The organism is Pseudomonas simiae (assembly GCF_900111895.1).
Taxonomy (GTDB): domain Bacteria; phylum Pseudomonadota; class Gammaproteobacteria; order Pseudomonadales; family Pseudomonadaceae; genus Aquipseudomonas; species Aquipseudomonas simiae.
Genome location: NZ_FOKB01000003.1, coordinates 281,570 through 338,146, shown reverse-complemented (window position 1 = coordinate 338,146; position 56,577 = coordinate 281,570). Strand labels below are relative to the sequence as shown.

Here is a 56,577-nt window from a genome sequence, read left to right as displayed (position 1 = left end):
GCAGGTTCACTTCGAACTGCGCCGGGGCACTTTCCTTGACGATGGCGTCGGCCGGGATGCCTTGCTCTTTTGCACCTTCCAGAATGTCCTGGAGGCAGTCGACGTATTCGTCGAGGTCGTCGATCAGGTAGACCTGTGTCGAGTGCGGGCGTTTGCCGGAGATAGGCGAGCGGGGCGGTTGTGGGCGGCCGTTCACGTTCTCCTGGTCGATCAGGTAGAACTCAAGCTCGAAGGCGGCGCAGATGGTCAGACCGAGGTCGTCAAATTTGCTTACAACTTGGCGGAGCACTTCGCGCGGATCGGCGAAGAAAGGTTCACCTTCAAGTTCGTGCATGGTCATCAACAATTGCGCGGTAGGGCGCTTTTGCCAAGGTTCATTGCACAGGGTGTCGGGGATTGGATAACAGATTCGGTCAGCATCACCGATGTCCAGGCCCAGGCCGGTGCTTTCCACCGTAGAGCCGTTGATATCCAGGGCAAATAAAGAGGCAGGCAGGTTAATGCCCTTCTCGTAAACCTTGTGGAGGCTGGTGCGTTCGATGCGCTTGCCGCGCACCACACCATTCATATCCGCAATTAGAAGGTCTACGTACAGAACCTCAGGATGATCCTTAAGGAACGCGTTCGCTTCGTTAAGCTGAACGGCACGCGGGGGTACCGACATGATGCAACACCTTTGTTGTTAAAAATATCAATCATTGATCTTTTCTGGTTTCAGTCAACCCGAACGGCATGCCGAAGTCAAGCGAGGCCTTTTTTGCCCTAAAAAAGCGCCACGAAGGCTTTTTTGGGGCTTTTTGGGGCGGTTTTTTGGGTTTGAAGGGCTTGGGACTCGCAGGCTTGAGCGGGCCGTGTTGTATTTTTTACGGGGGTGTTGTGTAAAAAAATGAACAAGGCTAAGCTCGATTCAAACCCATAACAGCAATAATACCGGGGTGCTTCATGTGTCACCTGCCGCCCAACGGCGTCTTGGCCTGCTTCAGTCAGGCTGTGTCACCCGTCCAATCCTCCCGCGTGAATGCCCGCGCACCGGCCAATATTCTTGACGCCCGGCCCGACCTCTTTCTTGCCTCCTCATTTGCCACAGAACGGCATGCGCCTCGCCTGCTGCTCAAGATTGCGCACAACTTTGGCGTGAGGAATGCAACGCAGCAGCAAATGGCAGGTAAGCTCCTACCCTGAATGAAAAAACGACGCGGATGCTGCGTCAACCAACGCCTGGCCTTTAATGGATGCCAGGAAACCCAGCCCAGAGGCATTTATGAGTAACAACCTCGACCAGCTCACCGATTGGTTGAAAGACCACAAGATCACAGAAGTCGAATGCATGATTGGCGACCTCACCGGTATCACCCGGGGCAAGATCTCGCCGACCAACAAGTTCATCGCCGAAAAAGGCATGCGCCTGCCCGAGAGCGTGCTGTTGCAGACCGTGACCGGCGACTATGTCGAAGACGACATCTATTACGAATTGCTCGACCCGGCCGACATCGACATGATCTGCCGCCCCGACCAGAACGCGGTGTTCCTGGTGCCCTGGGCCATCGAGCCCACCGCCCAGGTGATCCACGACACCTACGACAAGCAAGGCAACCCGATCGAGCTGTCGCCGCGCAACGTGCTCAAGAAAGTCCTCAAGCTCTACGCCGACAAAGGCTGGCAGCCCATTGTGGCGCCGGAGATGGAGTTCTACCTGACCAAGCGCTGTGAAGACCCGGACTTCCCGTTGCAACCGCCGATTGGTCGGTCCGGCCGTCCGGAAACCGGCCGGCAGTCTTTCTCTATAGAAGCCGCCAACGAATTCGACCCATTGTTCGAAGACGTCTACGACTGGTGCGAGCTGCAGGAGCTGGACCTCGACACCCTGATCCACGAAGACGGCACCGCGCAGATGGAAATCAATTTCCGTCACGGCGATGCCCTGTCCCTGGCCGACCAGATCCTGGTGTTCAAGCGCACCATGCGAGAAGCCGCGCTCAAGCACGACGTGGCCGCCACTTTCATGGCCAAGCCGATGACTGGCGAGCCGGGCAGCGCGATGCACCTGCACCAGAGCATCATCGACATCGCTACTGGCAAGAACGTCTTCTCCAATGAAGACGGGACCATGAGCCAGCTGTTCCTCAACCACATTGGCGGCCTGCAGAAATTCATCCCTGAATTGCTGCCGCTGTTCGCCCCCAACGTGAACTCGTTCCGCCGCTTCCTGCCGGACACCTCGGCGCCGGTGAACGTGGAGTGGGGCGAAGAAAACCGCACCGTCGGCCTGCGTGTTCCGGATGCCGGCCCACAGAACCGTCGCGTGGAAAACCGCCTGCCGGGCGCTGACGCCAACCCGTACCTGGCGATCGCCGCCAGCCTGTTGTGCGGCTACATCGGCATGGTCGAAGGCCATAACCCGAGCGCGCCGGTGGTGGGTCGTGGTTACGAACGGCGCAACCTGCGCCTGCCGTTGACCATCGAAGACGCCTTGGAGCGCATGGAAAACAGCAAGACCATCGAAAAATACCTGGGTCAAAAATTCATCACGGGCTACGTCGCGGTCAAGCGGGCCGAGCATGAAAACTTCAAGCGCGTGATCAGTTCGTGGGAGCGGGAATTCCTGCTCTTCGCCGTCTGATGCGCCGGGCGCGTCCTTCACACGGCGCGCCCTCACCTGAAAAGTCTAGGAGATTGGTATGTCCAGCAACAACCCGCAAACCCGTGAATGGCAAGCCTTGAGCAGTGATCACCACCTGGCGCCGTTCAGCGACTTCAAGCAGTTGAAAGAGAAAGGCCCGCGCATCATCACCAAAGCCCACGGCGTCTACCTGTGGGACAGCGAAGGCAACAAGATCCTCGACGGCATGGCCGGCCTGTGGTGCGTGGCGATCGGTTACGGTCGCGATGAACTGGCAGACGCCGCCGCCAAGCAGATGAAAGAACTGCCATACTACAACCTGTTCTTCCAGACCGCTCACCCGCCGGTGCTGGAGCTGGCAAAAGCCATTTCCGACATCGCGCCGGCCGGCATGAACCACGTGTTTTTCACCGGTTCCGGCTCCGAAGGCAACGACACCATGTTGCGTATGGTCCGCCACTACTGGGCGATCAAGGGCCAGCCAAACAAGAAAACCATCATCAGCCGCAAGAATGGCTACCACGGCTCCACGGTGGCCGGCGCCAGCCTCGGCGGCATGACCTATATGCATGAGCAGGGCGACTTGCCGATCCCGGGCATCACCCACATCGCACAGCCGTACTGGTTTGGCGAAGGCGGCGACATGAGCCCCGAAGAGTTCGGTGTATGGGCCGCCAACCAGTTGGAAGAAAAGATTCTGGAATTGGGCGTGGACAACGTCGGTGCCTTTATTGCCGAGCCGATCCAGGGCGCCGGTGGCGTGATCGTGCCGCCTGCGACCTACTGGCCGCGCATCAAGGAAATCCTCGCCAAGTACGACATCCTGTTCATTGCCGACGAAGTGATCTGCGGTTTCGGCCGCACCGGTGAGTGGTTCGGTAGCGATTTCTACGACCTCAAGCCGCACATGATGACCATCGCCAAGGGCCTGACGTCGGGTTACATCCCGATGGGCGGCCTGATCGTTCGCGATGAAGTGGTGGAAGTCCTCAACGAGGGCGGTGATTTCAACCACGGCTTCACTTACTCCGGTCACCCGGTTGCGGCGGCAGTGGCGCTGGAAAACATCCGCATCATGCGTGATGAAAAAATCGTTGATCGTGTGCACGACGAAACGGCACCGTATTTGCAGAAACGTCTGAGGGAATTGGCGGATCATCCGCTGGTGGGCGAAGTGCGTGGTGTGGGTATGCTCGGTGCCATTGAACTGGTACAGGACAAAGCCACGCGCAAGCGTTACGAAGGCAAGGGCGTTGGCATGATTTGCCGTACGTTCTGCTTCGAAAATGGCCTGATCATGCGCGCCGTGGGCGACACCATGATCATTTCGCCACCGCTGGTGATCAGCAAGGCAGAAATCGACGAGTTGGTGACCAAGGCTCGTCAGTGCCTGGACCTGACTTTGGCGGCACTGCAGGGCTAAGTGCTAGGCTCAGGACGCAGCGGCTTTCGGGCGCTGCGTCTGAGCAGTCAGAAATATGAGGGCCTTGGTTGAAAGCCGGCCCTTGAACTTGCCAGACTGTCGCCCTGTTTTGTTGCCCTTTGGCTGGGCCTCGAAACATATGAAGCTTGTGGCCCAAAAAAGAAAAAATTGGAGCATCACCAAATGAAGGCATTAGGTTTGAAGAACGCTGGCAAGACCCTCCTCGCGTTGTCCCTGATGGGCGCAATGGCGGGCGCGGCCCAGGCAGACGACAAAGTGCTGCACGTCTACAACTGGTCCGACTACATTGCACCGGACACCATCGCCAACTTTGAAAAAGAGTCCGGCATCAAAGTGGTGTACGACGTGTTCGACAGCAACGAAACCCTGGAGGCCAAGTTGCTGGCAGGCAAGTCCGGTTACGACATCGTCGTACCGTCGAACAACTTCCTCGCCAAGCAGATCAAGGCCGGTGTCTACCAGGAGCTGGACAAGTCCAAGCTGTCCAACTACGACAACCTGAACAAATCCCTGCTTAAAGCCGTGTCGGTCAGCGACCCGGACAACAAGCACGCCTTCCCGTACATGTGGGGCTCGATCGGCATCGGCTACAACCCGGAGAAGGTCAAGGCCGCGCTGGGCGTGGACAAGATCGATTCGTGGGACGTGCTGCTCAAGCCAGAGAACATCGCCAAGCTGAAAAGCTGCGGCGTGAGCTTCCTCGATTCGCCGACCGAAATGCTGCCGGTGGCACTGCATTACCTGGGCCTGCCAACCGACACGCAGAAGAAAGCTGATCTGAAACAGGCCGAAGATCTGTTCCTGAAAATCCGTCCTTCGATCGGCTACTTCCACTCGTCCAAGTACATCTCCGACCTGGCCAACGGCAATATCTGCGTGGCCGTGGGTTACTCGGGTGACATCGAACAGGCCAAGTCCCGTGCGGCTGAAGCCGGTGGCAAGGTCAAAGTGGCCTACGACATTCCGAAAGAAGGTGCTGGCAGCTTCTTTGACATGGTCGCCATCCCCAAGGATGCCGAGAACGTCGACGCCGCCTACAAGTTCATGAACTACCTGCTCAAGCCGCAAGTCATGGCTGAAATCACCAACAGCGTGCATTTCCCGAACGGTAACGAGAAAGCCACCGCACTGGTCGACAAGGAAATCACCAGCGACCCGGGCATCTACCCGCCAGCGGACGTACAGGCCAAGCTCTACGCCATTGCTGACCTGCCGGCTGCGACCCAGCGTGAAATGACACGCAGCTGGACCAAGATCAAGTCCGGTAAATAACCGGTCTTTGCTAACCACCGCGCCTGGCGCGGTGGTTATCGAAACAATTAAATGACAGAAAGTTTTGCCGGATCGGTTTATCGAGGGTAAGTTGCGCGCCGGTTTTGTTGCCGGGCAACAACTTTGGGCCCAACTATTTAAGAGGACCTCCACTTGCCAATTTCTTTATTTCGCAAAGCCATGCTGGTGGGTGCAGGTATCACGCTGACGTTGAGCGTGCAGGCCGCACCGACTGTGCATATTTATAACTGGTCGGATTACATCGGCACCGACACCCTGGCCAACTTCGAAAAGGCCAGCGGCATCAAGCCCGTGTATGACGTGTTTGATTCCAACGAAACCCTGGAAGGCAAGCTGCTGGCCGGGCGTACCGGTTACGACGTGGTGGTGCCGTCCAACCACTTCCTGGGCAAGCAGATCAAGGCCGGGGCGTTCCAGAAACTCGACAAGTCATTGCTGACGAATTACGCCAACCTCGACCCGGCGCTGCTCAAACGCCTGGAAAAGAATGACCCCGGCAACCAGTACGCCGTGCCGTACCTGTGGGGCACCAATGGCATCGGCTACAACGTCGATAAAGTGAAGGAAGTGCTGGGCGTCGACCATATCGATTCCTGGGCCGTGCTGTTCGAGCCGGAGAACATGAAGAAGCTGGCGACCTGCGGTGTGTCGTTCATGGACTCGGCGGATGAAATGCTGCCGGCGATGCTCAATTACATGGGCCTGAACCCTAACAGTACGAACCCGGACGATTACAAGAAGGCCGAAGAGAAGCTGCTGAAAGTGCGGCCGTACGTGACCTACTTCCATTCTTCCAAATACATTTCGGACCTGGCCAACGGCAACATCTGCGTGGCGGCAGGTTTCTCCGGCGATGTGTTCCAGGCCAAGGCCCGCGCGGCGGAGGCCGGCAAGGGCGTGAACATCGCCTACACGATTCCGAAAGAAGGCGGCAACCTGTGGTTCGACGTGCTGGCCATCCCCAAGGATGCCACCAACGTCAAAGAGGCCCACGCCTTCATCAACTATTTGCTGCAACCTGAGGTGATCGCCCAGGTCAGTGATTACGTCGGTTACGCCAACCCTAACCCAGGGGCGGACAAGCTGATGGAGCAATCGATACGCACGGACGAGGCGGTTTACCCACCGCAGGCGGTACTCGACAGGACATTCGTCAACTTCGAGCTACCCCCGAAAGTGCAACGTTTGATGACCCGTAGCTGGACCAAGGTCAAGACGGGCAAGTAAGGCTCAACCTATCCAAGGTTCGTCCGTATTGGACGTTCTGCACTCTTTTTTTCTGGGAGTTTCGTAAATGGCAGTTGCCTCCGGCGCCTATAAGAAAGCCCTCGAAGGGGACCAGACACCGAAGAAGGTGCTGGTCAAAATCGACCGGGTCACGAAGAAGTTCGACGAGACGATTGCCGTGGACGATGTGTCCCTGGAAATCAAGAAAGGCGAGATCTTCGCCCTGCTCGGCGGTTCGGGTTCGGGCAAGTCCACCTTGCTGCGCATGCTCGCCGGTTTCGAGCGCCCGACTGAGGGCCGTATCTACCTCGACGGCGAAGACATCACAGACATGCCGCCCTACGAGCGGCCGATCAACATGATGTTCCAGTCCTACGCCTTGTTCCCACATATGACCGTGGCTCAGAACATCGCCTTCGGCCTGCAACAGGACAAGATCCCCAAGGCCGAGATCGACGCCCGCGTGGCCGAGATGCTCAAGCTGGTGCAGATGAGCCAGTACGCCAAGCGCAAGCCGCACCAGTTGTCCGGCGGTCAGCGTCAGCGTGTGGCCCTGGCCCGTTCCCTGGCCAAGCGCCCGAAACTGTTGCTGCTCGATGAGCCCATGGGCGCTCTCGACAAGAAGCTGCGTTCGCAGATGCAGCTGGAACTGGTGGAAATCATCGAGCGCGTCGGCGTGACCTGCGTGATGGTGACCCACGACCAGGAAGAGGCCATGACCATGGCCGAGCGCATTGCGATCATGCACCTGGGCTGGATCGCCCAGATCGGCAGCCCGATCGACATCTACGAAACGCCAACCAGCCGCCTGGTGTGCGAGTTCATCGGCAACGTCAACATCTTCGACACCCAAGTGGTCGATGACGCCGAAGGCCACGCGGTGCTCAAGTGCCCGGACCTGGACCGCGACATCTACGTGGGCTACGGCATCGCCACTTCGGTGGAAGACAAGTCGGTGACCTACGCGATTCGCCCGGAAAAACTGCTGGTCACCACCGAAATGCCGACCTGCGAGCACAACTGGTCCAGCGGCAAGGTGCACGACATCGCCTACCTGGGCGGCCACTCGGTGTTCTACGTGGAGCTGCCGAGCGGCAAACTGGTGCAGTCCTTCGTTGCCAACGCCGAGCGTCGTGGGCAGCGGCCGACCTGGGGTGACCAGGTCTACGTGTGGTGGGAAGACGACAGCGGCGTGGTACTTCGCTCATGAACATGAAGAAGCTCAAGCGCCGCCTGCAACGAATAACGCCCAGTGGCCGTCATGCGGTCATTGGCATTCCCTTCCTGTGGCTGTTCCTGTTCTTCATGCTGCCGTTCTTCATCGTCCTGAAGATCAGTTTTGCCGAAGCCGACGTCGCGATTCCGCCGTACACCGAGATCTACACGTTCGTTGAGCAGAAACTGCAGTTGGTGCTCAACCTGGGCAACTACGCGATGCTCGGCGACGACGAGTTGTACATCGCCGCGTACCTGGGCTCGCTGAAAATGGCGTTCTTCAGCACGCTGCTGTGCCTGCTGATCGGTTACCCGATGGCCTACGCCATTGCCAGTGCGCGCAAAGAGATGCAGACCGTGCTGGTGCTGCTGATCATGATGCCGACCTGGACCGCGATCCTGATCCGCGTGTATGCGTGGATGGGCATTCTCAGCAATAACGGCCTGCTCAATGGCTTCCTGATGTCCATGGGGTTGATCAACGAACCGCTGCAGATCCTCAACACCAACATCGCGGTGTACATCGGCGTGGTCTATTCGTACCTGCCGTTCATGATCCTGCCGCTGTACGCCAACCTGGTGAAGCACGATCAGAGCCTGTTGGAAGCCGCATCCGACCTGGGTTCGAGCACCTTCAACAGCTTCTGGAAGATCACCGTGCCGCTGTCCAAGAATGGCATCATCGCCGGCTGCATGCTGGTGTTCATCCCGGTGGTGGGCGAGTTCGTGATCCCGGAACTGCTGGGCGGCCCGGAAACCCTGATGATCGGTAAAGTGTTGTGGCAAGAATTCTTCAACAACCGTGACTGGCCGGTGGCCTCTGCCCTGGCGGTGGTGATGCTGGCGATCCTGATCGTGCCGATCATCCTGTTCAACCGCAGCCAAGCCAAAGAGATGGAGGGCAAGATATGAAGCGCTTCAGTTTCTCGAGTTTCATGCTGGTGGCGGGGTTGTTGTTTATCTACCTGCCGATGCTGATCCTGGTGATCTACTCGTTCAACGAATCCAAGCTGGTGACGGTGTGGGGCGGTTGGTCGATCAAGTGGTACGTAGGCCTGCTGGACAATACCCAGTTGATGGGCTCGGTGGCGCGCTCCCTGGAAATTGCCTGCTACACGGCGGTGGCCGCAGTGGCGTTGGGTACGTTGGCGGCCTTCGTGCTGACGCGCATCAGCCAGTTCAAGGGCCGCACGCTGTTCGGCGGCCTGGTGACCGCGCCGTTGGTAATGCCGGAAGTGATCACCGGTCTGTCGCTGTTGCTGCTGTTCGTGGCCATGGCACAGATGATCGGTTGGCCCCAGGAGCGTGGCATCGTCACCATCTGGATCGCCCACACCACGTTCTGTGCGGCGTATGTGGCGGTGGTGGTGTCGGCGCGCCTGCGTGAGCTGGACCTGTCGATCGAAGAGGCGGCGATGGACCTGGGGGCGCGGCCGTGGAAGGTGTTCTTCCTGATCACCATCCCGATGATCGCGCCATCGTTGGCGGCGGGCGGCATGATGTCGTTCGCACTGTCCCTGGATGACCTGGTGCTGGCGAGTTTCGTGTCGGGTCCGGGGTCGACCACCCTGCCGATGGAAGTGTTCTCGGCGGTGCGCCTTGGGGTTAAGCCTGAGATCAACGCCGTGGCCAGCCTGATTCTGTTGGCAGTGTCGCTGGTGACCTTCCTGGTGTGGTTCTTCAGCCGTCGTGCCGAAGAACACCGCAAGAAAGCCATCCAGCAAGCGATTGAAGAAGCGGCGGCAGATGGCTGGAAACAGCCGGACAAGCGCCGAGCGCCTGCACCGGTCTGATCCGGATCAAACTGTGGGAGCGGGCTTGCTCGCGAATACGGTGTATCAGTCACCAGATGTATCGACTGATCCAACGCATTCGCGAGCAAGCCCGCTCCCACATTTGATTGCGTTTCAGGCTGATTAAGCCGTCCAGGGGGATGTGCGGATGACCTCGACAAAATTCATCGGCTTGAACCCCGGCTCCTGATCCACCAAGACATCCGTCTTCACGTTGCCAAACGTGGTCTGCGGGCGATGGCGCAAGCCGTCGGCAAAGGCGCAGATAATGCACTCCTTGAACCCTTCACCGCGCGGGTGCGCATGCACCACGGCTTCGCGCTGCACGGTTGAAAACGCGGCGTAGTCCATGCCCAGCACGTCCATTTCCACACCGGCCGTCACCAGCGCCACGGTCGGGCGCAGATGCTGCGGCACGCCCGGCGTGGTGTGCAGGGCGATGGATAGCCACACCTGTTCGATATCGTCATCGCTCAGCCCGTAAGGCTTGAGGAAGGCAGCGGCGGCGTTGGCACCGTCGACTTCGAAGCGCTCGTTGTCACTGCGATGACCTTCGACCAGGCCCAGGTCGTGGAACATCGCGCCGACGTAGAGCAACTCCGGGTTGTAGGCGAGTTGCTTGCGTTCGCCGCTCAAGGCGCCGAACAGAAAGACCCGGCGGGAGTGGTGGTAGAGCAGGTCCGATTCGACGTCGCGGATGTATTCGGTGGTGGCTTTGGCCAGGGCGCTGTCCGGGATCTGGATGCCGGCGATGGTGGTGCTCATGGGTGTTCTCCTCTGTAAAGTCCCCAGTCTGGTCGCGCGCCAGTCAGGGGGCTATCGCGGCGAGGGAGCGATGTCGGCCAATGTGCCGTCACATCGTGCCAGCGCCAGGCACGCTCACATGTGGGAGCTGGCTTGTCGGATCGCCGCATTGCTGCGATAGCGTCACCTCGGTATACCTGATGGACCGAGTCGCCAGCATCGCGGGCAAGCCCGGCTCCCACAGGGTTTGCGTCCGCCCGGATATAAAGGTTTACCCATGCATAAAACCGTCGCCATTCTGATCTTTCCTGGCGTCCAGTCGCTGGACGTGACCGGCCCCCTGGATGTGTTCTGCGAGGCCAATCGTTTTCTGTCGCCGCAGGATCATTACCAACTGGACGTCATCGGTCTGGGCCACGGCAGCATGGCGGCCTCCAACGGCCTGTCATTGCAGGCCCATCGGCATTACAGCGAGGCCTTGCAAGCCTATGACCTATTGCTGGTCGCCGGCGGCCCGCAGTTGCCGTTCGAAGACTTCGGTGCCGAATTTGATGACTGGCTGCGCAGCGCCACTGCTCGCGCGCAACGCTTCGGCTCGATCTGCAACGGCGCCTTCATGCTGGCGCGCGCCGGGCTGTTGGATGGCAAAACCGTCACCACCCATTGGAATGACGCGGCCGATCTGGCGCGCCTGTGCCCCACGGCCCAGGTCGACGCCGACCGCCTCTACGTGCAGGACGGCAACCTCTACACATCGGCCGGGGTCACGGCGGGCATCGATCTGTCGCTGTATCTGCTGGCTCAGGACCACGGCCCGGAAGTCGCACTGAGCGTGGCCAAGCGCCTGGTGGTGTTTACCCAGCGGTCGGGCGGGCAGTCGCAGTTCAGCCCGTTTCTCACGCCCCACGCCGAAACCACCTCGGCAGTGGCGCTGGTGCAGCTGTACGTGTTGGCGAACCTCACCGGGGATTTGACCATTGCCGACCTGGCCAAGGCGGCCAATATGAGCGCGCGCAATTTCTCTCGGGTGTTTGCCCGTGAGGCGCGGATCACACCGGCGGAATTTGTCGAACGGGCGCGGGTTGACGCGGCGCGGGTCATGCTCGAAAGCAGCCGCGCGCCGCTCAAGACCGTCGCCTATCAATGCGGCTTTCGCGACGCCCAGCACATGCGCAGTGTGTTCAACCGCAGGCTGGGCGTCACGCCGCAACAGTTCCGGCTTAATTTTGCGGCGCCGGTTTGAGCGTGTCGTAGGCTTCCAGCGCGCGCAACGAGTAGATATATGCCGCACCCGCATTCAGCGAGATGGCGGTGGCCAGTGTTGCGGCGACTTCTTCACGGGTGGCACCGGCCTTGATCGCAGCATCCGCATGCACACCGATGCAGCCATCGCAGCGAGTGGTGATGGCCACGGCGATGGAAATCAGTTCACGGGTCTTGGCGTCGAGCACGTTGTTTTCCTCGGCAGCCTCGCCCAGCGCCATGTAGGCTTTGACCATCTTCGGGTTGCTCTTGCCCAGCGCGCCAAAGGCTTTCTTCACGGTAGGCAGCAAGTCGGACCAGTTATTGAACATTGCGGTAACTCCTGAACGAGGGTTGGTGTGGAACCAGTCTCTTCCGTTCGGGGGCGGCGTTATTGTTCAATCCGCTCATCTTTTTGACCGATGCTCGCAAATGAATTCGATCGACACGCTCATCGCGCTGGCCAACCTGCGCGGCAGTCTGGATTTACGGTGTCAGTTTCAAGGGGAATGGGCGCTGGACCACCCGCCGGAGAGCCTCGGCGTGGCGCCTTACCACATCGTGCTCAGCGGCACCTGTCGTGCCGAGTTGTCCGGCGGGCAGCACGTGACGCTGGAGGAGGGTGACATCCTGCTGATGCCGGGCGGTGCCACTCACTTGTTGCGCAGTCAGGGCGCGCGGATTCGGCCGGTACAACCCAAGGTGATTGAAGGCGGCGTACTCAAAGTGCACCGCCTGGGCGGTGACCGACCGGACTTGGACATGCTGTGTGGCAGCTTCCACTACAACCGCCAGTCACTGCTGCTCGGCGCGTTGCCGGAGTACCTGGTGGTGTCCAGCCGAGAGTGGCAGGGCGACGGCCAACTGGCGGCGTTGATCGCGTTATTGCGCAGCGAGGCGGACGGCCAGCAACTGGGCGCGCGCTCCTTTATCGATGCGTTGTCATCGGCGCTGTTCACCCTGATCCTGCGCACCTGGCTGGCCCGCCAGACACCTGTTGCCGGCACCTTCGCGTTGCTCGTCGACAAGCGCCTGAGCAAGGCCTGGCAAGCCATGCTGGCCGATCCGGGGCATGAGTGGACCATCGACAGCCTGGCGGCTGCCGCGACGATGTCACGCGCCACCTTCATGCGGGCGTTCGTGAAGGTGGCGGGCGTGTCGCCGTGGGGGCTGTTGACGCAGTTGCGCATGGAGCTGGCCTTCAACCTGTTGCGCCAGTCGCACCTGAGCCTGCTGGATATCGCCACCCAGGTGGGCTACCAGTCCCAGGCAGCGTTCAGCAAGAAATTCAAGGAGACCTATGGCGAGGCGCCGGGGCGCCTGCGTTCATCGGGCGGGTAGCAGCTTGAGGATGCCACGGGTGTTGGCGGTCACTTCCTCATCGGTGAAGTGCGCCTGTTCGTAGCCGCCCTCGATGTAGGTTTCCGCCTGGTCGCCATAGTGTCGGTCAAATGGCACGCCGCTTTGGCCGACCGGGTTGATGGTCAATGCGTGTGCTACATCGGCGAAATCGATCAGGCGGCGAGTCGAAGGCCCGTAGGTAACGGGCCACGGTGCCGGACCGATATTGGCCGATTGGTTGTTCGGCACTTCGTGGGTGCCTGGCGCCGGGAACGGGCCAACATTGACGATCAGGTCCAACGGTTTCTGCGAGCCCAGTGGGTGGCCGTGGGTCAGGGTATGGGCCTTGCCCCACTGCCATTGGCTCGGGTCATCGCCGAAGGTGGCCTTTAGGTGCGCGAGGCTGTTGTCCCAGGCAAGCTTGATGGTTTCGGCGCGCTTGCCGTCCCACCATGGTGAATCCGGCGCGGCGGCCAGGCGTGGGAGGGCGGCGTCGATCACGCGGGTGCCGAGCAGGGTCTTGAACAGATTGTCGCCGAGCTTCGGGTGGAAGGCAGCGTCGGCCAGGTTGAACAGGAACTGGTTGAACAGGGTGGCGCTGGTGGAGTCCAGCGGATAGTCACCCTTCCAGCTTGCAAGCTGCTCCACCAGTTTAAGTTGCGCCGGGTCCTTGACCGCCTCGCGCAGCACCGGCAACAGCGGCGCCAGCAGGCGCGGGCCGAAGGCGGTGGTGGTGCCGAGCTGCAAGGCCTGGCTGTTGTTTACATCCCACTTCACGCTCTTGTCGCTCAATTGCGCGTTCAACTGCTGACCACGGTCGGCGAGGTTGTAGTAACCGGGGATCTCCAGGCCAGTCGGCGAGACGGGCTGGGCGTTGGCCGACACCACGTAACCGCGTACCGGGTTTTCTTCCTGGGGGTTGGCGCTGAAGGGGTAGAAGCCCAGCTTGTCGGCCTGGGCGGTGCTGCCGTCGAGTATAAAACCGGCGTTGACCCCGGCTGGACGAATCGGCAACTGCCCCGCCGCCCACCAGCCGATATCGCCCTTGGTATTGGCCCACACGATGTTCAGCCCCGGCGCAGACACCTTGGCTGCCGCCGCACGGGCCTTCACCAGGGTGTCGGCGCGGTTGAGCTGGTAGAAACCTTCAAGGATCGGGTTCTGGGTATCGAGGAATGCCCACCACATGGCAATCGGTGTCTTGCCGGCGTTCTCGCCCAGCACGTCATTGATGATCGGGCCGTGGGGTGACTGGCGCAGGATCAGCGTCACCGGCGCCTGGCCCTTCACGGCGATCTGTTGTTCGGTGCGGGTCATGTCGACCCACTGGTCGTGGTACCAGACTTGGTTGGGGTCATCGGGGTTGACCTTCTCGGCGATCAGGTCGAGGTCATCGTTCTGGAACATGGTCAGGCTCCAGCCGAAATCCAGGTTGTGCCCCAGGAACGCCACCGGCACCAGTGCGTTGTGATAGCCATACAGCTCGAAACCCGGCGCCGACAGCTGCGCCTCGTACCACACCGACGGCACCGAGAAACGGATGTGCGGGTCACCCGCCAGCAACGGTTTGCCGCTTTTGGTGCGGTTGCCGCTGATGGCCCAGGCGTTGCTGCCTTCGAACTGCGGCAGGCCGTTGTCGGCCAGGGCCTGTTCGCTCAGGGAGGCAATGGCGCCGAGGGTCTGCCAATCGCTGGCGGCGAGGTTGAGGGCGCCCTTGGGCTGCCAGTCCAGGTCGAAGACTTTCAGGTAATCGCTGCCCAGTTGGTCGCGGATGTAAGTCAGCACCGGCTCGGTACGAAACGCTGCGGCAAAGCTGTAGGCCATATACCCGGCGACGCTGATGGTGTCCTCAGCGGCAAACGGCCGCTTGGGGATGCCTAGCACGTCGAACTCCATGGGGCGGGCGTGGCTGTCCTGATATTGGTTGATCCCGTCCAGATAGGCTTGCAGGGCCTTCCAGTGCGCCGACTCATGGTCAAGTTGCGCTACATAAGTGGCCGCGCGGTCGCGAATGCGCAGGCTGCGGAACAGCTTGTCGGTGTCCAGCACCTTGGGCCCCAGCACCTCGGCCAGCTCGCCACGGGCCAGGCGCCGCATGATCTCCATCTGGAACAGCCGGTCCTGGGCGTGCACATAGCCCAGGGCGCGGTACAGGTCGGTCTCGTTCTCGGCTTGAATGTGCGGCACGCCACGGTCGTCGTAACGCACCGTGACCGAGCCTTGCAGGTTGGCCAGTGTGACCGTGCCCTGGCGGGTGGGCTGCTTGCTGTACACGTACCAACCGGCACCGAGGGCGACCAGCACGACAAGAACCGCGAGAACCCGCAAGACGCGCTTCATGAACATTCCTTACCAAGAGTGGGGGGCGATTTAAGAGCCTTTTGGCCACGAACAATAGCAGCCCACCGCCAGGGTGTGCGTGGCATTTACCTCACGTCCTGTTTCAAGGGCCTTCAAGATCGGCTCAATAAAACTGTTGCTGGAATTACACGTGAGGCCTTCGCTGTAGGGCCCGAAATACGCGAGCTTGCCGCTGCGATCCCAGATGCCTACGGCCGGGCTGGCCGGCACCTGCTCGGCGCCGGGAAGGGCGGTGAGGGTTTTCATCGTGCGCAGGTTGTCGGGCAATTGGCCGTGGCTGCCGGGTTTTTGCAGGGCGTAGAACTCGACCCCCTGGGGCGCGTATTGCTCGATCAATTCGCCCAGGTGCTGCTGGTTGCCGACGTTGCACGGGCAGGTCGGGTCCCAGAAGTGCACCAGGCGGATCGGGCCGGGGCCGGCGAGGTTGGCAGGCAACTTCAATGGGTCGCCGGAAAACACCGCCGTGTGCTCGCTGAAGGCACGCAGGTAACGGCCCTGGAACCAGTCATACGCCGCCCACAGCATGCCGGCACAGATAATCAGGATCAGGCTGGCAAACAAGGCGGTGCGGTAGGGCTGTCGCATTCAGATGTATCCTCGAAGGTCGCGTAGCTTGCCATGCTTGTCCTGACAGATGAATATCGCAGCTCGATATTCATCTTTGCCGCAAGTCTGGAAGACTTTATGCCCGTTACCTTTGACCCTGATCATCTGCGCGAAAGCTTGCGACCCCTGGTGGATGCGCAACCGCTTTCAGCCGAGGCGCGGGTCTATCAGCGTTTCTACGGGCTGGACCAGGCCGTGAGCCGCCTGGGGCGCTTCGAGGTGGATGGATTTGAGGTGGTGGCGCAAGTGTGGTGGCCGCCCACGCCGGTGGCGACGATGTTCATGTTCCACGGTTTCTACGACCACATGGGGCTGTATCGCCATGTGCTGAAGTGGGCGCTTGACCAGGGCTTCGTGGTGATCGCCTGCGATTTGCCGGGGCACGGTCTGTCCAGTGGCGTGCGTGCCAGCATCGATGATTTTGCGGTGTATCAACAGGTGTTGCAGGCGCTGTTTGCCCAGGCGCAAGCCCTGCAACTGCCGCAACCCTGGCACCTGTTCGGGCAAAGTACCGGCGGTGCGGTGGTGGTGGATCATCTGCTCAACCATGGCGCCGACAGCCCTGCCCAGGGCAAGACCTTCCTGCTGTCACCCCTGGTGCGGCCACGTGCCTGGGGATGGTCGCAGGTCAGCTATTACCTGCTGCGCCCGTTCGTCAAAGGCATCGCACGGCGATTCAGCGAGAACACTAACGACCCGGCGTTCAAGCCGTTCCTGGAAGCCGACCCGCTGCAGCCGCGCCAATTGCCTACCGCCTGGGTGGGCGCCCTGGCGCGCTGGATCAAACGCATCGAAGCCGCACCGCGCAGTGCCCGGCGGCCGGTGATCGTTCAGGGTGAGGAAGACATGACGGTGGACTGGCAGCACAACCTGCAAGTGTTGCGCGGCAAGTTCGACCAGCCCGAGGTGTTGATGCTGCCGCGTGGCAGGCATCATTTGGCGAATGAGATTCCGCAGATTCGCGATGAGTACTTTAAGTACCTGACGGATCACCTGACGTCATAAGGTGTAAATGCGGGAACGGGCTACGGCGTCAGGCTTGAGGTGCTCTGGCCGACCGCCAAGCCGGCGCGAATGGCTGCAAGGGCGGCTTGGTAATACGCTTTGCCCTCCGGGGACTCGGCAAACGTCGCGAACTCTTCCAGCTCTGGGTCGGACAAATCCTGGTAGACATACAGCAGCGTGTTGTTCAGATCCTTGTCGATCTGCTGCATCAACCGCTCGCGCTGGCCGTTCAGCATGCCTTGGGCTTGTCCACCCCCCAACAGGCCGGGAATCATCTGGCTCAGGCTATCGGCCGCCACACCGGCAATCGCCAGGCTGACTTCCGCGCCTGCTTCACGGGCCGGCAGGGCCTGGGCCAGATGACCGATGATCAGGCTGCGAGTAGCGTCGGCTTCGATTTTCGGCAGGCCCTGGGCGTTCTTCGCCAGTTGGTCGCGACGGGTGGCGAGCAGCTCGGCGGCGACAATCTTGCGGCCCAGGGGCGATTGAAAAAACGCCAGGGCAGGCTTGGGGTCTGCGAGGTTCTTGCGCAATTGCGCTTCAGCGCGCTGGTCCACGGCCTGGGCGGCGAAGCGTTTATTGCTGTTGTCCACCAGCGCCTGGTACACCGCTGGCGGCAGGCTGTTGCGGTAGCGTTGCTGGGCAGCATTGAGAGCGTCATTAAAATGCGCACGTTGTTCGGCCCAGCCGGCGACCTTGTACAACTGGTCATGGCCGTCTGCCCAGGCGGGCAAAACGCAGAACATCAGCAAGGAAAAAAACAAACGACGCATATGGACTCCTGTCAGTCGGCCACTATTGTCCGTGTCGGGCGTAGGATTTGTCGAGAAGTCCTATCAGCCACCTGACTAAAGTGTATTCAGACGCCCGGCGGCTCTGTCGGATTCACAGGCGTATGGATACTATGCGCGCCATGCAAATACCCCTCGATCACCCCTTGCTGCAACGTATTGTCGACGACCTGGCCGAGAAGGGCTGGTCCCGGCAGAACGGCTTCCTGCCCCAGGCTCTGACACTGGAACTGGCGGCTGAGTGCCGTAAACGTGCGGCAGAGGGTGAGCTGGCCCCGGCGGCGGTGGGGCGTGGCCCGGCCCAGGAGATTCGCGAAGGTATTCGCGGTGATCATATCCAGTGGCTGGAGGACGGTGACGCGGCGGTCTGCGACACCTATATGGCGCTGATGGACAGCCTGCGCCTGGCGATGAACCGCAGCCTTTTCCTGGGCCTGGAAGATTTCGAAAGCCACTTCGCGATGTACCCGCCAGGGGCGTTTTACCTCAAGCACCTGGACCGCTTCCGCGACGATGACCGACGCATGGTCTCGGCGGTGATTTACTTGAACGACGCCTGGCTGCCCGAACATGGCGGCCAATTGCGCATGTACCTCAAGGACGGCGTCGAATACGATGTGGTGCCCACCGGCGGTTGTCTGGTGGTGTTCCTGTCGGGCGAGGTGCCCCATGAAGTCATGCCCGCCACGCGCGAACGCCTGTCCCTGACAGGGTGGTTTCGTCGGCGGGGCAACGAGCCGTTTTAAACATGGAAAAGATTCTGGTCAGCCGTTGCCTGCTGGGGCACAAGGTTCGCTACGACGGCGGGGCCAGCGGGCCTTTCGATCCGTTGGCCGCGTGGCAGGCCGAGGGGCGTGTGGTTGCGATCTGCCCGGAAGTATCAGGTGGTTTGCCGACGCCCCGACCCGCTGCCGAAATACCCGGCGGGCAAGGTGTGGATGTCTGGGAGGGCCGCGCCCAGGTGCTGACCGCCGAGGGCGAAGATTTCAGCGCCGCGTTCCTTGATGGTGCTCGCCAGGCCCTGGCGCTGGTGCAGTGCCACAACATCCGCATCGCCGTGCTCAAGGCCAATAGCCCGTCGTGCGGCAACCTGCACACTTACGACGGCACGTTCAGCGGCGTGAAGGTGACAGGCGAGGGCGTGACGGCGGCGTTGCTCAAGCAGCATGGTGTGCAGGTGTTCAGTGAGTTGGAGTTGCCCGAAGCGGCAGCGGCTCTGACGCAGCTATCGAAACCTGTATAGATCAAATGTGGGAGCTGACTTGCCTGCGATAGGTCAGCTAGCATCCCTGGTACTGATCCACCGCTATCGCGGGCAAGCCAGCTCCCGCACTGACCGAGTCAAATCCGAAAAATCACTGCGCCTTGGCGACGGGCTTCTCGTCTTCAAACCACTTCTGCGCCAACGCCTTCAATCGGCCATCGGCCTTCACACGCCCCAGCGCCTTATCCAAACTCGCCTTGAACGCCGGATTGCCCTTCTGGAACGGAATCGCCAGCTCAGGCTTCTCGCTGTAAGGCTCACTGAAATCGAACCGATCCTGCAACTCGGCAGTCATAGCGATATGGTTGATGGCCACGTCGTACTTGCCGGTTTCCACGCCCGGCAGCAGGTCAGCGTCATCGGTGGTAATAAATGACGGGCGCACGTCCATCTCTTTAGCCAGTTGTTCACCCAGGTCCACTTCGAAGCCGGTGAGTTTGTCGCCTTCCTTGAAGTTGAACGGCGGGGTGTTGGCTTCAAGGGCAATGCGCAGTTCGCCACGGTCGAATACATCATCGATCAGTTCGGCATGAGCCAAGGGGCTCAGAAGGGGCAGCAGCAGTAACAGGCCAGGCGAAAAGCGCATGGTCACTCCTAGAGATTTTTAATGTGCGAGGCGCCGTTCAGCATCGCTTTGCTATGGTGTTGAGTGCCTTGGACAGCAATTTGTCGCGAAGTTGTCATAACCCTACAGATTTCACAGAAAAACTGGAGAAGCGAATGAAAGCCCTTTTGTCCCGTGCAACCCTGACCTCCCTGCTGTTGGGTGCTTCCATGCTGGCCACAGCCGCCGACGGTATCCCGCGCAGCGCGCCACCTGAAGGCGCCAAAGTATTTATCGTGTCGCCAAAAGACGGCGCCACCGTCGACAAGACCTTCACTGTCAAATTCGGCATGGAAGGCCTGAAACTGGCCCCGGCCACTGACCAGGAACCCGGCACCGGTCATCACCACCTGCTGGTCGACCAGAAAGCCCTGCCTGACGCCAGCGTGCCGATCCCGGCCACCGACACCGTGATCCACTACGGCAAGGCCCAGACTGAAACCGAACTGACCCTCACCCCAGGCAAACACACCTTGCAGCTGGTCGCCGGCGACAAACTGCACATGCAGTTCAACCCGACTGTAGCCTCGAAAGTGATCACGGTTAACGTTAAGTAAGATTTGTTCAGATGCAAAAAAGGGAGCCCGAGGGGCTCCCTTTTTCGTGGTGCGGTTGAAGCGTTAGAACAACACGCGGCTACGGATGGTGCCGTTGATGTGCTGCAGTTTCTCTTGCGCCAAGTCCGAGTACTCGGCATCGACGTCGATCACCACGTAGCCGACCTTCTCGTTGGTCTGCAGGAACTGACCGGAGATGTTGATGCCGTTTTCCGCGAAGACCTTGTTGATCTCCATCATCACGCCAGGGATGTTCTGGTGGATGTGCAGCAGACGGTGCTTACCAGGGTGAGCCGGCAGGGCCACTTCCGGGAAGTTCACGGACGACACCGAGGTACCGTTGTCGCTGTACTTGACCAGCTTCTCCGACACTTCCAGGCCGATGTTGGCCTGGGCTTCAGCGGTGGAGCCGCCGATGTGCGGGGTCAGGATCACGTTGTCCAGGCCACGCAGCGGGCTTTCGAAGATGTCGTCGTTGGAGCGAGGCTCCACCGGGAACACGTCGATAGCGGCGCCGATCAGGTGCTTGTCCTTGATCGCGTCGGCCAGGGCGTCCAGCTCGACCACGGTGCCACGGGCAGCGTTGATCAGGATGCCGCCTTTCTTGATGGCGCGGATTTCCTTCTCGCCGATCATCCACTGGGTCTCAGCGGTTTCCGGAACGTGCAGGGTCACGATGTCGGACATGCCCAGCAGCTCGGTCAGGCTGGCCACTTGAGTGGCGTTGCCCAATGGCAGCTTGGTCAGGGTGTCGTAGAAGAACACCTGCATGCCGAGGCCTTCAGCCAGGACCGACAGCTGAGTACCGATCGAGCCGTAACCGACGATACCCAGCTTCTTGCCGCGGATTTCGAAGGAGTTGGCTGCGCTTTTGATCCAGCCGCCACGGTGGCAGGAAGCGTTCTTCTCAGGAATGCCGCGCAACAGCAGGATGGCCTCGGCCAATACCAGCTCCGCAACGGAACGGGTGTTGGAGTACGGTGCGTTGAACACCGCGATGCCGCGCTCGCGCGCTGCGTTGAGGTCGACCTGGTTGGTGCCGATGCAGAAACAGCCGACCGCCACGAGTTTCTTGGCGTGATCGAAGATCTCTTCGGTCAGCTGAGTGCGGGAGCGAATGCCGATAAAGTGCGCGTCGGCGATCTTTTCCTTGAGTTGGGCTTCCGGCAGAGAACTGGTGATGTACTCAATGCTGGTGTACCCGGCGGCTTTCAGAACGTCGACAGCCGATGGGTGGACGCCTTCCAGAAGAAGGAACTTGATCTTGCTCTTATCGAGAGAAGTCTTGCTCATCTGCGTAAACCTGTATCCCGGAGAAAAATGGCAGGGAATCGAGCAGCACAAGCTGACCCGGACGGCAGGAAAGCCGTCACCGCAGAAACGCCCTTGGGCTCTGTCCTGCGGGGGCGGTATGCTAGCATACGCGCCCCGCTAAACACCTATTCCTGCGACGTGAAGCGTTCTCAGGATGACCATGAATTGTTCGAGAGTTCTGTCGATGACCCATCCTGCCCTGATTGATGAGCTAAAGACCCTGGTTGAGCCCGGCAAAGTGCTGACCGATGCTGACTCCCTGGAGGCTTACGGCAAGGATTGGACCAAGCACTTCGCACCCGCGCCGACCGCCATCGTGTTTCCCAAGACCACTGAGCAGGTCCAGGCTATCGTGCGTTGGGCCAATGCCCACAAGGTGGCGCTGGTGCCATCGGGCGGGCGTACCGGCTTGTCGGCCGCTGCTGTGGCGGCCAATGGCGAGGTGGTCGTGTCGTTCGACTATATGAACCAGATCCTCGACGTGAACCTTACCGACCGCACCGCCGTGTGCCAGCCGGGGGTGGTTACCAAGCAATTGCAGAACGTCGCTGAAGAAAACGGCCTGTACTACCCGGTGGATTTCGCGTCGTCCGGTTCCAGCCAGATTGGCGGCAATATCGGCACCAATGCCGGCGGGATCAAGGTGATTCGCTACGGCATGACCCGCAACTGGGTAGCCGGCATGAAAGTCGTCACCGGCAAGGGCGACGTGCTGGAGTTGAACCGCGACCTGATCAAGAACGCCACCGGCTACGACATGCGCCAGCTGTTCATCGGCGCGGAGGGCACCCTGGGCTTTGTGGTCGAAGCCACTATGCGCCTGGACCGTGCGCCGAAAAACCTCACCGCGATGGTGCTGGGCACGACCGACTTCGACTCGATCATGCCGGTGTTGCACGCCTTTCAGAGCAAGCTGGACCTGACCGCCTTCGAATTCTTCTCCGACAAGGCCTTGGCCAAGGTCATGGGCCGTGGCGACGTGCCGGCGCCGTTCGAAACCGAGTGCCCGTTCTACGCGCTGCTGGAATTCGAAGCCACCACCGAAGAAGTCGCCAACCACGCGCTGGAAACCTTCGAACATTGCGTGGAGCAGGGCTGGGTGCTGGACGGCGTGATGAGCCAGAGCGAAACCCAACTGCACAACCTGTGGAAACTGCGCGAGTACATCTCCGAGACCATTTCCCACTGGACCCCGTACAAGAACGATATCTCGGTGACTGTCTCCAAAGTGCCGGCGTTTTTGAAGGAAATTGACGCGATCGTCGGTGAACACTACCCCGACTTCGAAATCGTCTGGTTTGGCCACATCGGCGACGGCAACCTGCACTTGAACATCCTCAAGCCGGAAAACCTGAGCAAGGATGAGTTCTTCGCCAAATGCGCCACCGTGAACAAGTGGGTTTTTGAAACCGTCGAGAAGTACAACGGTTCGATCTCCGCCGAACATGGTGTGGGCATGACCAAACGCGACTACCTGACTTACAGCCGCTCGCCGGTTGAAATCGAATACATGAAGGCAGTGAAAGCCGTGTTCGACCCGAACGGAATCATGAACCCTGGCAAGATCTTCGCTGTTTAATCGCCTTGAAGGAGTCGTTCCATGAACTACCAGCACAAGTATGTCGACGGCACCAACATCCACTTTCCAGTCGGCAAAGTGGTGTGTATCGGGCGTAACTACGCCGAACATGCCAAGGAACTGGACAACCCGGTCCCGACCGAGCCGCTGCTGTTCATCAAGCCAGGCAGCTGCGTGGTGCCGCTGGAAGGCGGTTTCAGCATCCCGACCGAACGCGGTTCGGTGCATTACGAAGCGGAAATCGCGGTATTGATCGGCAAGCCGCTGTCGACCAAGCCCAGCCGCGAGGAAGTGCTCGACGCCATCTCCGGCTTCGCTCCAGCCTTGGACCTGACCCTGCGCGACAAGCAGGCCGAGCTGAAAGCCAAGGGCCTGCCGTGGGAAATCGCCAAGTCCTTTGACGGTGCGGCCGTTATCGCACCGTTCGTGGTGGGCAGCACCTTCCCGGACGTGACCGACATCGGCATCCGCCTGAGCATCAATGGCGAAGTGCGCCAGGATGGCAACAGCGCGCAGATGCTCAACCCGATCGTCCCGATGATCCAGCACATGGCCGGCTGCTTCTCTCTGCAGGCAGGCGATGTGATCCTCACGGGCACCCCGGCCGGTGTGGGCCCGCTGAATGTGGGCGATGAGCTGGTGTTGGAGCTGTCAGGTGTGAACCGCTTCGAAAGCAGCGTGCGTTAAACGCAGCACACCGCTCAACTGTGGGAGCTGGCTTGCCTGCGATAGTATCGGCGGGGTGTCACTGACACGCCGCGTCGTCTGCATCGCGGGCAAGCTCGACGCCCACAGGGTTTATGTGCAGCCGCCCATTGCGTGCTTTTGCATTTTTTTCACACGCCATCCGGATAATCCTTCAGGCTCGAGCGCGCGGTTCCGCTGAACCTGTGCTATCACCTAACGCTGATTTCCCGGATAAAGTGCCCAATGGCCGTGCCCCTGCCTACCGTCACCCCCAAGTTGCGTTCCCGTTTTGCCCTGCGCTGGTATTCATGGCTGTTTCTCGCCGGGGCCATTGTGTATGGCATCGCCTGGGCCATGCACTGGGATGATCGCGGCGTGCTGTGGATGCTGGAGCGTTTTGAAACGCCGGCCGAACGCCAGGAAAGCGTATGGCTGCCGGACTATCACGCGGTCATCGACGCCAAGTTGCTGCCGGGCATGGAGAAGGACGAAGCCTCGGACCTGGCCTACAACCCCCAGACCAAGACCCTGTTCTCCGTCATGGGCAAAAATCCGTTCCTGGTCGAGCTGACCCTGCAAGGCGATGTGCTGCGCAAGATGCCGCTCAATGGCTGGAACAACCCCGAAGGGCTGACGGTGCTGGAAAACGGCCTGATGGCCGTGGTCGATGAGCGCCAGCACAGCCTGACCATCGTCAAGGTCGACGCCGCTACCACGGCACTGAACAAGGCCGACTTCCAGAGCTATGACCTGGGCCCGTCCAAGGACCAGAACAAAGCCTTTGAAGCCATCACTTGGGACAAGCGCAACCAGCAGTTGGTGCTGGGTGAAGAGCGTCCACCGGCATTGTTTACCTGGAAAAGCGACGGCAGCCAGACCCTGACGGGCAACAAGGTGAAACAGGTCACCAGCGAGCTGGACATGCGTAACCTCTCCGCACTCGCTGTCGACCCGCGCACCGGGCATCTGCTGGCGTTGTCGGCCGACTCCCATCTGTTGCTGGAGCTGGACGAGAAGGGCGAGCAAGTCAGTTTCATGACGTTGCTTGGTGGCTTCAATGGCCTGAAAGACACGATTCCCCGTGCCGAAGGGGTGACCATGGACGAGGACGGCACGCTGTACATGGTCAGTGAGCCCAATCTGTTCTATCGCTTCGAAAAGCAGAAATAGCGGATTAATTACGTCGGATGTTTCTCTGTGAACGGCATTCGCCAGACATCAGGGCGTGTTTAAGTTTAAATTCAGACGGGCGTGATATTCATTCGCCACTTTTGACTTTGAGCCCGCCCGATGCGACGACTAGCCCGCCCCAAACCCCTGTTCTTTACGCTTGCATTGATCGCCCTGGTCAGCGCCGGGGTCGTTGCACAGCATTTTCGCCTGTTCGAGCGCGCCTGGTTCAACTGGCAGGCGTGGCGCCAGCCGACCAATGAGCGTTCCATCGGCCTGGCGGATTACCGGGTGGCGCTGGAGGCTCAGGTAATCGAGGGCCTTGATGACGATGTGTCGGCCCTGACCTACGATCCGGTACGCAAAAGCCTGTTCACCGTCACTAACAAAAACGCCGAGCTGATCGAGCTGTCCTTGGAGGGCAAGATTCTGCGGCGTATTCCCTTGGTGGGGTTTGGCGATGCCGAAGCCGTGGAGTTCATCAGCGACAACATTTATGTCATCAGTGATGAACGCCAGCAGCGGCTGATCAAGGTGCATGTGAACGACGACACTCAGTTCCTCGACGCCGCCGATGCCGAGCAAATGACCCTGGGCGTGCACGTCGGTGGCAACAAGGGCTTTGAAGGCCTGGCCTACGATTCGGTGGGCAAGCGCCTGTTCGTGGCCAAGGAGCGCGACCCAATGTTGATCTACGAGGTTCACGGCTTTCCCCACTTCAAACCGGAAAAAACCTACTCGGTACACGTGATCAACAACCCCAAGCGTGACGCCGGACTGTTTGTGCGCGACCTGTCGAGCCTGCAATATGACGAGCGCAGCGGCCATTTACTGGCGCTGTCGGATGAGTCGTTTCTGGTGCTGGAACTGGATATCGACGGTCGCCCGTTGAGCAGTCTGTCACTGCTGAACGGGCGCCATGGCCTGAAGAAGCGGGTTCCGCAGGCCGAAGGGATCGCCATGGATGACGAGGGCGCGTTGTACCTCGTCAGCGAGCCGAACCTGTTCTATGTGTTCAAAAAACCGAGTTCCTGAACACACGGCTGAACCAATGTGGAGCCGGCTTGCTTAGGCCTTGAGGGTTTTCACGCCTTCGGGGGTGCCCAGCAGCAATACATCGGCCGGGCGCGCCGCGAACAAGCCGTTGGTGACCACGCCGACGATCGCGTTGATCTGAGTTTCCAGCTCGACCGGGTTGGTGATCTGCATGTTGAACACGTCGAGGATGATGTTGCCGTTGTCGGTCAAGACACCTTCGCGGTACACCGGGTCGCCGCCCAGTTTCACCAGCTCGCGGGCCACGTGGCTGCGGGCCATCGGAATCACTTCCACCGGCAGCGGGAACGCGCCGAGCACCGGCACCAGCTTGCTGGCATCGGCGATGCAGATAAAGGTCTTGGCCACGGCTGCGACGATCTTCTCGCGGGTCAGGGCCGCGCCGCCGCCCTTGATCAGGTTCAGGTGTTCGTCGCTTTCATCGGCGCCGTCGATGTAGAACTCCAGGTCGCTCACGGTGTTGAGCTCGTACACCGGAATGCCATGGCCCTTCAGGCGTGCGGCGGTGGCTTCGGAGCTGGCCACGGCGCCGTCGAATGCGCCCTTGTGCTGGGCCAGCGCATCGATAAAGCAGTTGGCGGTGGAGCCGGTGCCGACACCGACGATGCTCTTGTCGTCGAGTTTAGGAAGGATTAAATCGACAGCGGCCTGGGCCACTGCCTGTTTGAGTTGATCCTGGGTCATGCGGGCTCCGGAACGGGCGGGGAGTTATCGAGGGGCGCGAGTATAACCCAACAAAACCTCTGGATTCGTGTGGTCGCCCGCCCAAACGCTGGGTTAGACTCCTTGGCCCTGCCCAACCCGCCCAGTGATATCCGCCGATGCTTGAACAGTACGTCAAAAAGATCCTCACCTCGCGCGTTTACGACGTTGCCGTAGAAACCCCGTTGCAGACCGCCCGTCAGCTCTCCGAGCGGCTGGGCAACCAGGTCTGGCTCAAGCGTGAAGACTTGCAGCCGGTGTTCTCGTTCAAGATTCGCGGCGCCTATAACAAGCTGACCCAATTGACCGCTGAAGAGCGTGCGCGCGGCGTGGTCACGGCGTCGGCCGGCAACCATGCCCAGGGCCTGGCCCTGGCCGCCAAGGTGCTGGGGGTCAAGGCCACCATCGTGATGCCCAAGACCACGCCTGAGATCAAGGTCGAAGGCGTGCGTTCGCGTGGCGGCAAAGTGGTGCTGCATGGTGATTCCTTCCCGGAAGCCCTGGCCTACTCGCTGAAACTGGTCGACGAAAAAGGCTACGTCTACATCCACCCCTACGACGATCCACACACCATTGCCGGGCAGGGCACCGTGGCGATGGAAATCCTGCGCCAGCATCCAGGGCCTTTGGACGCGATTTTCGTCCCGGTGGGCGGTGGTGGGCTGATCGCCGGTATTGCGGCGTATGTGAAGTACCTGCGCCCGGATATCAAGATCATCGGCGTGGAGCCAGACGATTCCAATTGCCTGCAAGCCGCCCTGGCGGCGGGCGAGCGCGTGGTGTTGCCGACCGTCGGCATCTTTGCCGATGGCGTGGCGGTGGCGCAGATCGGCCAGCACACCTTCGACATCTGCAAGGACTATGTGGATGAAGTGATCACCGTGAGCACCGATGAAATCTGTGCGGCGATCAAGGACATCTACGATGACACCCGTTCGATCACCGAGCCGGCAGGGGCATTGGGCGTGGCCGGGATCAAGAAGTACGTCGAGACCCGTGGCGTCACCGGGCAGACCCTGGTGGCGATCGACTCCGGCGCCAACGTCAACTTCGACCGCTTGCGCCATGTGGCTGAGCGCGCGGAGCTGGGTGAGGGCCGCGAAGCCATCATCGCCGTGACCATTCCCGAGAGGCCCGGTAGCTTCAAGGCGTTCTGCGAGGCCGTGGGCAAGCGCCAGATCACCGAATTCAACTACCGCTTTCACTCCGGCAGCGAAGCACACATCTTTGTCGGCGTGCAGACCCACCCGGAAAACGACCCGCGCAGCGCGCTGATCGCCAGTCTCACCCGCCAGGGTTTCCCCGTGCTGGACCTGACCGAGAACGAGCTGGCCAAGTTGCACATCCGCCATATGGTCGGTGGCCATGCAGCCCACGTCAGTAATGAAGTGGTGTTTCGCTTCGAATTCCCGGAGCGTCCGGGGGCCTTGTTCAACTTTCTTAACAAATTGGGCGGGCGCTGGAACATATCGATGTTCCACTATCGCAACCACGGCGCGGCCGACGGTCGTGTGGTCGCTGGGCTGCAAGTGCCGGCGGACGAGCGTCACCTGGTGCCGGCGGCCCTGGAAGCCATCGGCTATCCGTACTGGGATGAGAGCGATAACCCGGCCTACACACTGTTCCTCGGTTGAGCGACTACGCTGATTGGGGCGGCCTTTAAGGAAGACGAGACATGGAAACGCTGACCACCCTGAAAGTTATCCACATCGCGGCCACGGTATTGCTGCTGCTCAGCGGCCTGGGCCTGGCATTGCTCGCCTGGCGCAAACGCAGCGCCGGCCCGGCGGTGACCGTGCCGCGCCCGTGGGCGTTCGTCTGGTTGTTGATGGGCGTGTGTGTGGTGAGCATGCCGTTTACCGGCTGGTGGCTGGTGCACCTGATCGGTTGGCCGCTGGGGCAGACCTGGATTCTGGGCTCCAGCATCCTCTACAGCGTGGCGGCGCTGGCCTGGTTCTGGCTGGTGGCGCGGCTCAATCGCCTGCGCAAAGGCGAGGGTGGTAGCTTGAACTTCACGCTGGTGCTGGCGGTGGTCAGCCTGGTGGGGTTCGTGGCGATTGCCGGGTTGATGGGCGCCAAACCCGTTTAGATGAGCGCTTACCTGCTGCTGAAAACCCTGCATATCCTATCGTCGACGATCCTGTTCGGGCTGGGCGCGGGCTCGGCTTACTACGCGTTGCGCGCTTGGCGCACTGGCAACGTGGAAGTGATCGCCGTGACCTTCAAGCACCTGGTATTCGCCGACTGGGCGTTTACCGCGACCACGGCGGTGTTCCAGCCGTTGAGTGGCATCGGCTTGATGTACCTGGCGGGCTGGTCGCTGCAGCAGAGCTGGCTGCAATGGACGTTCGGCTTGTATGGGTTGGCGGGGATCTGCTGGCTGCCGGTGGTGTGGTTGCAGATTCGCGTACACAAGATGGCGGAGCAGGCGTTGCGGGAGGGTACGGCAATGCCGATCAAGGCCGCGACGTACATGCGCTGGTGGTTTGGCCTGGGGTGGCCGGCGTTTCTCGCGTTTGTGGCGATTTTCTACTTGATGGTCGCCAAGCCTATGTAGGGCTTGGGACCGTGTCGACTTCATCGCAGGCAAGCCAGCTCCCACACTTGACCGAGTTCCAGCATGAGAATGCGGTCAAAATGTGGGCGCGGGCTTGCTCGCGAAGGCGTCATCAGCTGCGCAGGGTAATCACCGGCCAGCCACGCTTCTCGGCCTCAGCCCGCAAATTCGGATCCGGATCCACTGCCACTGGATGAGTCACTTGCTCCAGCAGCGGTAAATCATTCATCGAGTCACTGTAGAAGTAGCTGCCTTCCAGGCTGTACCCGGTTTCTTCCAGCCAACGATTCAAGCGCGTCACCTTGCCCTCGCGAAAGCACGGCACGTCAGTGCTGCGGCCAGTGTAGCGGCCGTTTTCCATCTCGCATTCGGTGGCGATCAGGGTTTCCACGCCCAAGCGTGCGGCAATCGGCGCGGTGACGAAACGGTTGGTGGCGGTGATGATCACCAGCTTGTCACCGGCGGCGCGGTGTTTGGCCAGCAGTTCAGTGGCCAGCGGCAGCAGGATCGGCTCGATGCAGTCACGCATATAGTCGTTGTGCCACTCTTCCAACTGGGCCATCTCGGTGCGGCCGAGGATTTCCAGGCAAAAGTTCAGGTAGGCAGCGTTGTCCAGCTTGCCGGCCAGGTAATCCTGGTAGAACTCGTCGTTGCGGGCCTTGTAGGCAACCGAGTCGAGAATCCCACGTTCACAGAGGTAATCGCCCCAGGCGTGGTCGCTGTCACCGCCGAGGAGGGTGTTGTCCAAGTCGAATAAAGCCAGGCGCATTGCAGTTACTCGCTGAAAAGTCTGTAAAAAGGCGTCCAGAATACGGTCTTTTCACAAGAGTGCACATAAGGTAAGAAGCCTCGTTGCCGCTTCATCAACCTTTGTGGAACAATGCGGCGACATGCGTTTGCGAGGTTGTTGCCGTGATCGACCCCGATGGTTTCCGTCCTAATGTCGGGATCATTCTTACGAATGATGCCGGACAGGTGCTATGGGCTCGCCGAATCAACCAAGATGCCTGGCAGTTTCCTCAAGGTGGAATCAACCCCGACGAAACACCTGAGGACGCCTTGTACCGTGAGTTGAACGAAGAAGTCGGCCTTGAGCGCGAAGATGTACAAATTCTGGCCTGTACCCGTGGCTGGTTGCGCTATCGTTTGCCGCAACGCCTGGTGCGTACCCACAGCCAACCGCTGTGCATCGGCCAGAAGCAGAAGTGGTTTCTCCTGCGCCTGATCTCCAATGAGCAGCGGGTGCGGATGGATTTGACCGGTAAACCGGAGTTCGATGGTTGGCGCTGGGTCAGCTATTGGTATCCGTTGGGCCAGGTGGTGACATTCAAGCGCGAAGTTTATCGTCGCGCTCTCAAAGAGCTTGCCCCGCGCCTTTTAGCGCGCGACTGACGACGGAGTTCGACCCCGAGCCATGCTCAATACGCTGCGCAAGATCGTCCAGGAAGTTAACTCCGCCAAGGATCTCAAGGCGGCGTTGGGGATTATTGTGTTGCGCGTCAAGGAAGCCATGGGCAGCCAGGTCTGCTCGGTTTACCTGCTGGACCCCGAGACCAACCGTTTTGTGCTGATGGCCACCGAGGGCTTGAACAAGCGCTCGATCGGCAAGGTCAGCATGGCGCCCAATGAAGGTCTGGTGGGCCTGGTGGGGACGCGTGAAGAACCCCTGAACCTTGAAAACGCGGCCGATCACCCGCGTTATCGCTACTTTGCCGAAACCGGCGAAGAGCGTTACGCCTCGTTCCTCGGCGCCCCGATTATTCACCACCGCCGCGTTGTCGGCGTGTTGGTCATCCAGCAAAAAGAACGCCGCCAGTTCGACGAAGGTGAAGAAGCCTTCCTCGTGACCATGAGCGCGCAGCTCGCCGGGGTTATCGCTCACGCCGAAGCCACCGGTTCGATTCGCGGCCTGGGCCGTGAGGGCAAGGGCATCCAGGAAGCCAAATTCGTGGGCGTGCCGGGTTCACCGGGCGCTGCGGTCGGTACGGCGGTGGTCATGTTGCCGCCGGCGGATCTGGATGTGGTGCCGGACAAGACCGTCAGCGACATCGACGCTGAAATCAAACTGTTCAAGACTGCCCTGGAAGGCGTGCGCGCCGACATGCGCAACCTGTCGAACAAGCTGGCCACCCAGTTGCGCCCCGAAGAGCGCGCATTGTTCGACGTTTACCAGATGATGCTCGATGACGCGTCCCTGGGTAACGAAGTCAAGACCGTGATCAAGACCGGCCAGTGGGCCCAGGGCGCACTGCGCCAGGTGGTCACCGATCACGTCAACCGTTTCGAAATGATGGATGACGACTACCTGCGTGAGCGGGCCTCGGATGTGCGCGACCTGGGTCGCCGTCTGCTGGCCAAGCTGCAGGAAGACCGCACCACCAACCTGGTTTACCCCGACAACACCATCCTGGTCAGTGAGGAACTGACCGCCACCATGCTCGGCGAAGTGCCTGAGGGCAAGTTGGTGGGGCTGGTTTCGGTACTCGGTTCGGGCAACTCCCACGTCGCGATCCTGGCGCGTGCCATGGGCATCCCGACGGTGATGGGCCTGGTAGACCTGCCGTATGCCAAGGTCGACGGCATTGGCATGATCGTCGATGGCCATCGCGGTGAAGTGTTCACCAACCCCAGCGAAGTACTGCGCAAGCAATACGCCGAAGTGGTTGAAGAAGAGAAACAACTGGCGCTGGGCCTCGATTCCTTGCGCGAACTGCCGTGCGTGACCACCGATGGTCACCGTGTGCCGTTGCTGGTTAACACCGGCCTGCTGGCCGACGTGGCCCGGGCGCAACAGCGCGGCGCTGAAGGCGTGGGGCTGTACCGCACTGAAGTGCCGTTCATGATCAACCAGCGTTTCCCGAGCGAGAAGGAGCAGCTGGCGATTTATCGCGAGCAACTGCAGGCCTTCCACCCGTTGCCGGTGACTATGCGCAGCCTGGATATCGGCGGCGACAAGTCACTGTCCTATTTCCCGATCAAGGAAGACAACCCCTTCCTTGGCTGGCGCGGCATTCGCGTGACCCTCGACCACCCTGAAATTTTCCTCGTACAGACCCGCGCCATGCTCAAGGCCAGCGAGGGCCTGAACAACCTGCGCATCCTGCTGCCGATGATCTCCGGCACCCACGAGCTGGAAGAGGCGCTGCACCTGATCCACCGTGCGTGGGGCGAAGTGCGCGACGAAGGCGCCGACGTACCGATGCCGCCGATTGGCGTGATGATTGAAATCCCGGCAGCGGTGTACCAGGCCAAGGAGCTGGCGCGGCAGGTGGACTTCCTGTCGGTGGGCTCCAACGACCTGACCCAATACCTGTTGGCCGTGGACCGTAACAACCCGCGGGTGGCCGACCTCTACGACTACCTGCACCCGGCGGTGCTGCAAGCCCTGCAACACGTGGTGCGCGACGCTCATGCCGAAGGCAAGCCGGTGAGCATCTGCGGTGAAATGGCCGGCGATCCGGCGGCGGCGGTGCTGTTGATGGCGATGGGCTTCGATAGCTTGTCGATGAACGCCACCAACTTGCCGAAGGTGAAGTGGATGCTGCGCCAGGTTGAGTTGAGCATGGCCAAGGACCTGCTGGCGGAGTTGATGACCATCGACAACCCGCAAGTTATCCACAGCTCGCTGCAGTTGGCGCTGAAGAACCTGGGGCTGACAAGGATGATCAATCCGGCTTCCGCCAAAACCTTGTAGGGGCGAGCTTGCTCGCGAAGAACGTCAACGATAACGCGGGGTGCCTGATTACCCGCGGCGTTCTCAGGTTTTTCGCGAGCAAGAACTAGGCGTCCCCCTCGCTCCTACAGGTTGATGTCTACCTCGCCCAACCGCCCACCATGGGGTCCAAAGCTTCGCTCCACCATCCGCCGGGTGCCATCGGCATTCACAATCAACGCCGTGCTCGCCCGTGTCCCATAACTCGGGCTGGCAATGAACACGCTCGACAGCAGGCTCTCGGTCGCCAGCCCCACGCCGGTATCCGGTAATTCGGCAAAGGGCGCGGTCTGCGGGTCGCTCAGGATGTCCAGCAAGGCTTGCGGCTGAGGATCTTCGAGCATTTCGCTCAACGCGGCCTTGGCCTTGAGCAACTTAGGCCACGGCGTATCCAGCCCGGCGTTGGACAACCCATACACCCCGGCCTCCAATCGCGTGGGCTCGGTGTGATTAGCGTTGTAATGCCACAGCTCACCCGGTGTGCCCACCAGCAGGTTGAACCCGGCGTATTCAATTGAACGGCCGTTAACGTCGGCCAAATACTGCTCAACCGGCAGTGAACCGTTGAGAAAGCGCGCGACCAGCTCGCCACGGGACTTGCGGGCCGGCGGTTGGTGCGGATCGCGGATATTGGTCAGCGCGGCAAAGCGCCCCTCGGCGTTCACCCCCAGCCAGGTGCCGCCTGCTTCCTGATCGCGGCCGGCATAGACAGTGGGTGCATCCTCCCACTGGGCCAACGGCAGGCTGGGGCGGGCGTAGAACTCATCGCGGTTGGCCGCGACGATCAGCGGCTGGGCGTGGCCCGGTCGCCAAGCGAAAACAATCAGGCACATCAGGCGATCCCTTTTGTGTTTTTTGCCACTCTACCCACTCAAGCACAGGCGTTCCATCGTATCCAGTTGGGTCGCATGCCTTCCATCCGTTAACATGCCGGACTTGGTTCGGGGGCTCCCATGGAATTTCTGCTGTATTTGCTGCTTGGCGCCTGTGCGGGTGTACTCGCCGGGCTGTTTGGCGTGGGCGGCGGGATCATCATCGTGCCGGTGCTGGTGTTCAGCTTCACCTTGCAGGGCTTCGACCCGCAGGTGCTGACCCACTTGGCTGTGGGCACGTCCCTTGCGACCATCATCTTTACCTCGGTGAATGCCGTACGCGAGCATCACCGGCGGGGTGCGGTGCGTTGGCCGATCTTTGTGTGGATGACCGTGGGTATCCTGATCGGCGCCGGTTTTGGCGCACTGACGGCCGAGGCGATTTCCGGCCCTCACCTGCAAAAGATCATCGGCGTGTTCGCCTTGCTGGTGGCCGTTCAACTTGCACTGGACGTTAAGCCCAAGGCCAGCCGCACGGTGCCGGGCAAACTCGGCCTGACCGTCGCCGGTACGTTTATCGGCTGGGCCTCGGCGATTTTCGGCATTGGCGGCGGCTCGCTGACCGTGCCGTTCCTGACCTGGCGCAGTGTGCCGATGCAGCAGGCAGTGGCCACTTCATCCGCCTGTGGCCTGCCGATTGCGCTGGCCAGTGCGTTAAGTTTCATGATTCTGGGCTGGCATGACCCGTTGTTGCCCGCGCATAGTCTAGGGTTCGTGTATTTGCCGGCACTGCTGGGCATTGCCCTGACCAGCATGGTGTTTGCCCGCTTCGGTGCACGCTTGGCACATCGATTGTCGCCGCGTCTGCTCAAGCGGTTGTTCGCCGGGCTGTTGTTCTGTGTCGGCATAAATTTTTTGTTTTGAAAAACTTGAGTAATGCAGTCTTAATCGCGCCCGGGCATGGTCCGGACGCCATAACGAATGATTTAACGAGGAGTCGCAATGCTGCCTTACCCGCAGATCGACCCGGTGGCCCTGGCCATTGGTCCGCTGAAAATCCACTGGTACGGGTTGATGTACCTGATCGGCATCGGCGGTGCCTGGTTTCTGGCCTCTCGACGCCTGAACCGTTTCGATCCGACCTGGACCAAGGAGAAGCTCTCCGACCTGATTTTCTGGCTGTCGATGGGGGTCATTGTCGGCGGGCGCCTGGGCTATGTGCTGTTCTACGATCTCTCGGCGTACATCGCCAATCCGACGCTGATCTTTGAAGTGTGGAAAGGCGGCATGGCATTCCACGGCGGTTTTATCGGCGTGATGATTGCCGCCTGGTGGTTCGGCCGTCGTAATGGCAAGTCGTTCTTCCAACTGATGGACTTCGTTGCGCCAATGGTGCCGATCGGCCTGGGCGCCGGGCGTATCGGTAACTTCATCAACGCCGAGCTGTGGGGTAAGCCGACCGACGTGCCGTGGGCCATGGTGTTCCCGCCGTTCAGCGACCCCGCGCAACTGCCACGCCACCCGTCGCAGCTGTATCAGTTCGCGTTGGAAGGCGTGGCGCTGTTCCTTATCCTGTACATCTTCTCGCGCAAACCGCGCCCCACCATGGCGGTGTCGGGCATGTTCGCGTTGTTCTACGGGATCTTCCGCTTTATCGTCGAGTTCGTGCGCGTGCCGGATGCGCAGCTGGGCTACCTGGCGTTCGGTTGGGTGACCATGGGCCAGATCCTCAGCCTGCCGATGATCCTTGGCGGCCTGGGCTTGCTGTGGTGGGCGTACAATCGCCCGCAACCTTTGAAGAACACCGCGCTTTAAATTCGAATGCCCGGGCCGTAGGGTCCGGGCTTCAACGATACGGGTACCCAAATGAAGCAATATCTCGAACTACTGAACGACGTCGTGACCAATGGATTGACCAAGGGCGATCGCACCGGCACCGGCACCAAGGCCGTGTTTGCCCGTCAGTATCGGCATAACTTGGCCGACGGCTTCCCGCTGCTGACCACCAAGAAGCTTCACTTCAAAAGTATCGCCAACGAGCTGATCTGGATGTTGAGTGGCAACACCAACATCAAGTGGCTGAATGAGAACGGCGTGCGCATCTGGGACGAATGGGCCACCGAAGACGGCGACCTGGGCCCGGTGTACGGCGAACAGTGGACCGCCTGGCCGACCAAGGACGGCGGCACGATCAACCAGATCGACTACATGGTCCACACGCTCAAGACCAACCCCAACAGCCGCCGTATCCTGTTCCACGGCTGGAACGTCGAGTACCTGCCCGACGAGACCAAGAGCCCCCAGGAAAACGCGCGCAACGGCAAGCAAGCGTTGCCGCCGTGCCACCTGCTGTACCAAGCGTTCGTGCACGACGGCCACCTGTCGATGCAGTTGTACATCCGCAGCTCCGATGTCTTCCTCGGCCTGCCGTACAACACCGCCGCGCTGGCATTGCTCACTCATATGCTGGCCCAGCAGTGCGACTTGATCCCCCACGAGATCATCGTCACCACCGGCGATACCCACGCCTACAGCAACCACATGGAACAGATCCGCACCCAGCTGGCGCGCACGCCGAAGAAGCTGCCGGAACTGGTGATCAAGCGCAAACCTGCTTCGATCTACGACTACAAGTTCGAAGACTTTGAGATCGTGGGCTACGACGCCGACCCAAGCATCAAGGCTGACGTCGCGATCTAAAAACTGCCTCGGTCTAAACTGTGGGAGCTGGCTTGCCTGCGATAGCGGTACATCAGTCACCTAATCAGGTGCTGACACTCCGCTATCGCAGCGATGCGGCGATCCGACAAGCCAGCTCCCACAGTTGGTCGGTGCTCACTTGAGTTAGTGGCCGTGGCTCCTGCCCACATGCGAAGGCTCCGCCTCGCTGGCCTGCACGCTCCCACTGACCTCCAGCCGCTGCAAAATCCCGCACTGATCCCCGCCGCCACAGCGTTGGCGCAGGTCCAGCAACTGTTCCTGCAATGCCAGCAGCCCATCGATGCGCGCTTTCACGTGGTGGATATGCTCGTCGATCAACGCATTCACGTTTTCGCACTGGTCCTGGGGGCTGTCGCGCAAGCCCAGCAGGCTGCGGATTTCTTCCAGGGTCATGTCGAGGCTGCGGCAGTTGCGGATAAAGATCAGCCGCTCGGTGTGTGCCTGGGTGTACACGCGGTAGTTGGCGTCAGTGCGCGCCGGTGGCGGCAGCAGGCCTTCCTTTTCGTAGTAACGGATGGTTTCCACCGGGCAGTCGGTCAGTTTGGCCAGTTCGCCGATCTTCATCGCAGCAATCTCCAAATGGGTGCTTGACCCTATAGTGGCTACAGGGTCTTTACTTGGCAACAGGCACCTTTACGGACGCGACAGAATGAGCGACTCCATCCACACCCCGCATAAACACGATCACGACCATGATCACGACCATGGTCCGAAAAAACTGACCCCCGTGCATGACCACGGCCACGGCGGCTCCTGCTGTTCCGGCACCCCAGCCCCTGCGTTGGTGCAACTGAGCGAAGCGCCCACCGCCGGTTCGCGGCTGAGCACCTTTCGCATTGAAGCCATGGACTGCCCCACCGAGCAGACGCTGATCCAGAACAAACTGGGCAAGCTGGCCGGCGTGCAGCAACTGGAATTCAACCTGATCAACCGTATCCTCGGCGTCACCCACGACTTGCCGAGCACCGCGCCGATCATCGACGCGATCAAATCCTTGGGGATGCAGGCTGATCCTATCGAGGAAGGCACTCCGGCTGCTGAACCGCCTGCCAAGAAACACTGGTGGCCGCTGGCATTGTCCGGCGTTGGCGCGTTGGGGGCCGAAGTGCTGCATTTCGCCAATGCTGCGCCGACGTGGGTGATCGCGTTGGTGGCCTTGGTGTCGATCCTCAGCGGCGGCCTCACGACTTACAAAAAGGGCTGGATTGCCCTGAAAAACCTCAACCTGAACATCAATGCCTTGATGAGCATCGCCGTCACCGGTGCGATCCTGATCGGGCAATGGCCGGAAGCGGCCATGGTGATGTTCCTGTTCACCGTGGCCGAGTTGATCGAAGCCAAGTCCCTGGACCGTGCGCGCAATGCCATCAGTGGCTTGATGCAGATGACGCCGGAGCAGGCCACCGTGCAGCAAAGCGACGGTTCGTGGGCTGAACAGGAAGTCAAAAGCATTGAGTTAGGGGCGATCGTGCGGGTAAAACCCGGCGAGCGCATCGGCTTGGACGGTGAGGTCACGGCTGGACAGTCCACCATCGACCAGGCGCCGATCACCGGTGAAAGCCTGCCGATCGAGAAGACCGTGGGCGACAAAGTCTTCGCCGGCACCATCAACCAGGCAGGTTCCCTGGAGTACACAGTCACCGCAGCGGCCAACAACTCCACCCTGGCGCGCATCATTCACGCGGTGGAACAGGCCCAAGGCGCGCGCGCGCCGACTCAGCGGTTTGTCGACAGCTTCTCGAAAATCTACACCCCAGCCGTGTTCCTGTTCGCCTTGGGCGTAGCGCTGATTCCGCCGCTGTTCATGGCCGGTGTCTGGTTCGACTGGGTGTACCGCGCCCTGGTCCTGCTGGTGGTGGCGTGCCCGTGTGCGCTGGTGATTTCCACTCCGGTGACCATCGTCAGCGGCCTCGCGGCGGCTGCGCGCAAAGGCATCCTGATCAAGGGCGGCGTGTACCTGGAAGGCGGATACAAGCTCGACTACCTGGCCCTCGACAAGACCGGCACCATCACCCATGGCAAGCCGGTGCAAACCGATTACCTGGCACTGTTCCCCAATGTCGCAGACAGCGCGCCGGCCTTGGCCGCCAGTTTGGCCGGGCGTTCCGATCACCCGGTGTCGCTGGCGATCGCCAACGCCGCGGTGGATAAAAACCTGCCGAGCCACGCTGTGGATAACTTCGAGGCCCTGGCCGGGCGTGGCGTGCGTGGCGACATCAACGGCGAAACCTATCACTTGGGCAACCACCGCCTGGTAGAAGACCTGGGCCTGTGCTCGCCTGAGCTGGAAGAAAAACTCTTCGCCCTGGAAAAACAGGGCAAGTCCGTGGTGCTGTTGCTCGACAAGTCCGGCCCGCTGGCACTGTTCGCCGTGGCCGACACGGTCAAGGACAGTAGCCGCGAAGCCATCCAGCAACTGCACGATCTGGGCATCAAGACCCTGATGCTCACCGGCGACAACACCCACACCGCCCAGGCGATTGCCGCCCAGGTCGGCATCGACCAAGCCCAGGGCGACCTGTTGCCGACCGACAAACTGCAAGCCATCGAAACCCTCTACGGCCAAGGCCACCGCGTGGGCATGGTGGGTGACGGCATCAACGACGCCCCGGCGTTGGCCCGTGCCGAGATCGGCTTTGCCATGGCCGCAGCAGGCACCGACACCGCCATCGAGACCGCGGACGTGGCGTTGATGGACGATGATTTGCGCAAGATTCCGGCATTCATTCGTCTGTCGCGGCAAACGTCGAGTATCCTCAAGCAGAACATCGCCCTGGCGTTGGTGATCAAGGCGATCTTCCTTGCGGTCACCTTCCTGGGCATGGCCACCATGTGGATGGCGGTCTTCGCCGACATGGGCGTCAGCCTGCTGGTGGTGTTCAATGGCTTGCGCCTGTTGCGCAAATAGACGATGAGAGGGTGGTGTGCTGAGTGCCGAGTTAAAGGCGTTTTTCATGGTCGCCCGCCTGGGCAGTATCACCCAGGCGGCAAAAAAACTCGGCCTGAGTCAACCCACGGTCACCACCCAGGTCCGTAACCTGGAAAGCCAATACGGCGTCGAGCTGTTCTACCGCGGCGGCCGCCGCCTCACCGTCAGCGACGAGGGCGCGCGCCTGCTGCCTATGGTCAAGGCGCTGTTGCAGCAGGAAGCGGACATCGAGTTTTTCCTGCGCAACAGTGGCCAGGTCCAGGGCGCATTGAGGATTGCCGCCACGGCGCCTTACTACATTCTCGACCTGGTCAAAGCCTTTCGCGAACGCTTGCCCCACGTGGAAGTGTCGGTAGAAATCGGCAACTCTCAACAGGTGCTCGAAGCGCTGGATGATTACCGCGTCGATCTCGCCGCCTCCTCTCAACTGCTGGAAGACCCGCGCCTGATTCGCCGTGTGCTGGGCACCGACCCTTTGGTGCTCGCGGTGCATCGTCACCATCCGTTGGCCAAGCTCGATCATGTACCGCTCACTGCATTGGTCGGGCATACCTTGTTGATGCGTGAAGCCGGTTCCACCACGCGGCGCCTGACCGAAAAAATGCTACAGGATGCAGGCGTGAGCTACGGCCCGCTGCTGGAAATCGGCAGCCGGGAATCGATTCGCGAGGCGGTGTTGCGCAATATCGGCATCAGCATCATCGCCCGCCAGGAAGTGCCGCATGATCCACAGTTGCGGGTGTTGACCATCGAGAATGCGCCGCAGATTCCCGAGTATTTGTACTGCCTCAAGGAGCGTAAAGGCGCGCGGTTACCGGCGGCGTTTCTGGGGTTGGCGCAGGAAATGTCACCTATTTAAGGTTGTGCGGTGGCCTTTGAATCGCCATCGCAGGCAAGCCAGCTCCCACCGTTGAATGTGTTCACAGATCAACACTGTGGGAGCCGGGCTTGCCCGCGATGGGGTCAGGCCAGGCAGCAAATCCCCACCCGTCCTACCCAAATCCACCAATACCACTATCACCGCGTTTTGCCTTTCTGCCACATGAGGGACGCATTGCCTGCCTAGCATGGGCTTCATCAGTTTGATGAGGTGCCTTGCATGAACACAGCCCTGACCCAACCCGGCGCGCCTATGAAGGTGCGCGGTATCCAGAAACGCTTCGGCGCCTTTACCGCGCTGGACAACGTCTCCCTGGACGTCGCCGCCGGCGAGCTGGTGTGCCTGCTGGGCCCGTCCGGTTGCGGCAAGACCACCTTGCTGCGCTGTATCGCCGGCCTTGAGCGCCAGGACAGCGGCGAACTGTACCTGGGCAGTCGTGATGTTTCTCTGCTGCCGCCCCAGGCGCGGGACTACGGCATTCTGTTCCAGTCCTACGCGTTGTTTCCCAATCTCACCGTCGAAGCGAACATCGGCTACGGTCTCACCGGCAGCGGCCGTGAGGAAGTACGCCTGCGCGTCGGGCAGATGCTTGAACTGGTCGGCCTGGTCGGCAATGAGAAGAAATACCCCGGTCAACTCTCCGGCGGCCAGCAACAGCGCGTCGCCTTGGCCCGCGCGTTGGCGCCTGCACCGTCGTTGTTGTTGCTGGACGAACCGATGTCTGCCCTCGACGCCCGCGTCCGTGAGCATCTGTGCACCGAGCTGCGCCAACTGCAACGCCGCCTGGGCATCACCACGTTGATGGTCACCCACAACCAGGACGAAGCCATGCTGATGGCCGACCGCATCGCCGTGATGAACAATGGCAAGGTCGAGCAATACGCCACGCCCCAGGCGATATACGACCGTCCGGCCACTCCGTTCGTGGCGGAGTTTGTCGGCCAGGGTAATTGGCTGCCGTTCAGTCGCAACAGTGCCAGCCATGCCCAGGTCGGCGGGATGAACATGCGCTTGGCCGACGATGCTGGCATCGCCAAGTCCGGCCGTCTGTTCTGCCGCCCGGAAGCGATCAGCGTCAACCCGGCGGTGCACGAAGAAAACCTTTTCCCGGCCAAGGTCCGCGAAATCACCTTTCTCGGCAACCGCTGCCGCATGAGCTTCGAGCTGGAGCAATTGCCCGGCCATCCGCTGCTGGCCGAAGTGGCTCCGGAAGCCATGCCACGTCTGGGTGCTCAGGATATTTGGGTCGCCTTACCGCCGCGCAGCCTGCAGGTGTTTGCCTGAGATGGCCAGCGAGATGACACTGCCCATGCCGCGTGAAGTTTCCCGCGCTGAAAGGGGCGACCGCATTTTCGTGGTCGGCGGCAAACTGGTGTGGCTGTTGCTGCTAGGGATTGCCGTACTGCTGCCATTGCTGGCGATCTTCTGGCGCGGCTTCAGCAGCGAAGCCGGGCAGGGCGGTGGTCTGGTGGCGGCGCGGGAACTGCTCACCAGTGACAACTTCCACTGGCTGCTGGGCAATAGCCTGAAAGTCTCCCTCAGCGTCGCGGCCATTGTCGTACCGCTGGCTTACCTGTTTGCCTACGCTCTGCAGCGCACGTTGATCCCCGGCAAGGCGATCTGGCGCGGCATGTCGCTGCTGCCGCTGATGGCGCCGTCGATGTTACCGGGCATTGCGCTGGTTTATCTGTTCGGCAACCAAGGCATGCTGCGCGGGTTGCTCTCGGACAATATCTACGGCTTCTGGGGCATTGTGCTGGGCGAAGTGATCTACACCTTCCCACACGCCTTGATGATTCTGCTGTCGGCGCTGTCCCTGGCGGATGCGCGCTTGTTTGATGCCGCATCCAGCATGGGCGCCAGTCCGGCGCGGGCGTTTCGCAGTATTACCTGGCCGGCCACGCGTCAGGCGGTGTTCGCTGCGTTCTGCCTGGTATTCACACTGACCATTACCGACTTCGGCGTGCCCGTGGTGGTGGGCGGGGACTATCAAGTGCTGGCGCTGGAAGCCTACAAGGCGGTGGTCGGCCAGCAACAGTTTGGTCGCGGCGCGTTGATCGGCATGGTGTTGCTGCTGCCGGCGCTGTTCAGCTTTGCTGTGGATGCCTGGCTGCGCCGCCGTCACGGCGACGCCATGAGCGGTCGTGCCCAAGTGTTCCAGCCGGCGCCGTCGCGCTTGAGGGATGCCTGCTACCTGGCCATCGTCCTGCTGGTCTGCGCGGTGTTGCTGCTGGTGTTCGGCATGGCGGTGTATTCGTCGCTGGTGAAGTTCTGGCCCTACAACCTGTCGTTGTCGCTCAACCATTACCAGTTCGAAGACACGGCCGGCGGCGGCTGGCTGGCCTATCGCAACAGCCTGACCATGGCGTTGTGCACGGCGTTGATCGGCAGCGTGTTGATCTTCACCGGCGCGTACCTGATGGAAAAGACCAAGGGCCAGAAGGGCCTCAACCTGGCCCTGCGCATGCTCAGTTTCGTGCCAATGGCTGTACCGGGCTTGGTGCTGGGCCTGGGCTACGTGTTCTTTTTCAACCTTAATGGCAACCCGCTGCATGTGTTCTACGGCACCATGACGTTGCTGGTGGTGTGCACCATTGCTCACTATTTGACCACCGCGCAGATGACCGCGACCACGGCGCTGCGTCAACTGGACGCCGAGTTCGAAGCCGCCGCGTTGTCGCTCAAGGCGCCGTTGTACCGCCATTACCTGAAAGTGACGGTGCCGATCTGCCTGCCGGCGCTGCTGGACATCGTGCGCTACCTGTTTGTGTCGGCGATGACCACCGTGTCCGCCGCAATCTTCCTTTACAGCCCCGACACCCTCCTCGCCGCCGTCGCCGTGTTGAACATGGACGATGCCGGCAACGTGGGCGGCGCGGCGGCCATGTCGACCCTGATCCTGTTCACCTCGGCCAGCGTCTCGCTGCTGCTGGCGTGGGCTTCACGTGGCGCGTTGCGTCGCTCCCAAGCCTGGCGCCAGAGCGCACCCGGCCAATAAACATCCCTGAAGGAGGTGCTCCATGTTCAAGCCCCTGGCGCTGGTCGCTGCCGTACTGACTGCATTCAGCCTGAATGCCTTCGCCAAGACCGAGTTGACCGTCTACACGGCCCTCGAAGCCGAGCAGTTGAAGACCTACAAAAAGGCTTTCGAACAGGCTAACCCCGACATTGAGATCAAGTGGGTGCGTGACTCTACCGGCATCATCACCGCCAAGCTGCTGGCCGAGAAAGATCGCCCGCAGGCCAACGCAGTCTGGGGCCTGGCAGCTTCCAGCCTGGCGATCCTCGACCAGCAGGGCATGCTGGACAGTTACGCGCCGAAGGACCTGGAGAAGATCGGCAAGAACTACCGCGACGCCGCCAACCCGCCGGCGTGGGTCGGCATGGACGTGTGGGCCGCGACCATCTGCTTCAACACCGTCGAAGCCGAAAAGCAGGGCCTGACCAAGCCGGTGAGCTGGCAGGACCTGACCAAGCCTGAGTACAAGGGCAAGATCGTCATGCCCAACCCGGCCTCGTCCGGCACCGGTTTCCTGGATGTCAGCGCCTGGTTGCAGACCTACGGGGAGAAGCAAGGCTGGCAGTACATGGACGACCTGCATCAGAACATCGGCCAGTACGTTCACTCCGGCTCCAAGCCCTGCAAGCTGGCGGCTTCGGGTGAATTCCCGATCGGCATTTCCTTCGAATACCCGGCTGTGCAGTTGAAGCGCCAGGGGGCGCCACTGGATATCATCCTGCCGAAAGAGGGCCTGGGTTGGGACATCGAAGCCACTGCCGTCATGAAAGGCACGCCTCACGCCGACGCCGCAAAAAAACTCGCTGATTTCTCCGCCAGTTCGGCCGCCATGGACCTGTACAAAGACAACTTCGCCGTCCTCGCCCAGCCGGGCATTGCCAAGCCGCAGACCGAATTACCGGCTGACTACGAGCAGCGCCTGATCAAAAATGACTTCGCCTGGGCTTCGAAAAACCGCGACAGTATCCTGACCGAGTGGCGCAAGCGCTATGACGGCAAGTCGGAAAAACAATAATGTTCACCTCTACCTGCAGGCGCGGGCTCGCTCCTGCAGAGGACTGCGAAATCCATGACGAAGCACAGTGATCTACTGATTATTGGCGCCGGTATCCTCGGCCTGTCCCACGCCTTCGCCGCCGCCAAGCGCGGCCTCAAGGTCAAGGTGTTCGAACGCAGCGCCACCCCCTTGGGCGCCTCGGTACGCAATTTCGGCCAGGCCCTGGTCACCGGCCAACCGCCGGGGTCGATGCTGGAGCTGGCACGGGAAAGCCGTGAAATCTGGGGCCATTGGGCGCAGGTCGCCGGGCTGCAACTCAAGCGCAACGGCTCGTACCTGTTCGCCCGTACCGAAGCGGAAGAACACTTGCTGGAAGCCTTCTGTGAAGGGCGTGCAAAAGAGCACGGCTACAATGTCGAGCTGCTGCAGGGCACGGCGATGAAGGCGCTGTACGGTGGCCAGTTCCGCCATCACCGCGCTGCGCTGCACGGCAAGGAAGATCAGCAACTGTATTCCCGTGAAGCGATCCCGGCGCTGATCAACTACCTGGCGCAAGAGCTGAACGTGGAGTTTTACTTCTCCACCTTGGTGCGCGACGTCGAGCCGGGGCAGTTGCACAGTACTGCGGGGACCTTTCGCGGCGAGCAGATCATCGTGTGCTCCGGCCATGACTACCAAACCCTGCTGGCCGACGCGATGGCCGCACTCAACCCGAGCATCTGCCGCCTGCAAATGTTGCGTGCCCGGCCCGCGGTCAATCTGAACCTGCAACACGCATTGCTCACCGGTTTGAGCTGCGTGCATTACGGTGCCTTCGCCGATCTGCCGGAAGCGGCGCCGGTGCAGGCGCACATCCTGCAGGAGGCGCCGCACCTGCACGAACACGGCATTCACCTGCTGATCAGCCCGACGCCCCATGGGGAGCTGATCATAGGCGACTCCCATGACTACGGCAGCGACGCGTCGCCCTTCAATGCCGAGCAGGTGGATGACTGGATGATCGAACTGGCTGAACAGACCTTGGGCTGCAAGATCCAGGTGGTAGAGCGTTGGCAGGGGGTGTACGGCTCGCGGGGGCCGGGGCCGTTTTCATTCCTGCGGGCTGCGCCGGGGCTGAGCGCGGCGTTGATGCACACCGGCGTGGGCATGAGCGTGGGGCCGGCGATGGCCGAGCGGAATATCACAACACTGTGGGGCGCTGCGTGATGAACCCGCAACAGACCCTCGCCGAAATCTTCGGCTTGTATGAGCAACACGGCACGGCGGATTACATCGGCGAGCCGGTGTCGCAGATCGAGCACATGTCCCAGGCTGCGCAGCTGGCCATGGCCGAAGGCTTTGACGACGAAGTGGTGCTGGCGGCGTTTTTCCACGACATCGGGCATATCTGTGGCCAGGGTGGGGAAAACATGGGCGGTTTTGGCGTGGTCAGCCACGAACGGCTGGGGGCGGATTATCTGCGTCGCGCAGGGTTCAGCGAGCGCATGGCCAAGTTGGTGGAGTATCACGTGCAGGCCAAGCGTTATCTGACCTTCAGTCAGCCGGACTACTACGCCTGCCTGAGCGAAGCCAGTCGCCGTACCCTGGCGTACCAGGGCGGGGCGATGAGCGCCGATGAGGCTCATGCCTTCGAGCAGGACCCGTTGTGTGCTGTCAGTTTGCGCATGCGTCATTGGGACGAACAGGCCAAGCAGATGCATGTGCCGGTGCTTGACCTGCAGGTGCTCAAGGCAATGGCTGCGCGGCTACTGGCTGCGTAGACAGGCCTTACACCTAACGCAGACTCGCCGTCTGGAGGCGGGTGCATCGCGTCATTAAGGTGTTTGTTTCTTATCTTAAGGAGCAACACTGATGCGTTACTTGAAAGCCAATGCTCAGGACATGAGTGGTAATGGCCGCGCCGATACGGTCATCCTGCATTTTTATGAGCATCAGGTGGGTTGCCCGGATGAACTGGTTCACGAGATCTTCGCGGTGGACATGAGTGCCGATGGCCGTGTCGATCTGCATTGGGCTGAGGATCTGAACCTCGCCAGCCGGCCGCGCATGCTGGATACCGAGCGGGTGGATAGCTTTGCCGACACTTTCTTGAAACTGGGCTGGTTCAATCAGCGCAGCCATTGGCAGCGTACGTTGACGATGTACGTCGATCACTTCGGTAAAACCGGGATGCCCAACGCGATCAAACTCGACTTCCATGAGCGCACGACGTCTGGGTGCACGTCGTCGCTGGTTTACCAAGCGGCTGCTTATGACGGCGACAGTGACGGGGTGTTGGAGTCTTTCACCAATAGCGACATCGACCGCAACGGAATAGCCAATACAGCCGATAAAGAGCTGATTCGCTCGCTCTGCACGGCCTTCCTGGCGTTTGGGTGGTTTAAGCAATAACCCGATCAGGTCTCATCAAGCCGAGCGGCCAGGGCTTCGACCTGATCCTGCCGTTCGGCCTGGCTCAACCTGGCGTGAGGGTTGAGGGACGACCATTGCGGGTGGGCGCGGGCTTTGTGCAGTGCGTCCGGCAACTTGCCTTCGCGCCACGTCTTGTCTTGGGGCGTGTCGACCTTGATGCTGTGCATCGCCGCATGGCCGCGCAGGTTAAGGGCCTTGAGCAGCTGTCGCTGACGCAGGGCGAGCAGGCGCAACACGCTGTCGTCGACGGTCAGTTCGCGCTGGCCTTTGATCTTGCCCAGCAACCGACTGCCATAGCTGCGGGCAGTTTGCAGCGCGCCACCGGCAATCGCGCCGGCCAGGGCGGCGGCGCCCAGGGTCAGGCCGCCGACCAGCAGATCCACCCCCGCACCGGCCGCCGCGCCTGCGGCGATTCCACCGCCGACGCGCACGCCGAGTTGCTTGAGGGTTTCCGGGTTGAACAGGTCATCGCCCCACCGCCCGTCCAGCAGCGGCAAGTCACTGGCAGCGGCATCTTGCGGGCGGAAGCCGAACAGTTTGAGCAGCGCCTCCACGCATTTTTGTTCGCGTTGCCGCACGGCTTTACGCAGGTCGCCGATGGCTTGTTGCTCATCTTCAGTGACCACACTGCGGCGACAGGCGGCGCAGTCGATCAGCAACTCCGCGATCAGTCGCGCAGCGCTTTGCTGGCGGGCCTTGCGTTGAGCTTCCTGATCAAGAATCAACCGCTCCAGCTGCGGCCGCGCGTTTTCCAGCAGCAGGGCGAGGCTTTCATACAGGCGCCGTTCGCCGTCTTCCGGCGGTGCCACGCTGTCGAATCGCACCAATGCGTGCAGGCCAAGACGGGCGAGGGCTTCGCGCCAGTCCGGCTCGCGGTGGTCGCTGCTGCTGACGAAATTGAGCACGGGCAGCAACGGCTTGCCGCAACTGGCCAGTACCTGCAGCTCGTCGCGATACTTGGCCAACACCGGCTCGCGGGCGTCGATCACATAGAGGCCGGCGTCGGAGGCCAGCAGTTGGCGCAGCACCTTGGCTTCCTGTTCGAAACGCTGGCGGGCTTCGCTGCCTTCCAGGAAGCGCGCCAGGCGGGCGGGGCCGTCGAGGCGTTCGCCGGGGCGGTCCAGGCGCTCCAGGTAATCGAGCAGGGCGATGGCGTCTTCCAGACCGGGCGTGTCGTACAGTTCCAGCAAGGCCTCGCCGTCCACCGACAACCGCGCACCTTCCACATGCCGCGTGGTGCTGGGGCGATGGGAGACTTCGCCGAAACCCACGTCGCGTGTGAGCGTGCGCAGCAGCGAGGTCTTGCCGACATTGGTGTGGCCGACCACGGCGAGTTTCAGGGGCTTAGTCATGGCCAGTCTCCAACCAGTTCAACGGCGCGCAGTCGGCGAAAGGCAACTCAAGTTGCTGCAACGCGGTGTGCCAGTCACCCAGGCGCTCGGCGTCCAGCGCCTGGCCGGGCGGCGCTTGCAGCAGCCAGACGCGGGTGGCGGTGGCGCTGCGGGCGAGTTCGGCGATCAGCGCCAGGCTGCCGCGATCCGGCGAACGCCGTGGGTCGCAGGCGATAGCCAGGCGCGCGGGTGGGAAGCGTGTGAGTTGTTCCAGCAGTTTGTTGCGCGACTCTCGGCTGTCGAGGATGCCGGCGTTCTTCACGCTGGCGGGCAGTTTGGGGGGCCAGGGATGTTGGTCGTCCAGTTCGATGGCGACGAGCAGGGCGCCATCGCTTTCCAGTTCATTGACGCCGCCGCTGACGTGGTGCAGCTGTTCGGGCGCGGCATCGTTGACGCCAAGACGTTCGCTGCTCGGCATCAGGCGTTCGCGCAATTGGCTGTAGCCGGGCAGGTTGAGGTCCAGGCGCAGGGCGGCGCGCCCACGTTTCCAGCGCCACAGGCACAGCAGGGCGAGGATCAGGCGGGGCAGCATGCCATAGACCAGCAACACACCCACCAGCCAGGCGGCCCAGGCTTGGCGGACGCTTTCGATATTCAGGGCGGAGTCGCCGCTGGCGCGGATCATCTCGACGGTCGGCACGTTGAAGCCCAGCAGAGCGGGCAGCGTGCCGAGGGCCTGGGTCACAGCGACGAAAGTATCAGCGCCGAGAATGGTGGTTTCCCACACGAAGCCGTAGCGACGGGTGGCGAGCAGCGTAAGAAGAATCACCATGGCGCTGAGCAACGCCAGCAACCACAGGCTGTTGACCAGCACGCCCACGGCCCAGCGATTGAGCTTCTGCCGTTGCAGTAGCAGTAACAATGCTGGGGCCAGTTGTGCGGCTTTGGCATCACGGGCGAGTTTCTCGCTGAGCCACAACCACAGTCGCCCAAGGCTGGCACTGTGTTCACCGGCAAACAGCAGGCCCAGGGCCCAACTGATCAACAGGATGAGATTCAACCCGAGCAGGCTGCCGAGAGCCCAGAACACGTTTACCGGGTTGATGCCGTTGCCCAATGCTGCAAACGCCAGCCCTGCGCCGCTGATCACGGCGACAATCGCCAGCAGCACCAGCGCCAGACGTGCGCCTTGCAACCAACGGGTGAGGGCAACCGTGAGCCCATCGCGCTCGGCCAGGTGCAGGGCACGCTGCTGAATGCGCGTCGGCAGGTCGCCACCGGCCGTGCGGGCCAGGCGGTTGGCTTCCAGGTCTTCCAGCGGGCCCGCGTGTTCTTCGCGCAGGCGCACGGTTTCTGTCAGCCAAAGTGTGTGCAGAGGAGTCACGCGTTGTCCTGTTGTGTTTGTGAGCCTGGAGCATAACCTCTGACTCGGGGCTCTGGTATTCTCGTCGCCATGAAAAAAACTCTCCCTTTAAGCCTGATCGCAGCCCTCGGTGAAAACCGTGTGATCGGCGTCGACAACAGCATGCCCTGGCACTTGCCGGGGGATTTCAAATATTTCAAGGCCACCACCTTGGGCAAGCCGATCATCATGGGGCGCAAGACCTGGGATTCCCTGGGCCGACCGCTGCCGGGACGCTTGAACCTTGTGGTTAGCCGTCAGACCGATCTGGTGCTGGAAGGTGCGGAAGTTTTTCCGTCACTGGACGCGGCAGTAGAGCGCGCTGAGGAATGGGCCAAGGCGCAAGGCGTTGACGAGCTGATGTTGATCGGCGGTGCGCAGTTGTATGCGCAGGGGCTGGAGCAGGCGGATCGCCTGTATTTGACGCGTGTGGCGTTGAGCCCGGAAGGGGATGCTTGGTTTCCGGAGTTTGATGTGGGCCAGTGGAAGCTGGTTTCCAATCTGGAGAATGCGGCGCAAGGGGATAAGCCGGCGTACAACTTCGAGGTCTGGGAGAAAGCCTAAGAGCTTCGCGAGCAAGCCCGCTCCCCCATTTGACCGAGTTCCAACATGAGAATGCGGTCAAAAGGGGGAGCGGGCTTGCTCGCGAATACGGCCTATCAGGCCTGCGCCAACTCGGCATGCTCATCCGCATCCAGCAACGCCTTATCCGTCTGGCCCATGACCTGGCTGGTGATCGCACCCGCCGTCATCGAACCATTCACGTTCAGCGCCGTACGGCCCATGTCGATCAGCGGCTCTACGGAAATTAGCAGCGCCACCAGTGACACCGGCAAGCCCATGGCCGGCAGCACGATCAACGCGGCGAAGGTCGCACCGCCGCCCACGCCGGCGACGCCTGCGGAACTCAAGGTCACAATCGCCACCAGGGTCGCGATCCACAACGGGTCCAGCGGGTTGATGCCTACGGTCGGCGCGACCATCACCGCCAACATCGCAGGGTAGAGGCCGGCGCAGCCGTTCTGGCCAATGGTCGCGCCAAACGACGCGGCGAAACCGGCGATGGATTGCGGGATACCCAGGCGACGGGTCTGCGCTTCGATGCTCAGCGGGATCGCCGCCGCGCTGGAGCGGCTGGTGAAGGCGAAGGTCAGCACCGGCCACACCTTGCGGAAGAAGCGCAGCGGGTTGATCCCGGCCAGGGACAGCAGCAGGCCGTGCACCACAAACATCAGGCCCAGGGCCAGGTACGACACCACCACAAAACTGCCGAGCTTGATGATGTCCTGCAAGTTGGAACCGGCCACCACTTTGGTCATCAGCGCCAATACGCCGTAAGGCGTGAGCTTCATCACCAAGCGCACCAGGCGCATCACCCAGGCTTGCAGGGTGTCGATGGCGTTGAGGACTTTCTGGCCTTTCTCCACGTCATCCTTGAGCAGTTGCAGTGCGGCAACCCCCAGGAAGGCGGCGAAGATCACCACGCTGATGATCGAGGTTGGCTTGGCCCGGGCCAGGTCGGCGAACGGGTTGGCCGGCACGAACGACAGCAGCAGTTGCGGGATATTCAGGTCGGCGACCTTGCCTGCGTAATCACTCTGGATCACTTGCAGGCGCGCCATTTCCTGGGTGCCGGCCACCAGGCCTTCCGCGGTGAGGCCGAACAGGTTGGTCAGACCGATACCGATCAGCGCCGCAATGGCCGTGGTGAACAGCAAGGTACCGATGGTCAGGAAGCTGATCTTGCCCAGGGACGATGCGTTGTGAAGACGCGCCACTGCACTCAGGATCGAGGCAAATACCAGCGGGATCACGATCATTTGCAGCAGTTGCACATAGCCGTTACCGACCAGGTCGAACCAGCCGATGGAGGCCCTGAGCACCGGGTTACCGTCGCCGTAGATCGTGTGCAAGACAGTGCCGAACACCACGCCAAGTACGAGGGCACATAACACCTTCTTGGCGAGGCTCCAGGTTGTGCGACGGGTTTGTGCCAGGCCCAGCAGCAGGGCTACGAACACCAATAAGTTGAGAATCAGGGGCAGATTCATTGAAGCTCCGTTCAGAAGGCAGCCAATCGCGTGAGCCTGCGATTGCGAACCGAAAATCCTAACAGCTTGAAATATAATGATTTAATACCGATATGGAATGGTGACCGTCGTTTTTGGAATAAGCATTTGACGCTCAGGCACATGCCGTTGGCGCTATCACGACGCAAGCGGTCGCGCTCGGGCGGTAACTGTCACAGGGATTTGTTAGCGTCGATGTTTTTAACTCAGGGAGAAAACGCATATGAAGCTTGCTTCGAGATTGTTTGCCGCAGCGCTGTGTCTGGGCCTTGCCGGACAAACCATGGCCGCCACCGAGTTGAAACACTGGCCGGCCCCGGCCGCCGAGCAACTGAGCAAAATGATCACCGCCAACGCCAACAAGGGTAATTACGCGGTGTTTGACATGGACAACACCAGCTACCGCTACGACCTTGAAGAATCCCTGCTGCCCTACATGGAAAACAAGGGCTTGATCACCCGTGACAGCCTTGATCCGTCGCTCAAGCTTATGCCGTTCAAAGACACCGCCGACCATAAGGAAAGTCTGTTCAGTTACTACTATCGCCTCTGCGAAGTGGACGACATGGTCTGCTACCCGTGGGTCGCTCAGGTGTTCTCGGGCTTCACCCTCAAGGAACTCAAGGTGCAGGTCGATGAGCTGATGGCCTCCGGCAAACCCGTGCCCGTCAGCTATTTCGAAGGCGACGTGGTGAAGAAGTCTGAGGTGCAACCGCCGAAAGTCTTCACCGGCCAGGCAGAGTTGTACAACAAGCTGATGGAAAACGGCATCGAGGTGTATGTAATGACCGCCGCTTCGGAAGAGCTGGTGCGCATGGTCGCTGCCGATCCGAAGTACGGCTACAACGTCAAACCCGAGAACGTCATCGGCGTGACCACCCTGCTCAAGGACCGCAAGACCGGCGAGCTGACCACCGCGCGCAAACAGATCACGGCCGGCAAGTATGACGAGAAGGCCAACCTCGGCCTGGAACTCACCCCTTACCTGTGGACCCCGGCGACCTGGATGGCCGGCAAGCACGCGGCAATCCTCACCTACATCGACGAGTGGAAAAAACCGGTATTGGTAGGTGGCGACACGCCGACCAGCGATGGCTACATGCTGTTCCACGATGTGGACGTGGCCAAGGGAGGCATCCACCTGTGGATCAACCGCAAGGACAAATACATGACCCAACTGAACGGCATGATCGCCAAGCATGCGGCGGCGCAGGCCAAGGAAGGGTTGCCGGTGACGGCGGACAAGAATTGGGTGATCGTCAAGCCGGAGGAGATTCAGTAACACAATCAGTGTGGGAGCTGGCTTGCCTGAGATTGCATCGACGCGGTGTATCAGGCATAGCGAGGTGTCAGCATCGCAGGCAAGCCAGCTCCCACTGTTGATCTCCTTTGTTTGGGAAGATTATCTCCAGGCAAAAAAATGCCCCGCACATGGCGGGGCATTTTTTTTGGGCGAAGCTTACAGACCGTCGAGCATCGCTTTGTTACGCACTGCGCCTTTGTCGGCACTGGTGGCCAGCAGGGCGTAAGCCTTCAACGCCGTGGTGACTTTGCGCGGACGCTTCTCCACCGGTTTCCAGCCTTTCTTGTCCTGCTCGACCCGGCGTGCGGCCAGTTCTTCATCGCTGATCAACAGGTTGATCGAACGGTTTTGAATGTCGATCAGTACCTTGTCGCCATCCTGCACCAGGCCAATGGCGCCACCCGCAGCGGCTTCCGGCGAAGCGTGGCCGATGGACAGGCCCGAGGTGCCGCCGGAGAAACGACCGTCGGTCAGCAAGGCGCAGGCTTTGCCCAGGCCCTTGGATTTCAGGTAGGAGGTCGGGTACAGCATCTCCTGCATACCCGGGCCGCCTTTCGGGCCTTCGTAGCGGATGATCACGATGTCGCCTGCCTTCACTTCGTCAGCGAGGATGCCGCGTACGGCGCTGTCCTGGCTTTCGAAGATCTTCGCGTTGCCTTCGAACACGTGGATGGATTCATCCACACCGGCGGTTTTCACCACGCAGCCGTCGAGGGCGATGTTGCCGTACAGCACGGCCAGGCCGCCTTCTTTCGAATAGGCGTGCTCGACACTGCGGATGCAGCCGTTTTCACGGTCGTCGTCCAGGGTGTCCCAGCGGGTGGACTGGCTGAACGCTGTTTGCGTCGGGATACCGGCTGGGCCAGCCTTGAAGAAGGTGTGCACGGCTTCGTCGTCGGTCTGGGTGATGTCCCACTTGGCGATGCCTTCGGCGATGGACTTGCTGTGCACGGTCGGCAGGTCGGTGTGCAGCAGGCCGCCGCGGGCCAGCGAGCCGAGGATCGAGAAGATCCCGCCGGCGCGATGCACGTCTTCCATGTGGTACTTCTGGATGTTCGGCGCGACTTTGCACAGTTGCGGCACGTGGCGGGACAGGCGGTCGATGTCGCGCAGGTCGAATTCGATCTCGGCTTCCTGGGCGGCGGCCAGCAAGTGCAGGATGGTGTTGGTGGAACCGCCCATGGCGATGTCCAGGGTCATGGCGTTTTCGAACGCCTTGAAGTTGGCGATGTTGCGCGGCAACACCGACTCGTCGTTCTCGCCGTAGTAACGCTTGCACAACTCGACGATGGTACGGCCGGCCTGCAGGAACAGCTGCTCGCGGTCGCTGTGGGTGGCAAGGGTCGAACCGTTGCCCGGCAAGGCCAGGCCCAGGGCTTCCACCAGACAGTTCATCGAGTTGGCGGTGAACATGCCGGAGCACGAACCACAGGTAGGGCAAGCGCTGCGCTCGTATTCCGCGACTTTCTCGTCAGAAGCGCTGGAATCGGCGGCGATGACCATGGCGTCGACCAGGTCGAGGCCGTGGGACGCGAGCTTGGTCTTGCCGGCTTCCATCGGACCGCCGGAGACGAAGATCACCGGGATGTTCAGGCGCAGGGCGGCCATCAGCATGCCAGGGGTGATCTTGTCGCAGTTGGAGATGCACACGATGGCGTCGGCGCAGTGGGCGTTGACCATGTATTCCACGGAGTCGGCGATGATCTCGCGGCTCGGCAGGGAATACAGCATGCCGTCATGGCCCATGGCGATGCCGTCGTCCACGGCGATGGTGTTGAATTCTTTTGCTACGCCGCCAGCGCGTTCGATCTCGCGGGCGACCAGTTGGCCCAGGTCCTTGAGGTGGACGTGGCCCGGTACGAACTGGGTGAACGAGTTGGCAATCGCGATGATCGGCTTCTTGAAGTCGTCATCTTTCATCCCCGTGGCACGCCACAGTGCGCGGGCGCCGGCCATGTTGCGGCCGTGGGTGGATGTTTTCGAGCGGTAATCTGGCATGGAGCACTCCGGGCGGCTAATCACTTATTAATCAGGTGCAAAGGGGAGTGAGCTTCTAATTGACGACTGGAACACTCGAAAAATGGCCGTGTGTCCGGAAGTTGCCACTCGCGTCGCGGGATCGCCGCGTGCTTGGGCCTCGAGCTCATAAACCCGCCGGGGGATGACTGGCGATGAATAAGGCCGATTCTACACCGCTGGCGGCTGGAGGGAATGGCCGGAACCGTGAAGATAGCGGCTACAGGACGTGTGGGAGATCCACAACCCACTGTAGGAGCCGGCTCGCCGGCGATAGCGGTGGGTCAGGCGCTGATGCAGCGCCAGGCATAATGCCATCGCCGGCAAGCCGGCTCCTACAGGGGGCGGTGTTAGTTAGCTATTTGGCAACAACCGGCAAGTAATGCTCTTGATGTAACGCGTCTCTGCAATCGCCGGGTGCACCGGGTGATCCGGGCCCTGACCGCCGCGTTCGAGCATCTGGATATTGCGGTCCAGGTGACGGGCGCTGGTCAGCAGGATGTTTTGCAGGTCGTCTTCCGGCAGGTGCATGGAGCACGACGCGCTGACCAGGATGCCGTCCTTGCTGAGCAGGCGCATGGCTTGCTCGTTCAGGCGGCGGTAGGCGCCTTCGCCATTTTTCATGTCTTTCTTGCGTTTGATGAAGGCCGGTGGGTCAGCGACGATCACGTCGAAGCGTTCTTCGCTGGCTTTCAGTTCTTTCAACGCTTCAAAGACGTCGCCTTCGATGCAGGTCATTTTCTCGGCAAAGCCGTTCAGTGCGGCATTGCGCTCCACGCCGTCGAGGGCGAAGGCGGAGGCGTCGACGCAGAACACTTCGCTGGCGCCGAAGGCCGCGGCTTGCACGCCCCAGCCGCCGATGTAGCTGTACAGGTCCAGCACGCGTTTACCTTTGGCATACGGGGCCAGGCGCGCGCGGTTCATGCGGTGGTCGTAGAACCAGCCGGTCTTCTGGCCCTGGATCACCGGGGCTTCGAATTTCACGCCGTTTTCTTCCAGCGCGACCCACTCCGGTACCAGGCCGAACACGGTTTCGACGTAGCGGTTGAGGCCTTCGGCGTCGCGCGCGGCGGAGTCGTTCTTGAACAGGATGCCGCTCGGCTTGAGCACTTGGGTCAGTGCAGCAATCACGTCTTCTTTATGGGCTTCCATGGTCGCCGAGGCGATCTGCACCACCAGGATGTCGCCGAAACGGTCGACCACCAGGCCCGGCAGCAGGTCGGAGTCGCCGTAGACCAGGCGGTAGAACGGCTTGTCGAACAGGCGGTCACGCAGGGACAGGGCGACGTTCAGGCGGTGCACCAGCAGCGACTTGTCCAGCGGCAACTTGATGTCGCGCGACAGCAGGCGGGCGCAGATCAGGTTGTTCGGGCTCATGGCCACGATGCCCAGGGTCTTGCCGCCGGCCGCTTCGAGGATGGCCTGGTCGCCCGCCTGGAAGCCGTGGAGTGGGGTGGCGGCCACGTCGATTTCGTTGCTGTAGACCCACAGGTGGCCGTTGCGCAAACGACGATCGGCGTTGGCTTTGAGACGCAGGCTTGGCAGGGACATGACGTCGCTCCGGAAAAAAGAGCGGGAGTATACCTTGTTGTATAGGACTCTGTGACGCCGCCGGACATGTGGGAGCTGGCTTGCCTGCGATGGCATCACCTCGGTATGACCGCTATATCGAGGCGCCTGCATCGCAGGCAAGCCAGCGCCCACATTTGGTCCGGTTCCCATCGGTTTTTGAGGTGTCAGTCAGGTTCCTATAGAGGTTAGAATCCCCGCCTAGCCCAGAGTGTGTACTTATGTCCCAAGAG

General features: G+C 61.0%; 52 protein-coding genes (1 of these 52 running past the window's edge). 35 read left to right on the top strand and 17 right to left on the bottom strand.

Annotation, left to right across the window (positions count from 1 at the left end; genetic code table 11):
• Positions 1-664 carry the 5' end (the start) of a glutamine synthetase family protein gene (locus tag BMZ57_RS11580; RefSeq protein ID WP_010207341.1) on the bottom strand. The gene continues 713 nt to the left of window position 1, outside the view, so the window shows 664 of its 1,377 coding nt (coding positions 1-664); its start codon is at positions 662-664; its stop codon lies off the left edge, out of view.
• A 597-nt stretch (positions 665-1,261) separates the two neighbouring features.
• Between BMZ57_RS11580 and BMZ57_RS11570 the strand changes: the two genes are divergently transcribed.
• The 7 genes from BMZ57_RS11570 (at position 1,262) to BMZ57_RS11540 (ending at position 9,592) form a co-directional block, all read left to right on the top strand.
• On the top strand, positions 1,262-2,620 hold the full coding sequence (locus BMZ57_RS11570; protein ID WP_003176780.1) for a glutamine synthetase family protein: 1,359 nt from the start codon (positions 1,262-1,264) through the stop codon (positions 2,618-2,620).
• A 58-nt stretch (positions 2,621-2,678) separates the two neighbouring features.
• Positions 2,679-4,043 carry an aspartate aminotransferase family protein gene (locus BMZ57_RS11565; protein ID WP_069672949.1) on the top strand — a complete coding sequence of 455 codons (1,365 nt, stop codon included), beginning with the start codon at positions 2,679-2,681 and terminating at the stop codon, positions 4,041-4,043.
• 198 nt (positions 4,044-4,241) lie between these two features.
• Complete coding sequence (locus tag BMZ57_RS11560) at positions 4,242-5,336, top strand: polyamine ABC transporter substrate-binding protein (RefSeq protein ID WP_010207339.1); 1,095 nt, start codon at positions 4,242-4,244, stop codon at positions 5,334-5,336.
• A gap of 153 nt (positions 5,337-5,489) precedes the next feature.
• Positions 5,490-6,584, top strand: coding sequence for a polyamine ABC transporter substrate-binding protein (locus BMZ57_RS11555; protein WP_069672948.1), 1,095 nt, complete (start codon positions 5,490-5,492; stop codon positions 6,582-6,584).
• Between the two features lie 67 nt (positions 6,585-6,651).
• Positions 6,652-7,794, top strand: coding sequence for an ABC transporter ATP-binding protein (locus BMZ57_RS11550; RefSeq protein ID WP_010207336.1), 1,143 nt, complete (start codon positions 6,652-6,654; stop codon positions 7,792-7,794).
• Complete coding sequence (locus BMZ57_RS11545) at positions 7,791-8,711, top strand: ABC transporter permease subunit (protein ID WP_010207335.1); 921 nt, start codon at positions 7,791-7,793, stop codon at positions 8,709-8,711. Before BMZ57_RS11550 ends, BMZ57_RS11545 begins: the two co-directional genes overlap by 4 nt.
• Positions 8,708-9,592: an ABC transporter permease subunit gene (locus BMZ57_RS11540; RefSeq protein ID WP_010207334.1), complete on the top strand. Its 885-nt coding sequence runs from the start codon at positions 8,708-8,710 to the stop codon at positions 9,590-9,592. Before BMZ57_RS11545 ends, BMZ57_RS11540 begins: the two co-directional genes overlap by 4 nt.
• Positions 9,593-9,715: 123 nt before the next feature.
• On the opposite strand, the gene BMZ57_RS11535 is transcribed toward BMZ57_RS11540, so the two are convergent.
• Positions 9,716-10,357 carry an HD domain-containing protein gene (locus tag BMZ57_RS11535; protein WP_010207332.1) on the bottom strand — a complete coding sequence of 214 codons (642 nt, stop codon included), beginning with the start codon at positions 10,355-10,357 and terminating at the stop codon, positions 9,716-9,718.
• A gap of 256 nt (positions 10,358-10,613) precedes the next feature.
• Between BMZ57_RS11535 and BMZ57_RS11530 the strand changes: the two genes are divergently transcribed.
• A complete protein-coding gene (locus BMZ57_RS11530; protein WP_010207330.1) occupies positions 10,614-11,579 on the top strand; it encodes a GlxA family transcriptional regulator in 966 nt (321 codons plus the stop codon).
• Here the strand turns inward: BMZ57_RS11530 and BMZ57_RS11525 are convergent.
• Entirely contained in the window at positions 11,557-11,910 is a 354-nt protein-coding gene (locus BMZ57_RS11525) for a carboxymuconolactone decarboxylase family protein (RefSeq protein ID WP_003176771.1), read from the bottom strand. The two genes, BMZ57_RS11530 and BMZ57_RS11525, sit on opposite strands and share 23 nt — an antisense overlap.
• Positions 11,911-12,010: 100 nt before the next feature.
• Here BMZ57_RS11525 and BMZ57_RS11520 point away from each other — a divergent pair, with 100 nt between their 5' ends.
• Positions 12,011-12,919 carry an AraC family transcriptional regulator gene (locus tag BMZ57_RS11520; protein ID WP_010207329.1) on the top strand — a complete coding sequence of 303 codons (909 nt, stop codon included), beginning with the start codon at positions 12,011-12,013 and terminating at the stop codon, positions 12,917-12,919.
• On the opposite strand, the gene BMZ57_RS11515 is transcribed toward BMZ57_RS11520, so the two are convergent.
• Positions 12,905-15,259: a penicillin acylase family protein gene (locus BMZ57_RS11515; protein ID WP_069672947.1), complete on the bottom strand. Its 2,355-nt coding sequence runs from the start codon at positions 15,257-15,259 to the stop codon at positions 12,905-12,907. The genes BMZ57_RS11520 and BMZ57_RS11515 overlap by 15 nt on opposite strands.
• 30 nt (positions 15,260-15,289) lie before the next feature.
• Positions 15,290-15,865 carry a DUF6436 domain-containing protein gene (locus BMZ57_RS11510; RefSeq protein ID WP_010207327.1) on the bottom strand — a complete coding sequence of 192 codons (576 nt, stop codon included), beginning with the start codon at positions 15,863-15,865 and terminating at the stop codon, positions 15,290-15,292.
• A gap of 99 nt (positions 15,866-15,964) precedes the next feature.
• Between BMZ57_RS11510 and bipL the strand changes: the two genes are divergently transcribed.
• Positions 15,965-16,891 (top strand): phospholipase BipL, encoded by a 927-nt coding sequence (bipL, locus tag BMZ57_RS11505; protein ID WP_010207326.1) that lies wholly within the window; start codon positions 15,965-15,967, stop codon positions 16,889-16,891.
• 20 nt (positions 16,892-16,911) lie between these two features.
• Here bipL and BMZ57_RS11500 read toward each other — a convergent pair whose 3' ends face one another.
• Entirely contained in the window at positions 16,912-17,664 is a 753-nt protein-coding gene (locus BMZ57_RS11500; protein WP_010207325.1) for a DUF2059 domain-containing protein, read from the bottom strand.
• A gap of 131 nt (positions 17,665-17,795) precedes the next feature.
• Between BMZ57_RS11500 and BMZ57_RS11495 the strand changes: the two genes are divergently transcribed.
• Positions 17,796-18,428: a 2OG-Fe(II) oxygenase gene (locus BMZ57_RS11495; RefSeq protein WP_044288034.1), complete on the top strand. Its 633-nt coding sequence runs from the start codon at positions 17,796-17,798 to the stop codon at positions 18,426-18,428.
• A gap of 2 nt (positions 18,429-18,430) precedes the next feature.
• A complete protein-coding gene (locus BMZ57_RS11490) occupies positions 18,431-18,925 on the top strand; it encodes a 2-thiouracil desulfurase family protein (RefSeq protein WP_069672945.1) in 495 nt (164 codons plus the stop codon).
• Between the two features lie 112 nt (positions 18,926-19,037).
• Here the strand turns inward: BMZ57_RS11490 and BMZ57_RS11485 are convergent, their stop codons facing one another.
• Complete coding sequence (locus BMZ57_RS11485) at positions 19,038-19,532, bottom strand: transporter substrate-binding domain-containing protein (protein ID WP_069672944.1); 495 nt, start codon at positions 19,530-19,532, stop codon at positions 19,038-19,040.
• A gap of 134 nt (positions 19,533-19,666) precedes the next feature.
• Between BMZ57_RS11485 and BMZ57_RS11480 the strand changes: the two genes are divergently transcribed.
• The gene (locus BMZ57_RS11480) at positions 19,667-20,107 is read left to right on the top strand and encodes a DUF4399 domain-containing protein (RefSeq protein WP_010207318.1); all 441 of its coding nucleotides are present in this window, start codon (positions 19,667-19,669) and stop codon (positions 20,105-20,107) included.
• 63 nt (positions 20,108-20,170) lie between these two features.
• Here the strand turns inward: BMZ57_RS11480 and serA are convergent, their stop codons facing one another.
• On the bottom strand, positions 20,171-21,400 hold the full coding sequence (gene serA, locus BMZ57_RS11475; protein ID WP_003195214.1) for a phosphoglycerate dehydrogenase: 1,230 nt from the start codon (positions 21,398-21,400) through the stop codon (positions 20,171-20,173).
• A 205-nt stretch (positions 21,401-21,605) separates the two neighbouring features.
• Between serA and BMZ57_RS11465 the strand changes: the two genes are divergently transcribed.
• From BMZ57_RS11465 to BMZ57_RS11450, 4 genes are all read left to right on the top strand, one after another.
• Complete coding sequence (locus tag BMZ57_RS11465) at positions 21,606-23,000, top strand: D-2-hydroxyglutarate dehydrogenase (RefSeq protein WP_042571405.1); 1,395 nt, start codon at positions 21,606-21,608, stop codon at positions 22,998-23,000.
• A 21-nt stretch (positions 23,001-23,021) separates the two neighbouring features.
• Complete coding sequence (locus tag BMZ57_RS11460; protein ID WP_010207311.1) at positions 23,022-23,687, top strand: fumarylacetoacetate hydrolase family protein; 666 nt, start codon at positions 23,022-23,024, stop codon at positions 23,685-23,687.
• Between the two features lie 243 nt (positions 23,688-23,930).
• Positions 23,931-24,857, top strand: a complete 927-nt coding sequence (locus tag BMZ57_RS11455; RefSeq protein WP_010207310.1) for an SdiA-regulated domain-containing protein — start codon at positions 23,931-23,933, stop codon at positions 24,855-24,857.
• Between the two features lie 120 nt (positions 24,858-24,977).
• Positions 24,978-25,892: an SdiA-regulated domain-containing protein gene (locus tag BMZ57_RS11450; protein ID WP_010207309.1), complete on the top strand. Its 915-nt coding sequence runs from the start codon at positions 24,978-24,980 to the stop codon at positions 25,890-25,892.
• Between the two features lie 33 nt (positions 25,893-25,925).
• Here the strand turns inward: BMZ57_RS11450 and rpiA are convergent, their stop codons facing one another.
• Positions 25,926-26,597, bottom strand: coding sequence for a ribose-5-phosphate isomerase RpiA (gene rpiA, locus BMZ57_RS11445; protein ID WP_010207308.1), 672 nt, complete (start codon positions 26,595-26,597; stop codon positions 25,926-25,928).
• A 137-nt stretch (positions 26,598-26,734) separates the two neighbouring features.
• Here rpiA and ilvA point away from each other — a divergent pair, with 137 nt between their 5' ends.
• From ilvA to BMZ57_RS11430, 3 genes are read left to right on the top strand one after another with little or no spacing between them, the layout of a single operon-like run.
• The gene (ilvA, locus tag BMZ57_RS11440) at positions 26,735-28,249 is read left to right on the top strand and encodes a threonine ammonia-lyase, biosynthetic (protein ID WP_010207306.1); all 1,515 of its coding nucleotides are present in this window, start codon (positions 26,735-26,737) and stop codon (positions 28,247-28,249) included.
• A 41-nt stretch (positions 28,250-28,290) separates the two neighbouring features.
• On the top strand, positions 28,291-28,704 hold the full coding sequence (locus BMZ57_RS11435; protein WP_069672943.1) for a DUF2269 family protein: 414 nt from the start codon (positions 28,291-28,293) through the stop codon (positions 28,702-28,704).
• Complete coding sequence (locus BMZ57_RS11430) at positions 28,705-29,172, top strand: DUF2269 family protein (RefSeq protein WP_010207302.1); 468 nt, start codon at positions 28,705-28,707, stop codon at positions 29,170-29,172.
• 112 nt (positions 29,173-29,284) lie between these two features.
• Here the strand turns inward: BMZ57_RS11430 and BMZ57_RS11425 are convergent, their stop codons facing one another.
• Complete coding sequence (locus BMZ57_RS11425) at positions 29,285-29,941, bottom strand: histidinol-phosphatase (RefSeq protein WP_044288033.1); 657 nt, start codon at positions 29,939-29,941, stop codon at positions 29,285-29,287.
• Between the two features lie 143 nt (positions 29,942-30,084).
• Here BMZ57_RS11425 and BMZ57_RS11420 point away from each other — a divergent pair, with 143 nt between their 5' ends.
• Together BMZ57_RS11420 and ptsP are read left to right on the top strand one after the other, a co-directional pair.
• Positions 30,085-30,564, top strand: coding sequence for an RNA pyrophosphohydrolase (locus BMZ57_RS11420; RefSeq protein WP_003176750.1), 480 nt, complete (start codon positions 30,085-30,087; stop codon positions 30,562-30,564).
• Between the two features lie 22 nt (positions 30,565-30,586).
• On the top strand, positions 30,587-32,866 hold the full coding sequence (ptsP, locus tag BMZ57_RS11415) for a phosphoenolpyruvate--protein phosphotransferase (RefSeq protein ID WP_010207299.1): 2,280 nt from the start codon (positions 30,587-30,589) through the stop codon (positions 32,864-32,866).
• A gap of 104 nt (positions 32,867-32,970) precedes the next feature.
• On the opposite strand, the gene BMZ57_RS11410 is transcribed toward ptsP, so the two are convergent.
• Entirely contained in the window at positions 32,971-33,717 is a 747-nt protein-coding gene (locus tag BMZ57_RS11410; RefSeq protein WP_069672942.1) for an NRDE family protein, read from the bottom strand.
• 120 nt (positions 33,718-33,837) lie between these two features.
• Here BMZ57_RS11410 and BMZ57_RS11405 point away from each other — a divergent pair, with 120 nt between their 5' ends.
• From BMZ57_RS11405 to BMZ57_RS11395, 3 genes are all read left to right on the top strand, one after another.
• Complete coding sequence (locus BMZ57_RS11405) at positions 33,838-34,620, top strand: sulfite exporter TauE/SafE family protein (protein ID WP_010207297.1); 783 nt, start codon at positions 33,838-33,840, stop codon at positions 34,618-34,620.
• 78 nt (positions 34,621-34,698) lie between these two features.
• A complete protein-coding gene (lgt, locus tag BMZ57_RS11400) occupies positions 34,699-35,511 on the top strand; it encodes a prolipoprotein diacylglyceryl transferase (RefSeq protein ID WP_010207296.1) in 813 nt (270 codons plus the stop codon).
• Positions 35,512-35,562: 51 nt separating this feature from the next.
• On the top strand, positions 35,563-36,396 hold the full coding sequence (locus BMZ57_RS11395) for a thymidylate synthase (RefSeq protein ID WP_010207295.1): 834 nt from the start codon (positions 35,563-35,565) through the stop codon (positions 36,394-36,396).
• A 144-nt stretch (positions 36,397-36,540) separates the two neighbouring features.
• On the opposite strand, the gene cadR is transcribed toward BMZ57_RS11395, so the two are convergent.
• Positions 36,541-36,981 (bottom strand): Cd(II)/Pb(II)-responsive transcriptional regulator, encoded by a 441-nt coding sequence (gene cadR, locus BMZ57_RS11390; RefSeq protein WP_010207294.1) that lies wholly within the window; start codon positions 36,979-36,981, stop codon positions 36,541-36,543.
• Between the two features lie 85 nt (positions 36,982-37,066).
• Between cadR and BMZ57_RS11385 the strand changes: the two genes are divergently transcribed.
• The 8 genes from BMZ57_RS11385 (at position 37,067) to BMZ57_RS11350 (ending at position 46,633) form a co-directional block, all read left to right on the top strand.
• Complete coding sequence (locus tag BMZ57_RS11385; RefSeq protein WP_021492653.1) at positions 37,067-39,325, top strand: heavy metal translocating P-type ATPase; 2,259 nt, start codon at positions 37,067-37,069, stop codon at positions 39,323-39,325.
• A gap of 16 nt (positions 39,326-39,341) precedes the next feature.
• Positions 39,342-40,205, top strand: a complete 864-nt coding sequence (locus BMZ57_RS11380; protein WP_010207291.1) for a LysR family transcriptional regulator — start codon at positions 39,342-39,344, stop codon at positions 40,203-40,205.
• 240 nt (positions 40,206-40,445) lie between these two features.
• Positions 40,446-41,510 (top strand): putative 2-aminoethylphosphonate ABC transporter ATP-binding protein, encoded by a 1,065-nt coding sequence (locus BMZ57_RS11375; RefSeq protein WP_069672941.1) that lies wholly within the window; start codon positions 40,446-40,448, stop codon positions 41,508-41,510.
• A 1-nt stretch (position 41,511) separates the two neighbouring features.
• Positions 41,512-43,224: a putative 2-aminoethylphosphonate ABC transporter permease subunit gene (locus tag BMZ57_RS11370; RefSeq protein WP_069672940.1), complete on the top strand. Its 1,713-nt coding sequence runs from the start codon at positions 41,512-41,514 to the stop codon at positions 43,222-43,224.
• 22 nt (positions 43,225-43,246) lie between these two features.
• Positions 43,247-44,260, top strand: coding sequence for a putative 2-aminoethylphosphonate ABC transporter substrate-binding protein (locus BMZ57_RS11365; protein WP_069672939.1), 1,014 nt, complete (start codon positions 43,247-43,249; stop codon positions 44,258-44,260).
• 54 nt (positions 44,261-44,314) lie between these two features.
• On the top strand, positions 44,315-45,448 hold the full coding sequence (locus BMZ57_RS11360) for a TIGR03364 family FAD-dependent oxidoreductase (protein ID WP_042571408.1): 1,134 nt from the start codon (positions 44,315-44,317) through the stop codon (positions 45,446-45,448).
• Complete coding sequence (locus BMZ57_RS11355) at positions 45,448-46,002, top strand: phosphonate degradation HD-domain oxygenase (protein ID WP_010207283.1); 555 nt, start codon at positions 45,448-45,450, stop codon at positions 46,000-46,002. The genes BMZ57_RS11360 and BMZ57_RS11355 overlap by 1 nt, the downstream gene beginning before the upstream one ends.
• Positions 46,003-46,093: 91 nt before the next feature.
• Complete coding sequence (locus tag BMZ57_RS11350; protein ID WP_042571409.1) at positions 46,094-46,633, top strand: hypothetical protein; 540 nt, start codon at positions 46,094-46,096, stop codon at positions 46,631-46,633.
• A 5-nt stretch (positions 46,634-46,638) separates the two neighbouring features.
• Here BMZ57_RS11350 and BMZ57_RS11345 read toward each other — a convergent pair whose 3' ends face one another.
• Positions 46,639-48,006 carry a DUF3482 domain-containing protein gene (locus BMZ57_RS11345; protein ID WP_044288027.1) on the bottom strand — a complete coding sequence of 456 codons (1,368 nt, stop codon included), beginning with the start codon at positions 48,004-48,006 and terminating at the stop codon, positions 46,639-46,641.
• Positions 47,999-49,369, bottom strand: a complete 1,371-nt coding sequence (locus BMZ57_RS11340) for a DUF2868 domain-containing protein (RefSeq protein ID WP_069672938.1) — start codon at positions 49,367-49,369, stop codon at positions 47,999-48,001. Before BMZ57_RS11340 ends, BMZ57_RS11345 begins: the two co-directional genes overlap by 8 nt.
• Before the next feature lie 69 nt (positions 49,370-49,438).
• On the opposite strand from BMZ57_RS11340, the gene BMZ57_RS11335 reads away from it, so the two are divergent.
• On the top strand, positions 49,439-49,951 hold the full coding sequence (locus BMZ57_RS11335; RefSeq protein ID WP_010207277.1) for a dihydrofolate reductase: 513 nt from the start codon (positions 49,439-49,441) through the stop codon (positions 49,949-49,951).
• A 95-nt stretch (positions 49,952-50,046) separates the two neighbouring features.
• Here BMZ57_RS11335 and BMZ57_RS11330 read toward each other — a convergent pair whose 3' ends face one another.
• Complete coding sequence (locus BMZ57_RS11330) at positions 50,047-51,438, bottom strand: L-cystine transporter (protein WP_069672937.1); 1,392 nt, start codon at positions 51,436-51,438, stop codon at positions 50,047-50,049.
• A gap of 241 nt (positions 51,439-51,679) precedes the next feature.
• On the opposite strand from BMZ57_RS11330, the gene BMZ57_RS11325 reads away from it, so the two are divergent.
• On the top strand, positions 51,680-52,738 hold the full coding sequence (locus BMZ57_RS11325) for an HAD family hydrolase (protein ID WP_021492660.1): 1,059 nt from the start codon (positions 51,680-51,682) through the stop codon (positions 52,736-52,738).
• A 177-nt stretch (positions 52,739-52,915) separates the two neighbouring features.
• Here the strand turns inward: BMZ57_RS11325 and ilvD are convergent, their stop codons facing one another.
• Both ilvD and BMZ57_RS11315 read right to left on the bottom strand, forming a co-directional pair.
• A complete protein-coding gene (gene ilvD, locus BMZ57_RS11320) occupies positions 52,916-54,757 on the bottom strand; it encodes a dihydroxy-acid dehydratase (protein WP_069672936.1) in 1,842 nt (613 codons plus the stop codon).
• Between the two features lie 372 nt (positions 54,758-55,129).
• On the bottom strand, positions 55,130-56,326 hold the full coding sequence (locus BMZ57_RS11315) for a class I SAM-dependent rRNA methyltransferase (RefSeq protein WP_003195152.1): 1,197 nt from the start codon (positions 56,324-56,326) through the stop codon (positions 55,130-55,132).
• Positions 56,327-56,577 lie beyond the last annotated feature (251 nt).

Excerpts from the sequence above, each read along its gene's own strand:
- BMZ57_RS11570 (WP_003176780.1), top strand. The coding sequence starts at position 1,262 with ATGAGTAACAACCTCGACCAGCTCACCGATTGGTTGAAAGACCACAAG.
- BMZ57_RS11565 (WP_069672949.1), top strand. The coding sequence starts at position 2,679 with ATGTCCAGCAACAACCCGCAAACCCGTGAATGGCAAGCCTTGAGCAGT.
- BMZ57_RS11550 (WP_010207336.1), top strand. The coding sequence starts at position 6,652 with ATGGCAGTTGCCTCCGGCGCCTATAAGAAAGCCCTCGAAGGGGACCAG.
- BMZ57_RS11545 (WP_010207335.1), top strand. The coding sequence starts at position 7,791 with ATGAACATGAAGAAGCTCAAGCGCCGCCTGCAACGAATAACGCCCAGT.
- BMZ57_RS11540 (WP_010207334.1), top strand. The coding sequence starts at position 8,708 with ATGAAGCGCTTCAGTTTCTCGAGTTTCATGCTGGTGGCGGGGTTGTTG.
- BMZ57_RS11535 (WP_010207332.1), bottom strand. The coding sequence starts at position 10,357 with ATGAGCACCACCATCGCCGGCATCCAGATCCCGGACAGCGCCCTGGCC.
- BMZ57_RS11530 (WP_010207330.1), top strand. The coding sequence starts at position 10,614 with ATGCATAAAACCGTCGCCATTCTGATCTTTCCTGGCGTCCAGTCGCTG.
- BMZ57_RS11525 (WP_003176771.1), bottom strand. The coding sequence starts at position 11,910 with ATGTTCAATAACTGGTCCGACTTGCTGCCTACCGTGAAGAAAGCCTTT.
- BMZ57_RS11520 (WP_010207329.1), top strand. The coding sequence starts at position 12,011 with ATGAATTCGATCGACACGCTCATCGCGCTGGCCAACCTGCGCGGCAGT.
- BMZ57_RS11515 (WP_069672947.1), bottom strand. The coding sequence starts at position 15,259 with ATGAAGCGCGTCTTGCGGGTTCTCGCGGTTCTTGTCGTGCTGGTCGCC.
- BMZ57_RS11510 (WP_010207327.1), bottom strand. The coding sequence starts at position 15,865 with ATGCGACAGCCCTACCGCACCGCCTTGTTTGCCAGCCTGATCCTGATT.
- bipL (WP_010207326.1), top strand. The coding sequence starts at position 15,965 with ATGCCCGTTACCTTTGACCCTGATCATCTGCGCGAAAGCTTGCGACCC.
- BMZ57_RS11500 (WP_010207325.1), bottom strand. The coding sequence starts at position 17,664 with ATGCGTCGTTTGTTTTTTTCCTTGCTGATGTTCTGCGTTTTGCCCGCC.
- BMZ57_RS11495 (WP_044288034.1), top strand. The coding sequence starts at position 17,796 with ATGCGCGCCATGCAAATACCCCTCGATCACCCCTTGCTGCAACGTATT.
- BMZ57_RS11490 (WP_069672945.1), top strand. The coding sequence starts at position 18,431 with ATGGAAAAGATTCTGGTCAGCCGTTGCCTGCTGGGGCACAAGGTTCGC.
- BMZ57_RS11485 (WP_069672944.1), bottom strand. The coding sequence starts at position 19,532 with ATGCGCTTTTCGCCTGGCCTGTTACTGCTGCTGCCCCTTCTGAGCCCC.
- BMZ57_RS11480 (WP_010207318.1), top strand. The coding sequence starts at position 19,667 with ATGAAAGCCCTTTTGTCCCGTGCAACCCTGACCTCCCTGCTGTTGGGT.
- serA (WP_003195214.1), bottom strand. The coding sequence starts at position 21,400 with ATGAGCAAGACTTCTCTCGATAAGAGCAAGATCAAGTTCCTTCTTCTG.
- BMZ57_RS11465 (WP_042571405.1), top strand. The coding sequence starts at position 21,606 with ATGACCCATCCTGCCCTGATTGATGAGCTAAAGACCCTGGTTGAGCCC.
- BMZ57_RS11460 (WP_010207311.1), top strand. The coding sequence starts at position 23,022 with ATGAACTACCAGCACAAGTATGTCGACGGCACCAACATCCACTTTCCA.
- BMZ57_RS11455 (WP_010207310.1), top strand. The coding sequence starts at position 23,931 with ATGGCCGTGCCCCTGCCTACCGTCACCCCCAAGTTGCGTTCCCGTTTT.
- BMZ57_RS11450 (WP_010207309.1), top strand. The coding sequence starts at position 24,978 with ATGCGACGACTAGCCCGCCCCAAACCCCTGTTCTTTACGCTTGCATTG.
- rpiA (WP_010207308.1), bottom strand. The coding sequence starts at position 26,597 with ATGACCCAGGATCAACTCAAACAGGCAGTGGCCCAGGCCGCTGTCGAT.
- ilvA (WP_010207306.1), top strand. The coding sequence starts at position 26,735 with ATGCTTGAACAGTACGTCAAAAAGATCCTCACCTCGCGCGTTTACGAC.
- BMZ57_RS11435 (WP_069672943.1), top strand. The coding sequence starts at position 28,291 with ATGGAAACGCTGACCACCCTGAAAGTTATCCACATCGCGGCCACGGTA.
- BMZ57_RS11430 (WP_010207302.1), top strand. The coding sequence starts at position 28,705 with ATGAGCGCTTACCTGCTGCTGAAAACCCTGCATATCCTATCGTCGACG.
- BMZ57_RS11425 (WP_044288033.1), bottom strand. The coding sequence starts at position 29,941 with ATGCGCCTGGCTTTATTCGACTTGGACAACACCCTCCTCGGCGGTGAC.
- ptsP (WP_010207299.1), top strand. The coding sequence starts at position 30,587 with ATGCTCAATACGCTGCGCAAGATCGTCCAGGAAGTTAACTCCGCCAAG.
- BMZ57_RS11410 (WP_069672942.1), bottom strand. The coding sequence starts at position 33,717 with ATGTGCCTGATTGTTTTCGCTTGGCGACCGGGCCACGCCCAGCCGCTG.
- BMZ57_RS11405 (WP_010207297.1), top strand. The coding sequence starts at position 33,838 with ATGGAATTTCTGCTGTATTTGCTGCTTGGCGCCTGTGCGGGTGTACTC.
- lgt (WP_010207296.1), top strand. The coding sequence starts at position 34,699 with ATGCTGCCTTACCCGCAGATCGACCCGGTGGCCCTGGCCATTGGTCCG.
- BMZ57_RS11395 (WP_010207295.1), top strand. The coding sequence starts at position 35,563 with ATGAAGCAATATCTCGAACTACTGAACGACGTCGTGACCAATGGATTG.
- cadR (WP_010207294.1), bottom strand. The coding sequence starts at position 36,981 with ATGAAGATCGGCGAACTGGCCAAACTGACCGACTGCCCGGTGGAAACC.
- BMZ57_RS11385 (WP_021492653.1), top strand. The coding sequence starts at position 37,067 with ATGAGCGACTCCATCCACACCCCGCATAAACACGATCACGACCATGAT.
- BMZ57_RS11375 (WP_069672941.1), top strand. The coding sequence starts at position 40,446 with ATGAACACAGCCCTGACCCAACCCGGCGCGCCTATGAAGGTGCGCGGT.
- BMZ57_RS11370 (WP_069672940.1), top strand. The coding sequence starts at position 41,512 with ATGGCCAGCGAGATGACACTGCCCATGCCGCGTGAAGTTTCCCGCGCT.
- BMZ57_RS11365 (WP_069672939.1), top strand. The coding sequence starts at position 43,247 with ATGTTCAAGCCCCTGGCGCTGGTCGCTGCCGTACTGACTGCATTCAGC.
- BMZ57_RS11360 (WP_042571408.1), top strand. The coding sequence starts at position 44,315 with ATGACGAAGCACAGTGATCTACTGATTATTGGCGCCGGTATCCTCGGC.
- BMZ57_RS11355 (WP_010207283.1), top strand. The coding sequence starts at position 45,448 with ATGAACCCGCAACAGACCCTCGCCGAAATCTTCGGCTTGTATGAGCAA.
- BMZ57_RS11350 (WP_042571409.1), top strand. The coding sequence starts at position 46,094 with ATGCGTTACTTGAAAGCCAATGCTCAGGACATGAGTGGTAATGGCCGC.
- BMZ57_RS11345 (WP_044288027.1), bottom strand. The coding sequence starts at position 48,006 with ATGACTAAGCCCCTGAAACTCGCCGTGGTCGGCCACACCAATGTCGGC.
- BMZ57_RS11335 (WP_010207277.1), top strand. The coding sequence starts at position 49,439 with ATGAAAAAAACTCTCCCTTTAAGCCTGATCGCAGCCCTCGGTGAAAAC.
- BMZ57_RS11330 (WP_069672937.1), bottom strand. The coding sequence starts at position 51,438 with ATGAATCTGCCCCTGATTCTCAACTTATTGGTGTTCGTAGCCCTGCTG.
- BMZ57_RS11325 (WP_021492660.1), top strand. The coding sequence starts at position 51,680 with ATGAAGCTTGCTTCGAGATTGTTTGCCGCAGCGCTGTGTCTGGGCCTT.
- ilvD (WP_069672936.1), bottom strand. The coding sequence starts at position 54,757 with ATGCCAGATTACCGCTCGAAAACATCCACCCACGGCCGCAACATGGCC.
- BMZ57_RS11315 (WP_003195152.1), bottom strand. The coding sequence starts at position 56,326 with ATGTCCCTGCCAAGCCTGCGTCTCAAAGCCAACGCCGATCGTCGTTTG.